Source organism: Micromonospora sp. ABR4_055 (genome assembly GCF_056160425.1).
Map to the genome: position 1 here is coordinate 1 of NZ_JBSWXD010000048.1, position 40542 is coordinate 40542.

42 protein-coding genes, 3 tRNA genes and 2 pseudogenes are annotated in these 40542 nt (G+C 70.9%); 12 read left to right on the top strand and 35 right to left on the bottom strand.

Features of this window, described 5'->3' with window-relative positions; translation table 11 throughout:
- The 5 genes from pheA to ACXAHD_RS13605 form a co-directional block, all read right to left on the bottom strand.
- Positions 1-966, bottom strand: a 966-nt coding sequence (gene pheA / locus ACXAHD_RS13585; RefSeq protein ID WP_475050884.1) for a prephenate dehydratase, incomplete at its 3' end; no start/stop codon positions are given.
- Positions 967-976: 10 nt separating this feature from the next.
- Positions 977-1582, bottom strand: coding sequence for a hypothetical protein (locus tag ACXAHD_RS13590; protein WP_348650031.1), 606 nt, complete (start codon positions 1580-1582; stop codon positions 977-979).
- A gap of 4 nt (positions 1583-1586) precedes the next feature.
- Positions 1587-1985, bottom strand: coding sequence for an ACT domain-containing protein (locus ACXAHD_RS13595; protein WP_281552253.1), 399 nt, complete (start codon positions 1983-1985; stop codon positions 1587-1589).
- 39 nt (positions 1986-2024) lie between these two features.
- Positions 2025-2507 (bottom strand): hypothetical protein, encoded by a 483-nt coding sequence (locus tag ACXAHD_RS13600; protein WP_281552254.1) that lies wholly within the window; start codon positions 2505-2507, stop codon positions 2025-2027.
- Positions 2508-2686: 179 nt separating this feature from the next.
- A complete protein-coding gene (locus ACXAHD_RS13605) occupies positions 2687-3439 on the bottom strand; it encodes a hypothetical protein (RefSeq protein ID WP_281552255.1) in 753 nt (250 codons plus the stop codon).
- Between the two features lie 166 nt (positions 3440-3605).
- Here ACXAHD_RS13605 and ACXAHD_RS13610 point away from each other — a divergent pair, with 166 nt between their 5' ends.
- Positions 3606-4817 (top strand): arginine deiminase, encoded by a 1212-nt coding sequence (locus ACXAHD_RS13610; protein ID WP_281552256.1) that lies wholly within the window; start codon positions 3606-3608, stop codon positions 4815-4817.
- A 12-nt stretch (positions 4818-4829) separates the two neighbouring features.
- Here the strand turns inward: ACXAHD_RS13610 and ACXAHD_RS13615 are convergent, their stop codons facing one another.
- The 20 genes and pseudogenes from ACXAHD_RS13615 to ACXAHD_RS13710 all read right to left on the bottom strand — a co-directional run bounded on the left by ACXAHD_RS13615 (position 4830) and on the right by ACXAHD_RS13710 (position 23083).
- Complete coding sequence (locus ACXAHD_RS13615) at positions 4830-5711, bottom strand: DUF5926 family protein (RefSeq protein WP_281552257.1); 882 nt, start codon at positions 5709-5711, stop codon at positions 4830-4832.
- Between the two features lie 82 nt (positions 5712-5793).
- The gene (locus ACXAHD_RS13620; protein ID WP_281552258.1) at positions 5794-6219 is read right to left on the bottom strand and encodes an ATP-binding protein; all 426 of its coding nucleotides are present in this window, start codon (positions 6217-6219) and stop codon (positions 5794-5796) included.
- An 11-nt stretch (positions 6220-6230) separates the two neighbouring features.
- The gene (locus ACXAHD_RS13625; RefSeq protein WP_281552259.1) at positions 6231-7691 is read right to left on the bottom strand and encodes a sensor histidine kinase; all 1461 of its coding nucleotides are present in this window, start codon (positions 7689-7691) and stop codon (positions 6231-6233) included.
- 104 nt (positions 7692-7795) lie between these two features.
- Positions 7796-8131, bottom strand: coding sequence for a rhodanese-like domain-containing protein (locus ACXAHD_RS13630; RefSeq protein WP_281552260.1), 336 nt, complete (start codon positions 8129-8131; stop codon positions 7796-7798).
- A gap of 32 nt (positions 8132-8163) precedes the next feature.
- Positions 8164-9384: an LCP family protein gene (locus tag ACXAHD_RS13635; protein ID WP_281552261.1), complete on the bottom strand. Its 1221-nt coding sequence runs from the start codon at positions 9382-9384 to the stop codon at positions 8164-8166.
- Between the two features lie 152 nt (positions 9385-9536).
- Positions 9537-10718 carry an LCP family glycopolymer transferase gene (locus tag ACXAHD_RS13640; RefSeq protein ID WP_281552262.1) on the bottom strand — a complete coding sequence of 394 codons (1182 nt, stop codon included), beginning with the start codon at positions 10716-10718 and terminating at the stop codon, positions 9537-9539.
- A gap of 64 nt (positions 10719-10782) precedes the next feature.
- Positions 10783-11760 (bottom strand): NAD-dependent epimerase/dehydratase family protein, encoded by a 978-nt coding sequence (locus ACXAHD_RS13645; RefSeq protein WP_281552263.1) that lies wholly within the window; start codon positions 11758-11760, stop codon positions 10783-10785.
- 93 nt (positions 11761-11853) lie between these two features.
- Positions 11854-12471, bottom strand: a pseudogene (locus ACXAHD_RS13650) (flavin reductase family protein); the annotation flags it as partial.
- Complete coding sequence (locus ACXAHD_RS13655; RefSeq protein ID WP_475050888.1) at positions 12438-14156, bottom strand: ABC transporter permease; 1719 nt, start codon at positions 14154-14156, stop codon at positions 12438-12440. The gene ACXAHD_RS13655 and the pseudogene ACXAHD_RS13650, both read right to left, overlap by 34 nt.
- The gene (locus ACXAHD_RS13660; RefSeq protein ID WP_475050890.1) at positions 14147-14917 is read right to left on the bottom strand and encodes an ABC transporter ATP-binding protein; all 771 of its coding nucleotides are present in this window, start codon (positions 14915-14917) and stop codon (positions 14147-14149) included. Before ACXAHD_RS13660 ends, ACXAHD_RS13655 begins: the two co-directional genes overlap by 10 nt.
- A gap of 132 nt (positions 14918-15049) precedes the next feature.
- Positions 15050-16693 (bottom strand): sodium/solute symporter, encoded by a 1644-nt coding sequence (locus ACXAHD_RS13665; RefSeq protein ID WP_281552267.1) that lies wholly within the window; start codon positions 16691-16693, stop codon positions 15050-15052.
- A gap of 9 nt (positions 16694-16702) precedes the next feature.
- Positions 16703-17116: a hypothetical protein gene (locus tag ACXAHD_RS13670; protein ID WP_289211688.1), complete on the bottom strand. Its 414-nt coding sequence runs from the start codon at positions 17114-17116 to the stop codon at positions 16703-16705.
- A gap of 137 nt (positions 17117-17253) precedes the next feature.
- A tRNA-Phe gene (locus ACXAHD_RS13675) sits at positions 17254-17327 on the bottom strand.
- Positions 17328-17438: 111 nt separating this feature from the next.
- Positions 17439-17512 (bottom strand) — tRNA-Asp (locus ACXAHD_RS13680).
- A gap of 31 nt (positions 17513-17543) precedes the next feature.
- Positions 17544-17619: transfer RNA gene (locus tag ACXAHD_RS13685), tRNA-Glu, on the bottom strand.
- Between the two features lie 124 nt (positions 17620-17743).
- Complete coding sequence (locus tag ACXAHD_RS13690) at positions 17744-18646, bottom strand: polysaccharide deacetylase family protein (RefSeq protein WP_289211689.1); 903 nt, start codon at positions 18644-18646, stop codon at positions 17744-17746.
- Positions 18647-18779: 133 nt separating this feature from the next.
- Entirely contained in the window at positions 18780-19778 is a 999-nt protein-coding gene (locus tag ACXAHD_RS13695) for a MerR family transcriptional regulator (RefSeq protein WP_289211690.1), read from the bottom strand.
- 57 nt (positions 19779-19835) lie between these two features.
- Positions 19836-20393, bottom strand: coding sequence for an isopentenyl-diphosphate Delta-isomerase (gene idi, locus ACXAHD_RS13700; RefSeq protein WP_281552271.1), 558 nt, complete (start codon positions 20391-20393; stop codon positions 19836-19838).
- A complete protein-coding gene (crtI, locus tag ACXAHD_RS13705; protein ID WP_475050899.1) occupies positions 20390-21877 on the bottom strand; it encodes a phytoene desaturase family protein in 1488 nt (495 codons plus the stop codon). The genes idi and crtI overlap by 4 nt, the downstream gene beginning before the upstream one ends.
- 33 nt (positions 21878-21910) lie before the next feature.
- On the bottom strand, positions 21911-23083 hold the full coding sequence (locus ACXAHD_RS13710) for a polyprenyl synthetase family protein (RefSeq protein ID WP_289211691.1): 1173 nt from the start codon (positions 23081-23083) through the stop codon (positions 21911-21913).
- Between the two features lie 65 nt (positions 23084-23148).
- On the opposite strand from ACXAHD_RS13710, the gene ACXAHD_RS13715 reads away from it, so the two are divergent.
- The 4 genes from ACXAHD_RS13715 to ACXAHD_RS13730 all read left to right on the top strand — a co-directional run bounded on the left by ACXAHD_RS13715 (position 23149) and on the right by ACXAHD_RS13730 (position 28285).
- On the top strand, positions 23149-24162 hold the full coding sequence (locus tag ACXAHD_RS13715; RefSeq protein ID WP_475050902.1) for a phytoene/squalene synthase family protein: 1014 nt from the start codon (positions 23149-23151) through the stop codon (positions 24160-24162).
- Positions 24163-24170: 8 nt separating this feature from the next.
- The gene (locus ACXAHD_RS13720) at positions 24171-25487 is read left to right on the top strand and encodes a cryptochrome/photolyase family protein (protein ID WP_475050904.1); all 1317 of its coding nucleotides are present in this window, start codon (positions 24171-24173) and stop codon (positions 25485-25487) included.
- Positions 25488-25551: 64 nt separating this feature from the next.
- Positions 25552-26937 (top strand): dihydrolipoyl dehydrogenase family protein, encoded by a 1386-nt coding sequence (locus tag ACXAHD_RS13725; protein WP_475050907.1) that lies wholly within the window; start codon positions 25552-25554, stop codon positions 26935-26937.
- A 112-nt stretch (positions 26938-27049) separates the two neighbouring features.
- Entirely contained in the window at positions 27050-28285 is a 1236-nt protein-coding gene (locus ACXAHD_RS13730; RefSeq protein ID WP_475050910.1) for a family 1 glycosylhydrolase, read from the top strand.
- A 43-nt stretch (positions 28286-28328) separates the two neighbouring features.
- On the opposite strand, the gene ACXAHD_RS13735 is transcribed toward ACXAHD_RS13730, so the two are convergent.
- Both ACXAHD_RS13735 and ACXAHD_RS13740 read right to left on the bottom strand, forming a co-directional pair.
- Complete coding sequence (locus ACXAHD_RS13735) at positions 28329-28598, bottom strand: hypothetical protein (protein WP_281552277.1); 270 nt, start codon at positions 28596-28598, stop codon at positions 28329-28331.
- A gap of 22 nt (positions 28599-28620) precedes the next feature.
- Positions 28621-28911, bottom strand: a complete 291-nt coding sequence (locus tag ACXAHD_RS13740) for a hypothetical protein (RefSeq protein WP_289211694.1) — start codon at positions 28909-28911, stop codon at positions 28621-28623.
- Positions 28912-29165: 254 nt separating this feature from the next.
- Here ACXAHD_RS13740 and ACXAHD_RS13745 point away from each other — a divergent pair, with 254 nt between their 5' ends.
- Together ACXAHD_RS13745 and ACXAHD_RS13750 are read left to right on the top strand one after the other, a co-directional pair.
- Positions 29166-29930, top strand: coding sequence for a helix-turn-helix domain-containing protein (locus ACXAHD_RS13745; protein WP_475050913.1), 765 nt, complete (start codon positions 29166-29168; stop codon positions 29928-29930).
- Complete coding sequence (locus ACXAHD_RS13750) at positions 29930-30115, top strand: DUF397 domain-containing protein (RefSeq protein WP_289213660.1); 186 nt, start codon at positions 29930-29932, stop codon at positions 30113-30115. The genes ACXAHD_RS13745 and ACXAHD_RS13750 overlap by 1 nt, the downstream gene beginning before the upstream one ends.
- A 544-nt stretch (positions 30116-30659) precedes the next feature.
- On the opposite strand, the gene ACXAHD_RS13755 is transcribed toward ACXAHD_RS13750, so the two are convergent.
- Together ACXAHD_RS13755 and ACXAHD_RS13760 are read right to left on the bottom strand one after the other, a co-directional pair.
- A complete protein-coding gene (locus ACXAHD_RS13755; protein WP_475050915.1) occupies positions 30660-31850 on the bottom strand; it encodes a WD40 repeat domain-containing protein in 1191 nt (396 codons plus the stop codon).
- Positions 31851-31992: 142 nt separating this feature from the next.
- A complete protein-coding gene (locus ACXAHD_RS13760) occupies positions 31993-32673 on the bottom strand; it encodes a DUF6985 domain-containing protein (protein WP_281552280.1) in 681 nt (226 codons plus the stop codon).
- A gap of 303 nt (positions 32674-32976) precedes the next feature.
- Between ACXAHD_RS13760 and ACXAHD_RS13765 the strand changes: the two genes are divergently transcribed.
- The 4 genes from ACXAHD_RS13765 (at position 32977) to ACXAHD_RS13780 (ending at position 36507) form a co-directional block, all read left to right on the top strand.
- Positions 32977-33417, top strand: coding sequence for a DoxX family protein (locus ACXAHD_RS13765; RefSeq protein WP_475050917.1), 441 nt, complete (start codon positions 32977-32979; stop codon positions 33415-33417).
- 82 nt (positions 33418-33499) lie between these two features.
- A complete protein-coding gene (locus ACXAHD_RS13770) occupies positions 33500-33880 on the top strand; it encodes a PPOX class F420-dependent oxidoreductase (protein ID WP_281552282.1) in 381 nt (126 codons plus the stop codon).
- Between the two features lie 313 nt (positions 33881-34193).
- Positions 34194-35495, top strand: coding sequence for a hypothetical protein (locus ACXAHD_RS13775; protein ID WP_281552283.1), 1302 nt, complete (start codon positions 34194-34196; stop codon positions 35493-35495).
- 160 nt (positions 35496-35655) lie between these two features.
- Complete coding sequence (locus ACXAHD_RS13780) at positions 35656-36507, top strand: Rieske (2Fe-2S) protein (RefSeq protein WP_281552284.1); 852 nt, start codon at positions 35656-35658, stop codon at positions 36505-36507.
- Here the strand turns inward: ACXAHD_RS13780 and ACXAHD_RS13785 are convergent.
- The 6 genes from ACXAHD_RS13785 to ACXAHD_RS13810 form a co-directional block, all read right to left on the bottom strand.
- On the bottom strand, positions 36450-36965 hold the full coding sequence (locus ACXAHD_RS13785) for a sensor histidine kinase (RefSeq protein WP_281552285.1): 516 nt from the start codon (positions 36963-36965) through the stop codon (positions 36450-36452). The two genes, ACXAHD_RS13780 and ACXAHD_RS13785, sit on opposite strands and share 58 nt — an antisense overlap.
- Positions 36966-37159: 194 nt before the next feature.
- Entirely contained in the window at positions 37160-38365 is a 1206-nt protein-coding gene (locus ACXAHD_RS13790) for a LysM peptidoglycan-binding domain-containing protein (RefSeq protein WP_475050924.1), read from the bottom strand.
- Between the two features lie 32 nt (positions 38366-38397).
- The gene (locus ACXAHD_RS13795; RefSeq protein WP_281552287.1) at positions 38398-38868 is read right to left on the bottom strand and encodes a pilus assembly protein TadG-related protein; all 471 of its coding nucleotides are present in this window, start codon (positions 38866-38868) and stop codon (positions 38398-38400) included.
- Positions 38865-39362, bottom strand: a complete 498-nt coding sequence (locus ACXAHD_RS13800; RefSeq protein WP_281552288.1) for a TadE/TadG family type IV pilus assembly protein — start codon at positions 39360-39362, stop codon at positions 38865-38867. The genes ACXAHD_RS13795 and ACXAHD_RS13800 overlap by 4 nt, the downstream gene beginning before the upstream one ends.
- Before the next feature lie 2 nt (positions 39363-39364).
- On the bottom strand, positions 39365-39850 hold the full coding sequence (locus tag ACXAHD_RS13805) for a TadE/TadG family type IV pilus assembly protein (RefSeq protein ID WP_289211698.1): 486 nt from the start codon (positions 39848-39850) through the stop codon (positions 39365-39367).
- A gap of 8 nt (positions 39851-39858) precedes the next feature.
- Positions 39859-40101 (bottom strand): hypothetical protein, encoded by a 243-nt coding sequence (locus ACXAHD_RS13810; protein ID WP_289211699.1) that lies wholly within the window; start codon positions 40099-40101, stop codon positions 39859-39861.
- 259 nt (positions 40102-40360) lie between these two features.
- Between ACXAHD_RS13810 and ACXAHD_RS13815 the strand changes: the two are divergent.
- Positions 40361-40542, top strand: a pseudogene (locus ACXAHD_RS13815) (IS110 family transposase); the annotation flags it as partial.

The following is a 40542-nucleotide window of genomic DNA, read 5'->3' on the forward strand; positions in this document are numbered from 1 at the left end:
TTTTTGTTGTGTTTTGGGTTGGGTTGTGTTTGTTTTTGTTTTCTGTTTCGGTGTCTCTTTTTTTTTTTTTTTTTTCTCTCTTTCTTCCCCCCCTGTTGTGTGCCCCCTTTCCGCCGGCGGCCAGTCGTGCCGTGGGTAGGAGCCGAGGAACCGCACGTCGGCACAGACCCGCCGGAGCCCGCGCAACGCGTCGCCGAGCCGGTCGTCGGCGACGTGCCCGGAGCAGTCGAGAAAGAAGGCGTACCGGCCGAGCGCCTCCCCGGTCGGTCGGGACTCGATCCGGGTGAGGTTGACCTCGCGGACGGCCAGCTCCATCAGCACCGCGAGCAGGGCACCGACCCGGTCGTGGGCGATGTAGACCGCCAGGGTGGTGATGTCGTCGCCGGTCGGGGTCGGCGGCGGGCCGGGGCGCTGGACCAGGACGAACCGGGTCACCGCGTCGGCGTGGTCGGCGATCTTGTCGGCCAGCACGGTCAGCCGGTGGGCGCTGGCGCCGATCGGCGCGCAGATCGCCGCGTCGTACTCACCGGCCGCCGCACCGACGGCCGCCGCACCGTTGGACAGTACGTCGGCCACGGCGGCGTTCGGGACCTGCCGGCGCAGCCAGGACCGGCACTGGGTGGACGCCTGTGGGTGGGCGGCGACGGTGCGGACCCGCTCGAGCGAGGTGCCGGCGGGTGCGGCCAGCACGAAGTCGACCGGCAGCACCACCTCCTGGGTGATCACCAGCGGCTGGCCGTTGGTCAACTCGTCGAAGGTGACGCCGACCGCTCCGCCGACCGAGTTCTCCAACGGCACCAGGGCCGCGTCGACGTTGCCGGCCCGGACCGCGTCGAGCGCCTCAGGCACGCTGCGGGCCGCAACCCGATCGCCCTGCCGGGCCGCCGGGATCGTCAGCAGGGCCTGCTCAGCGAAGGTGCCTTCGGGGCCGAGGAAGGCGAATCGGGTCGGCGCGGGGACGGACATGCCGGCCAGCTTACGGAGTGGTCGGCGGGATCGGCACCGACTCGCAGGCGAGCGTACGGATCCCGGCCGGCGCGCCGACCCGGACCGGGATGACGCAGACGTCCGTACCGGCGGTGACCAACGTGAACGAGGTCGGCGACCCTTCGGTGACCACCTGCAACGGCTCCCTGGACGGGATCTGCACCACGGTGTACTGCCAACTGCCGGCGCAGCGGGGTGCCACCGGCACACTGACCTGGACGCCGGCCGGTAGCAGCCCGTCGGTGCGGCGCAGCAGCGCCACCACCTGGGCGGCGGATGGCCGCCCGGCGCAGTCGACGGCGACGGCCACCGGGAAGCCGTCTGCCGGCGCGGAACGGCTCGGAGAGGCCGACGGCACACCGGACGCTGACGGTGTGGGCGTACCTGGCGGTGCGCTCGACGGTGGGCCGGTCAGTGCCGGCGCCGGCGCCGGGTCCGCCGTCGAAGCGTCGACCCCGGGCGGCCGACCGCAACCGGCGAGTATCGATATGCCGACCAGCGCCGCGCTGATCGGCAGCAGTCCACGACCGGGTGCCCGGCTGCGCCGGACGGGGTGCCGGCTGCCGGTCCGAAACCGTTGACGTGCGGACAGCACCAGCTCATGGTACGGCTGCGCCGGCGACCCGGTGACCGCTGCCGGTCAGCGTGGCCAGGGCTTCGGACAGCCGGACCGTCGGCACCAGCAGATAGTCCGTGTCGAAGGTCGAGAATGCCACGATGTTGACCCGGGCTTCGGCCAGCGGGCCGGCGAGCGACGCGAGGACCCCGGTCAGCGCGAGGTCCAGCGGGCCGACCACCCGCAGGCAGCGCCATGGCGTCTCGACTTTGGCGTCGGGCGGCACCCGGTCGGTGCGGCAGATCACCGACACCTCGTCCTCGGTCCAGGTCACCGAGACGACTCCGGCGGTGGGGCCGGCCAGGAACTCGGCCGGCAGCGAAGATCCGGCCGGTAGGCGGCAGACGGCGTACTCCGCTGGCAGCAGGTCCAGGTCGAGCATGAGGGCAGCGTACGGCAGAGGCGTCGACCGGCGGGCCGGTCATCCGGCCGAGTACGCGGTGGTGATCGGGGCGAAGAAGGTGAGCGACCCGGTCACCTTCTTGCCGATCCACACCGGGGTGGCGATCGCGTCCACGGTGCCGTCGCCCTGCGCGGTGGCCGCGTCACTGTCGACTCGCAGCAGGCCGCGGGCGAGCCGCCCGGAGCTGAGCGCGAGCAGCGGCGGGATCTTGTCCACCTCGGTCTCGTCGAGCTCGCCGCGTTGCGCGGTGAAATCGACCAGCCGCAGGCCGGCCAGCAGCGGCCGGCCTTCGATCTGGCCGGGTTCGCCGAGGCCGAGCAGGTCGCAGCAGGACCGGGAGATCGCGGCGACGGTCAGATCCTGGCGCAGGACGAGACACGGTTCCAGCGCGGTAGCGGCGGTGGCCACCCACAGCTGGAAGTTGTCCACGCGCATCGGCTCGATCGGCTCGCGGGCCTGGGGGACCAGCGGTTCCGAGATCGAGAGCTCGACGTGCGCCACCCGCGCCTCCCCTGACTCAACCGGACAACAGCAACGCTATCCGGTCTCTGGCGGGTCCGTCGACTGATGCCGAGCAGGCGCCGGATCGGACGGACCTGGATAGCGGGTGCAGTCGTCACAAGCTGGCCGGCAACGGGACGTACGCCACAGAGAGGTCGTCAGCGCCTTCGCCCCGAAGGCTACCGCCGGCTGGTTGGCTTGTCAGCGGCTGAACGGCCGGCCCCGTACCACCGGTAGTCGGTCGCCGAGCGGAACGGAGCGGTCAGCCAGGTCTCCGGATGCCGGGCCACCTGGAACAGCTTCTCGGCAGTGGCCGAACTGATCCGGGTGCCTCCGGCGATGAGCAGCCGGTCCAGCTCCCGGTGGGTGGTGACCATGCACTCCTTGGGCAGCCCGTACACGCTGATCACCCCGGAACCGACGAAGGTGAGCACCGGGGCGACCGGGATGGTGTGCCCGACCGCGGCCGACATCGCCTTGCTCGCCCGCTTGGCATCCCGGCGGGCCTCGGCGACGTACGTCGGTCGCTTGCCGTTGATCTGCACCACGTCACCGGCGACCAGGACCCGACTGCGGCCGTGGTCGACGACGGTGACCGCGAAGAGTCCGCTGGGCCCGATGGCCAGGAACCCGGCGCGCTCCTCGCGGCCGGCGGTCTCCAGCCCGAGCATCCGGTCCGGGCTGTCGGTACGCGGCCAGTGCACCACGTGCCAGGACGGGCCGAGCTGGTCCAAACGGTTCAGCGCGCGGGCGCCGGCCGCCTCGATCCGCTTGGCGCCGCGCTCGGCCCGACGGCGTCGGGCCCACTCCATCGGCGACGGCCGGATCGCCTCCAGCGTGCCAGGTGGGGACTCCTCCATGGCCCGTTCGTCCGCTCGGTGGGGCAGCGCCCGTTGGGCGGGCAGCACGCGGCGCTCATGGAAGACAGTCATCACGACCTCCGGCAAAGGTCCCCTGGACGATGGACTACCAACTACCGTACGTGGCGACACCGGTACTGAAGCAAGACGCCAGGCCGGAGTGAGTAGGGATGAATGCCCTATTCACCCCACGACTCTTTCAACAGATGGTGCCAAACGACTGCCATAGGCTGCGAGTGTGACGCACTACGTCGACAGTGAGGTTGGCCACCTCCGGGTGGTCATGCTGCACCGTCCGGGCAACGAACTGGCCCGGCTGACCCCCCGCAACAGCGGGGCCCTGCTCTTCGACGCGATCCCCTGGGTCGCCGGCGCCCAGGCCGAACACGACGCGTTCGCCGCCGTGCTGCGCGAGCGCGGCGTCGAGGTGCTCTACCTGGAACAACTGCTCGCCGAGACGCTCGCCGCCAGCCCGGCCCGCGCCGAGGCGGTGGCGACCGTACTGGCCGGCCGCCGGCTGGGTGAGACCCTGCGCGACCGGGTCGCCGAGCAGCTCGCCTACCTCGACCCGGCCGGGCTGGCCCGGGTGCTCGTCGCCGGCCTGGCCCGTGGCGAACTGCCCCGCCGCGACGACCGGCCGGCCGGGCTGGTGCATGCCCTGCTGCGCGAGCACGACTTCATCATCGACCCGCTGCCCAATCTGCTGTTCACCCGGGATTCATCGGTCTGGATCCGCGACCGGGTCGCGGTGACCAGCCTGGCGATGCGCGCCCGCCGCCGGGAGGGCCGGCTCACCGACCTGATCTACCGGCACCACCCCCGGTTCGCCGGGACCGAGCTGATCCACCGGCCCGACCAGGAACACGTCGAAGGCGGAGACGTGCTGCTGCTCGCCCCTGGCGTACTGGCCGTCGGCGTCGGCGAACGGACCACACCCGCCGGGGTGGAGCGGCTGGCCCGGCGGGTGCTCGGCGACGGGCTGGCCCACACCGTCCTGGTGGTGCCGATCACCCAACGGCGGGCGACCATGCACCTGGACACCATCTGCACGCTGGTCGACGTGGACGCGGTGCTGATGTACCCGCCGATGGCCGAGGAGCTCGCCGCGTACACGGTGATCCGTACCGCCTCGGGCGACCTGCAGGTCGCCGGACCCGCGCCGTTCCTGCGGGCCGCCGCCGACGCGATGGACGTCGACCGGCTCCGGCTGGTCGGCACCGGGCTGGACCCGGTCACCGCGGAACGGGAGCAGTGGGACGACGGAAACAACACCCTGGCGCTGGCCCCGGGGGTGTGTGTGGCGTACGAGCGGAACACGGCGACCAACTCGCAGCTGCGCCGGGCCGGGATCGAGGTGGTGACGATCCCCGGCGCCGAGCTCGGGTCCGGCCGGGGCGGTCCACGGTGCATGTCGGCACCGCTGGTCCGCGATCCGCTCCGGCCCGAGTGACCGGCCGCCGGGTCAGCGCAGCGTGAGCTGCCGGCCCAGCAGGCCCTGCCGGGACCGGCGGGCGGCCGCGTCGAGCGGATCGGTGACGCCGGCCGCCGCCGCGAGCCGCTCGGCGAACTCGGCCAACGGCTGCTCCCACTCGGCGGCCTCCGGCCCGGACGGCAGGTCCCACACCGGCACCAGCAGCCCGTGGGCCCGGAACATGCCGGCGAACCGGGTCTGCGGACCCATCGGCAGGTCACCGGCGGCGCTCAGCCGGGCCAGCGTGTCCAGCGTCCGGTCCTCGTCACCGGGCAGCACCCAGCGCACGTGCGCCCGCTCCCCCACCCGGCACCAGTACGCGGCGGGCGCCGCCGCCATCCGGGTCGTCGGATAGATGGACGCGTCGGCCCGCTCCAGGGAGGCCTGCACCGCCGGGTTGGCGGCCGCTTCGGGCTCCACCCAGAACGCGAAGCTGTCGTGCACCTGGACCGTCAGCGCCCCGTCGGCGAGCACGTCCTGCAGCCGGGGGCCGGGGCCGGGCAGCGGCGGCACCGGGACCGTGTCGCCCGGCTCGGTCTCCAGCGCGGCCAACAGCGCCGCCGCCAGGTCGCGGGAGACGTCCCCGGACTGGGCGTGCCGCTGAAGCCCGATCATGATCTGGCCGTCGGCCCGCACGACAGCCGGGGCCGCCATCGGCAGTACGGTGGCCAGCGTCACCGTCCGGTCGGCGTACTTGCCGGCCAGCTCGGGTTCGAGGGTCAGCGGCGCGGTGGCCGCCGGGACGAGCTCGCGCAGCGCGACCCAGTCCGGCTCGTCGGCCAGCCCGGCGAACGGCCGGGGCACGAATACGTCGCGGATCTTCTCCCGCTTGCCGCCGCTGGCGGCCCGGTCCTGCTTTCGGCGCTTGCCCACGGCCAGACAGCCTAGAGGAACCGGCCCGCCGCCGAGGGATCCGCCCGGGTCCAGGTGGGGCGCGACCCGGTGCCGGCTCGGCTCAGCCGGATTCCGGCTCGCCGATCTCGGCCCAGACGCAGCGGCCGGAGCCTGCGGGCTCGACCCCCCACCGGCGAGCCAGGGCGACGACGATGCCCAGGCCGCGGCCGTTGGGCGCGTCCGACGGGGCGGTCCGGACCTGCGGCACGTCCCCGGACCCGCCGTCGGTCACCCGCAGCAGGACCGTGCGGCTGTGCCGGCGCGGGGTCAGCTGCCAGGTCACCCGGATCATCCCGTCCGGCAGCGGCCGGGCGTGCCGTACGGCGTTGCCGACGAGTTCGGCCACGACCGTCATCACGTCGGACAGGAAGTCGGGGCAAATCCTGTCGGCCAACGTCCGGGCGAGCTGGTGACGGGCGAACCGGGCGCCGCTGGCATGGTGCGGTACCAGCACGCTCCATGCCCGTCCCGCCAGTGCCGAGGTCACGCCGCCTCCTCTCAGCTGCGGGGCAGCCGCACCTCGGCGACCGTACCCCCGCCGTCACGGGGCCGCAGGGACACCCAACCGTGCTGGCGCTCGACAATCTGTCGGACCAGGTAGAGGCCGAGTCCGGCACCGGGGTAACGGCGCTGGTCGCCCGATTCGCCCTGCCAGAACCGGTCGAACGCTCGTTCCACGTGTTCCGGACGTACCCCGATGCCGCGATCACTAATCCGCAAGGCCACCGAGCGTTCGTCGGCGATGGCGGTGACCTCGATCGGGCTGCCCGATGGCGAGTACTTGTCGGCGTTGGTGGCAAGTTCGGTGAGTACGGTGGTCAGGCTCGCCCGGTCTCCGGCCGCTTTCGGCAGGTCGTCTGGCAGCTCGACGGTGAGCCGCTGACGCAGTCCGGCGGGCAGATTCTCGACAGCGGCCCGTAGCGTCTCGACCAGATCGAACGGGGCGGACGGCGCGCCGACCGCCGGTCCCGAGTCATTGGCGGCGGAGAGCAGCCGGTCGACCAGTCGGGCCAGTTCGGTGGCCCGCTGCCCCAGCACCCGGGCGGCCTCCCGTCGGTCCCGGTCGGTCAACGACTCCCAGTGGTCGCTGAGGGTCTCCGCGTACCCTTTGATCACGGTGACCGGGGTGCGCAGCTCGTGGCTGGTGACCGCGATGAACAGGTCGACGTCGTGGTCGCGGTGGTGCTGGTCGGTGATGTCCCGGAAGGTGACCACCCGGGAGGCGACGAAGCCCGGTAGCTCCCCGGAGGTGATCCGCAGCCACCGGCCGTCCGGCAGCTGATGGTCCACGACCTGTCCGGGGGGTGGCACCGGGAACGGGATCGGTCGGTGCAGCCGGTCCTGTGCGGTGCTGCCGGTGAGCCGCTCCGCCGCCGGGTTCCACAGCCGTACGCAGGACTCGTCGTCGACGATGGCCAGTCCGTCGGCGAGCGCGGCGACCACCGGCCCGTCGCCGTGCACCGGCAGCCCGGTCTGGTCGCCGTACAGGTGGGCGATGCAGGACGCCAGGTAGGCGATCAGCGTGTGATGGTCAGGGCCGGCGCTGCGGTCCGGATCCGGGTAGTAGGCGTGCAGGCTGCCGATCAGCACCCCGCCGATCTCGGCGCGCGCGATCAGCATCCGGTGCAGTCCTCGGCCGGCGATCTGGTCGGCCAGGGCAGCGGTGAGCGCCGTCACCGGGAACTCGACGGTCCGCGGTCCGGTGAGCAGCCGGGCGGTGGTGGGTTCGTCGAGGTCGACGGGACGGCCGACCGACCACTCGGCGGCGCCGGTGGCGGCGATGATCCGTCCCCTGCGTGGCCCGTACTCGGCAAACGAGGTCCCGGCGGCGCCGAGTGCACGCTGCGCGAGCCGCAGCAGGTGGTGCAGGATCGGCAGCCCCGACTCACCGCTGTTGATCATGTCGAGGACGACGGTGTGTCCAGCGATCAGACTCGGATAGTCGGGGCGTTCCGGCATGCTTCGAGTCTGCCCGGTGCTGGCGGATTTGGGCAGTGCCGGGCCGCCGGTGCCGGGCAACTCGCGTCGGGCCGCCGGTCAGAGCACCCGGGGCGGTTCGCCGGTCAGAGCACCCGGGGCGGTTCGCCGGACTCGCTCACCATCGCCCGGGAGTGCGCCGCCCAGTCCTGCATTCCGCCGGCGAGGTTACGGACGTTGTCCCAGCCGTGCTGGTTGAGGTAGGCGACGACCTGCCCGGACCGGCCGCCGGACCGGCACACCACCACCACGTCGCCCTCCTTCGGGATGTCGGCCAACCGGTGCGGGATCTCCATCATCGGCAGGTGGTGGGCGCCCGGCGCGTGCCCGGCGGACCATTCCTCGGGCTCGCGCACGTCGAGCAGGTACGCGTCGGCGGAGACGTCGGGGACGTCGACGGTGGGGATCGGTGATCCATGCATGCCGAACAGCCTATGGGACAGCCGGCTTCCGGCTATTCCTGGCCGGCCAGCACTGTCGGGTTGGCGAGGATGAACTCGGCGAGATTGTCGTTCTTGACCGCCTGGAACATGTCCTGGCTGAGCGGATCGATGTTCTCCCGGCCGGCGCTGTTGCCGTTGAAGCTGCCGCCGTTGGTCCGCAGCATGACCAGGTCGTTGGCGGCCACCCCACGCAGGGTGAAGACGAAGTCCGGCAGCGCCACCTTGCCGGTGTCCAGCACGAACGCCTTGCCGGCCGCGTCAATCAGCTCGTTGAGCTTGAGCGGGTTGGTCATCACCCCGCTGGCCATCGCCTTCTTGGCCATGGCCTTGATCAGCTTCTGCTGGTTCTTCTGCCGGTCGTAGTCGCCGTTGTCCAGCCCGTACCGCTGCCGGGAGAAGTCCAGCGCCTCCCAGCCCTGCATCTCGCGGCAGCCCTTCTTGTGCACGACCTGCTGCTTCTCCCCGCTGACCTTGGCAGCGTCGGAGTTCCACATCGGCTGGCCGTCGACCAGGGTCATGTGGATCGACGGGGTGTCCTCGTCGACGCAGAGCCGGACGCTGCCGAGGCTGTCGATGACCGACTTGAAGCCGCTGAAGTTGATGATCGCGGCGCCGTCGAAACTGACCCCGGTGAGGTTCTTGATCGTCTCCGCCATCAGCTGGGCGCCACCGGCGTGCCCGGCGCCGTTCTGCGCGCCGTGGAAGAACGCCTCGGTCGCCTTGCCGACCCCACCCGGCCACCCGCTCTTGTCGAACGGCGGGATCTCGACCTCGGTGTCCCGGGGGACGGAGATCAGGTACGCCTGGTCGTGGGTGGCGGGAATGTGCAGGATGATGATCGTGTCGGCCCGGGTGTCCGACTCTGCCCAGCTGCCCCGGTGGTCGATGCCGAGCAGCAACATGTCGATCGGGCCCTCGAGGCTGTCACCGCCCTCGGCGTCGGTCTTGCCGGCGACGCCGAGCAGGTTCGACTGCTCGATCCCACTGGTCGCCTGGGCGATCAGCCACTTGCTGCCGACGATCGTGGTGCCGCTGAGCATCATCAGCAGTGCGCCCAGCACGACCATGGTGCGGGCCCAGATCGGGTCCTTGCGGCGGGGCCGCCGGCCAGAGCCGCTGCGGCCGGAGCCCGGACCCGACCGGCCGCTCGACCGACGCCCGGCCGAGCCACGGGCGGCGAGCGGGTTCCCCGACTCGGTCGACGTCGAACGTCGACGGGTCTGGACCGGCATGCCTGCTCCTGGGGGGCGTAGACAATAGGGCGAGCCCACTGTACGGAAACTTGGTCGATTTATCGACCCTGCTCGGGTTTCAAATTTGTGTCGTATTGGCCAGTCACCGGCTGACGACCAACGATGTCCACTCAGTCACCGACCCCGGGCCGTCAGTCGCTTGCACCCGGGCTTGGCGTGACATTGGCCTGCACCCAGGCGGTCATCCGATCGGCCGCCATCGCCTGGTACATCGACAATGCCTGCTCCCGGTCGGAGACGACCACCGATTCGCCGTTGATCGTCTCGCTGCCGTTGTGCGGGCTGGTCAGGAAGTGCAGGTTCTCCCCCCGTAGCTTGCGGAACTGCAGTGCCATGTCGACCAGGGAGAAGCCCTGGTCGACCGTTACCGCCTGGGTCGTCGCCTTGAGAAACGCATTCAGTTTGACCGGGTTCGACAGTGTGCCCGAACTCACAGCCTTGTCCATCAGTGCGCGCAGGAACTCCTGCTGGTGACGCATACGCGCAAAGTCACCGTCCGGAAACTGTTTGCGTTGGCGAATCCAGTCCAGCGCCTCGGCACCGTTCATGTGATTGACGCCCTCGCTGAACTGACGGTACGGCTTGTGGATCGACGTCGTGTCCTGCTCGACGGTCAGGTCGACCCCGCCGAGCGCGTCGGTGACCTCGACGAAACCGGCGAAGTCGATCGCCATCACATGATTGATCCGCACGTCGGTGAAGCACTCCACGGTCCGTACCGCCAGCGGCATGCCGCCCCAGGCGAACGCGGCGTTGATCTTGGCCCGCTCGCCGGTCTCGCAGGCCGCAGCGGCGTCCGACGGAATCGGCACGTACAGGTCACGCGGGATCGACACCAGATAGGCGCGGTCGTGTGACGACGGAATGTGCATCACGATGATCGTGTCCGCCCGCCACTTGCCGGCCTGGTCGACCGGGGCGTCCGGATCCCGTGAGTCGGTGCCGATCAGCAGGATGTTCAGCGCGCCGTCCACCGCAGCCGGCGGCCGCCCCTGCGTGATCTGCGAGAACGGATCGGTCCGCCCCAGGTCCTGGTCCAGCCCACGGGCGTACGCCCAGAGCCCGCCGCTGGCGAACAGGGCCAGCACCACCAACGCCACCCCGCCGACCAGGGCGATGCGCCCCCAACGGGGCCGCGACCGGCGCGGCGGGGCACCGTACTGGTTGCCGCCACGACCGCCGACCGGCACCTGCGCCCGGCCTGTCGAGGACCCGTAGGCGGTGCCGGCCGGACCGGTCGTCCGGCCGGGGACCGTCCGGCCACCGTGGCGGCTGCTGACTGACCGGTCACCGTGTTGGTTGCTGGCTGACATGCCTCCAGCGTACGTACCGGGCGCTCGCCCGCCGACGACTCGACTCCCGGACCGACGCCGCCGATCAGCCGAGTCGCTGGCGGAAGTAGGCGATGGTGCGGCGCAGCCCGTCCTGCGGGTCCACCGTCGGCTGGTAGCCGAGCCTGGTACGGGCCAGGGTCAGGTCAGGACGGCGCATCTCCGGGTCGTCCGAGGAGCGGGCGACCAGGTTGATCGTCGACGAGCTGCCCACCAGCTGGACGATCTGCTCGGCCAGCTCCCGCATGGTCAGCTCATGCTCGGTGCCGCAGTTGATCGGACCGGTCTCGGTGGAGTCGAGCAGCGCGACGATCCCGGTCACCAGGTCCGCCACGTAGCAGATCGACCTGGTCTGCGTGCCGGTACCGTGCACGGTGATCGGCTCGCCGCGCAACGCCTGGCTGATGAAGGTGGGGATGGCCCGGCCGTCGTCCGGCCGCATCCGGGGCCCGTACGTGTTGAAGATTCGCACGATGCCGGCGTCCAGGCCGCGGTACCGGTGGTACGCCATCGTCGACGATTCGGCGAACCGCTTGGCCTCGTCGTAGACGCTGCGCACCCCGATCGGGTTGACGTTGCCCCAGTAGGTCTCCGGTTGCGGGTGCACCAACGGGTCACCGTACGCCTCGGAGGTCGACGCCATGATGAACCGGGCCTGGTCGGCGACCGCCCGGTCCAGCAGATGCAACGTGGCGAGAGAGCCGACCCGGAGGATCTCGATCGGCAGGGTCGCGAAGTCCGTCGGGCTGGCCGGCGAGGCAAGGTGCATGATCGCGTCGAACCGCTGACGGACCGCTGGGTGATGATCCGGCAACCCATCCGAAATGTCCGCCTCGACGAGGGTGAACCGGGGTTCGTCGGTGAGGTGGGCGACGTTCTCCTTGGATCCGGTGACGAAGTTGTCCACCGCCACCACCGCACAACCACGCCCGACCAACCGGTCGACGAGGTGGCTTCCGACGAAACCGGCACCTCCGGTGACCAGCACTCGGTGGCCGTCGCCGAATCGGGGAACAGGCAGCATGCCCCCGAGCCTAGTGGTAGTGCCCCGGCCGGGCTGCGGTTGCCACCCGGGTCGGTCCGGACCGAGATACCCGGCTGCGCGACTCGGACCGGGCTACCGACCGCGCGGCTCGCCGAGCTCCCGGTACCGGCCGCGATAGTGGATCAGCGGCCCGGCGTTGCCTTCGTCGCTGACCGTGACCGTCTCGACGGTCGCCTCCACGAGCACCGCCCACCCGTACGGTCGGACGTCGTCGAGCCGACAGCCCGCCCACCCACTCGCCCCCGCGAGGACCGGGCCGTACCCGGTGGCCTGCCAGTCCGCTGCCTTGAACGGTCCGCCCGGTGCCGGCATCAGCCCGGCGAACCGGTCCGCGAGCTGTCGATGCGCCGGGCTCAGCGGAACCATCGCGAACCTGCCCGACTCGCGGAGCACCTCCCACAGCTGCGACTCCTCGTCGAGCAGCCCGAGCAGTCGAGGCGGGTCACCCTCGGCCAGCACCGTCGACGACACGGTCAGTCCGGCGAGCGGAGCCGACCCACCACCGGCCGTCCACAGCGTCACCGGTGCGGCCAGCCGGCCACGTAGCCGCCGCGCGGGCGAACGGTCCTCGTTCGCCGTGGCGAACGGGTCGCGATAGTGGATCTCGGCACCGGGCTCGGGATGATTCACGTGAAACATTGTGGCCCAATCGGGAGTCACCGGCGCGGCGTCACCGTGGCGAGCAGCTCCGGCATCCGTCGTTCCAGCAGGTCACCGGCGATGTACAGGCCAAGGGCCACCGCACCCAGGCCGTATCCGACGCCGACCGGCAGGGCAAACCAGTACCAGACCTCGCCGAGCAGCGCGGTGGCCAGCACGATCGGCACTGCGGCCGCCGCCGACGCGACCATCGCCACCAGCGCCAGCATGCTCTTCGCCACGCCGGCACCGCTGTTCAACGCGAACGGGTTCGACGTCTCCGGCAGCGAGTACGCACCGACCACCGAGACGATCAGATTGACCGCCAACCCGGCACCGTACGCGGCGAACAGCGTCCCGGCGGCGACCGGGATCCAGCCGGGTTCGCGCAGGAACAACCCGAGACCGGCCGAGATCACCACCAGCAGCGGCACGATGTACACGGAGAACCCGACCACCCGGGCACGCAGCTCCAGCCGCCCCGGCACGCCGGCGATCACGTTCGCCGCGTACGCGCTGCCGTCGAATCCGAACTGGTTGGCCAGGGTCACGGCGGCGAGCGCACCGACGAAGAGCATCGAGATGCTGACGCTGGTCGCCGACGCGGCCGGTCCGGCGCCCACTGAACCGTCCGGGTCGTAGGCGAAGGCGCTGAAACCGCCGACGTTGATCAACGCCGGGATGAACACCCCGACCACGGCGACGGTGATCAGGTTGGCCCGTCGCCGCATGTCCCGCCACCAGTAGCGCACCTCCCGGGCGACCAGTGCGCCGTACCGGTCGCGGGGGGTCCGGGCGAGCAGCCGGGGGAACAGCTGACTCACCGGGGTACCGGACGCAGCGGCCACCGCCCTGGCCGGGCCGCCGCTCGCGGTGCCGACCATCGCAGACTCCAGCGACCTCGACCACCACCGGTACAGGCCGGCCAGGGTGGCGGCGGTGACCGCCAGCTTGATCGGCACCGCCCAGAGCCGTCCGTCGACCACGTCGAACCCCATCGTGTACGGGGCGGCCAGCGGAGTCCAGCCGAGAATTCCCGCCACCTCAGCCAACTGGTCCCAGTCGGCGTTGCCCAGTCCACCGATGACCAGCAGTTGCAGCGGACCGAGCAACGCGGCCAGCACGGCGAGCAGCACCGCAGCCAGGTCACGCACCCGGCGCGACCGCAGCATGCCGGCGAACGCGCTGGTTATCGCCCGGCTGCCCAGGACGCAGAGCAGCAGACCGGCGGCGGCCCCGACCAATTGGACGGCGCCGGCCAACGGGCCGCCGAGCAGCGCCGCGCTGAGCACCAGCCCCAGGGTGGCCAGCCCGGTGGCGATCGACGGCACGCCGATCAGTCCGGTGACCAGCAGCCCGGTGACCATGGTCCGCCGACGCAGCGGAAGCAACGCGAACCGGGCCGGGTCGAGCGTCTCGTCCACCCCGAAGAAGACCAGCGGCAGCAGCAGCCAGCCGAGCACCAGCAGGGTGCCGCCGAACCCGGCGGCCAGCAACATGCCCTGTTCGCTGTCGATGAACCCCGGCGCGGCGAGGATCAGGAAGCCGTTGCCGGCGAACCACAGCCCGGCGATGATCCCGCCGATGAACAACGCGATCCGCCAGCCCTGACCTCGCAGGTTGTTGCCCATCACCCGCAGCTTGAGGCGGACGAAGTGCCGGGCCCGCACCGGCCGCCGACCGACGGCGGGTGAGCCGGGAGTCGGTGTGTCGGCGGGCGGCCCGGTCACAGCCATGCCAGTTCCTCCCCGGTGGCCGTGCGACCACCGACGACGTCGACGAAGACCTCTTCCAGCGACCGCCCGGCCCGTACCTCGTCCAACGTGCCGACCTTCTTGATGACTCCGTCGGCGAGGATCGCCACGTGGCTGCAGAGCCGCTCGACCACAGCCATCACGTGGCTGGAGAAGATCACCGTGCCGCCGCCGACGACGTACCGCTGCAGGATGTCGCGGATCAGCGCGGCGGAGACCGGGTCGACCGCCTCGAACGGCTCGTCGAGCACCAGCAGCCGGGGTCCGTGCAGCAGCGCACAGGCCAGCCCGATCTTCTTGTTCATGCCCGCCGAATAGTCGACCACCAGGGTGCGTCCGGCGTCGTCGAGCGCCAGCACGTCGAGCAGTTCGCCGGCTCGCTGGTCGACCACCGCCGGGTCCATCCCGCGCAGCAGACCGTGGTACGCGAGCAGCTCGGCACCGGTGAGCCGGTCGAACAGCCGCACCCCGTCCGGCAGTACGCCGAGCAGTTGCTTCGCCCGCACCGGGTCGGCCCAGACATCGTGGCCGAGGACGTGGGCGTGACCGGCGTCCGGCCGTAGCAGCCCGACCGCCATCGACAGCGTGGTGGTCTTGCCGGCACCGTTCGGGCCGAGCAGTCCGTAGAAGGAGCCGACCGGGACCTCCAGCTCGACCCCGGCTACCGCGACCTTGTCGTCGAATCGTTTGGCCAGGCCACGCAGGACGAGCGCCTGCCCGCCGGGCTGGGCAGCATCTGTCATGGTCCGACGGTAACCAGCGGGACCTCGGATACGCTCCCGCTGAGGGACGATCCGGCTCTCATACCCGGGCACGACGGCGACACCGATCCCGACCGACCTCGCCGCGGGCACGTCACGGCAGCCGAAGGCATGTCACGGGCGCAGACTCTCCGGCGCGTGCAGTCGCAGCATGAGGGCGTTCACCTGACCTGGCAACCGCCGCCGGGTGACCACCGACACCAGCATCATCACCGCGAACGCCAGCGGCACCGTCCAGGCCGCCGGCTGCGCGACCAGGACCGCCGGCCAGCCGGTCAGTGGCGGACCCAGCACGGTCCACAGCACCGCGCCGACGGCGGTACCGCCACCGGCGACGATGCCGGCGGCGGCACCGGCGGCGGTCAGGCCACGCCACCAGATGCCCAGCACCAGCAGCGGGCAGAAGCTCGACGCGGCCACCGCGAACGCCAGCCCGACGACCTGGGAGACGTCCAGGCCCGAGACGTTCAACGCGAGGACCATCGGCACCGCCCCGGCGACCAGGGTCGCCAGCCGGAACCCGCGTACCGAGTTGCGCCGCAGCACGTCGGTCGAGACCGCCCCGGCGACGCTGGTCAGCAACCCGGACGAGGTGGACAGGAAGGCGGCGAACGCCCCGGCGGCTACCAGCGCGGCGAGCAGTTGACCGAGCAGGCCGCCGCCGAGCGCCGCCTCCGGCAGCAGCACCACGACCGCATCCGAGCGTCCGGTCATCAGCAGCTGCGGTGTGTACACCCGGCCGAGCACCCCGTACAGGGTGGGGAAGAGGTAGAACAGGCCGACCAGGGCGAGCACCACCAGCGTGGTGCGGCGGGCGGCGGCACCGTCGGGGTTGGTGTAGAACCGCACGAGTACGTGCGGCAGCCCCATCGTGCCGAGGAAGGTAGCCAGGATCAGCGAGTAGGTGGCGAACAGTCCCTGGTCGCCCCGGTCCGGGTCATTGGGCAGCAGCCAGGCGGCTCCCCGGTCGGCTTCGGCCCCGGACACCTCGGGGACCCGGTCCCCGGCGGCGAAGGTCAACTCGGTGCCCGGGATCACCTGCTCGGTCCGGCCGTCGGCGTAGTTGAGCGTCGCGGACCGCTCGACCACCACGGTGGTCGCCTGGGTGAAGGTCAGCCCGTCCGGTGGGCTGACCGGCGGCCGCCCGTCGGACTGCCACTGCATGGCCAGGAAGACCGCCGGTACGGCGAGCGCGGTCAACTTGAGCCAGTACTGGAACGCCTGCACGAAGGTGACCGCCCGCATACCGCCGAGCGCCACGTTGGCGGTGACCACCCCGCCGACCAGCAGCGCTCCCAGCGGATACGGCGCGCCGGTGACCGTAGCCAGGGTCAGCCCGGCGCCCTGCAGCTGGGGCAGTAGGTAGAACCAGCCGATGAAGATCACGAAGACGGTGGCGAGCCGGCGCAGCCGCCGGGAGCTGAGCCGGATCTCGCAGAAGTCCGGCAGGGTGAACGCCCCGGACCGGCGCAGCGGGGCCGCGACGAACAGCAGCAGGGCCAGGTAGCCGGCGGCGAAGCCGACCGGGTACCAGAGCACGTCGACGCCGTACTTGAGGATCAGGCCGGCGATGCCGAGGAACGATGCTGCAGACAGGTACTCGCCGCTGATCGCCGCCGCGTTCCAGGACGGGCTGACGGTACGCGAGGCGACCAGGAAGTCGGACGTGGTCCGGGCCAGCTTCAGCCCGTAGAAGCCGATCGCGACGGTCACCAGGGTGACCACGACCAGCGCAGGGATCACGTACGGGTTGGTCATCGGCGCCGCTCAGCGCTCCGGCCGGCGGACCAGCGCGACGAAGTCCTGTTCGTTACGTTCGGCGAGGTGGACGTAGGTCAGGCCGACCGCGACCAGGAACGGAAACGCGGCCACCCCGAGTAGCAGCCACGGCAGGTTGGCGCCGACGATCTTGATCTCCGCGACGCCCGGGGCGATCGCGAACAGCATCGGCAGCGACCCGAGGCCGACCACGACCACCACCGCCAGCCGCATTGCCAACGCCAACTGTGCCCGGACCAGGCCGCGTACCAGTGCCTCGCCGATCTGGGTCTGCTCGGCCAGGTCGGTACGCAGCCGGTCGGCGTCCCCACGCCGGCCGACCTCGCCCAGCACGACCCGCACCCGTCGGGGTGGCGGGTCGGCGGGCGCCGCAGCGGGCCCGGTGCCGTCGTGTTCGGCCATGCCGGCAGTCTCACGGCCCGTCGCGGAAAGTCAAGGGCAGTCCCCGGCGCAGACGGATCCACGGCGCGTCGTCCCACAGCGAAGCGCCCAACCGCAGGAGGCGATTGGGCGCTGCTGAAGCCCGGCGAGAGGCTTTGTGGCCAGGGGCGGGGTCGAACCGCCGACCTTCCGATTTTCAGTCGGACGCTCGTACCAACTGAGCTACCTGGCCGGGCACTGGGGTCATGATACCCATCCGGCGACCTCAGCAGCCGGACCGGTTGCCATGGGCCCCGGAACGCACAACGCCGCGCGTGGGAAACGCACGGCGATCGGCGTTGCGCGGTCCTGACGGGACTTGAACCCGCGACCTCCGCCTTGACAGGGCGGCGAGCACTCCGACTGCTCCACAGGACCTCGGTGTTGCTCCGGCCGGTCGGTCGGCCGGTGGTGCCCCCAACGGGATTCGAACCCGTGCTACCGCCTTGAAAGGGCGGCGTCCTGGGCCGCTAGACGATGAGGGCGGCCCCGTCATCATCGCACATCACGACTCCGACGGTAGTGCTCCCATCCGGCCCCGCCGGAAGCTTGCGAAAGCATACGTGACGAGTATGCCCCGGACCAAACCAGATCGGCGAACCGGACGGATCAGGGGGAAAGGCTAGCACCGAGCAGGGTGATGCCGTACCGCTGCCTCAGCTCCTGGACCACGACCGGCAGCGCGGCGACGGTGGCCGACCGGTCGCCACCACCGTCATGCAGCAGGATGATCGACCCGAGCCGGACCTCGGTGGTGACCTGCGCCACCAGCTCATCCTTGGTGGGCTTGCGCCAGTCCTGCGGGTCGACGTCCCAGTCCAGCGGGACCATTCCCAGCTCCTCGACCACGGTGACCACCTTCGGCGTCCACAGGCCGCCGGGGTGCCGGAAGTGCTCGATCGGCGCGCCGGGCACCACCTTGTGGATCTCCGTGTTGGTCCGCAGCAGGTTGGCCCGGATCTCGTCGGCCGACTGCGACCCGAGGCCGAGCTCGTGGCTCCAGGTGTGGTTGCACAGGGCGTGCCCCTCCCGGACCATCCTGACGACCAGCGCCGGGTACCGCCGCACCTGGGCACCGACGACGCAGAAGGTTGCCCGCGCCCCGGCCTTGCGCAGTTCGTCGAGGATCAGCGGCGTCCACTTCGGATGTGGCCCGTCGTCGAAGGTCAACGCCACCTGCCGACCACCGGTACGCCGACGTAGCAGGCTCTCGTCGACGGCGGGCCGGGCGGACGCCCCGGGTGAGCCACCGGTCACGGTGGCCGAGGGCCGCTGGTCGGCGGGGTCGTCCGTCGACGCCGGCACCGGGTCGCGGGGGCCGGGTGAGGGCACCGGTTCGGGGGTGGGAGCAGGGCGCTCCGGCGCGGCACCGAGAGCGGCGGTGGCCGGCACCTGCGCCGGTGTCTGCCGGGCACCACGCAGCGCGGCGATGCTTTCGCTGCCGACCAGCAGCGCGAACACCGCCAGGCCTGCCGCGACCATGGCACGTTTCGACACGGTGCGTTTCGACATGTCGACTCCGGGCGAGGGGGTGGACGGAGATCGAGCGAAGCACACGTTAGTCGATCAATCCGCACAACTCGACCCCGCACATCGGACACCAGCACTGCCGACCATCGGCGGTGACGGGCCGTACCGCCAACAGCTACGGCAAGTGCTGCTGGCCGACCGACCGGTCGGCGGACCGGCAGAGCGTGAATGCGTCTGTCAGGTCGGCGCAGTGCCGTACCCCGTCCGGCAGTTCGGGGACCGGCCAGCCCGGCCCGACCGCGAGGACCAGCACCGGACGGTGCCGTCCGGAGCGGGCCGCAGCCAACTGCCCGAGGTCCGCGGTCGCCGGGGTGTGCGACCAGAGCACCACGGCGGCCGGACCCGTCCGGTCGACGGCGGCGACCAGCGCGGTCACCGGTACCCGGGCACCGAGCAACCGGGCGACCACGCCGGCCTCGACGAGTGCGGCGGCCAGCGCCTCCAACGGCAGGGTGTGCTGCTCGTCGTCGGTGCAGGCCAGCAGCACACCGGAACCAGCGCCGACAAGCGGGCCCGAAGAATCACCCGGCAGGGCCGCCGGGACCGGCCCGGTCACCGACGCCGGACCGGTCACCGACGCGAACGCGGCGGAGACGCACCGGGACAGCAGATGCTCCACCTCGATGAAGCCGGCGGTGGCCGCGTACCGGTCACCGACGCCGGCCAGCACCGGGCGGACCACCCGGTCCCAGGTGGCTATCACCCCGTCGGCACGCAGCCCACGCTCGATGATCTCCCGCATGGCCAGGTCGTCCAGGCGTACGGCGGCCCGGGCCAGACCACGGGCGGCCGGGCCGGCGGTGCCGACGGCGATGGTGTGCCCGCCGCCGGCCCGGCCCTGCCCGGGGCCGGGGCCGAGGCCGAGGCCGGCGGGGGCGGGTGGAGCCGCGTTGCCGCGTGCCCATCGCGCCGCCTCGGCCGGGGACACGCCTTCGGCGGTGAGCCGACGCATCACCTCCAGCCGGGCCAGATCCTCCCGGCTGTACCGGCGATGGTGCCCCTTGACGTGCCGGGTCGGGCCGAGCCCGTACCGCTGGTGCCAGGTGCGCAGCGTGGTGACCGCCACGCCGAGCCGGCGCGCCACGCTGCCCGCACTCAGCGCGTCATCGCTCACCTGGCCGCTCCGCAGCCGCGCCGTGCCGCTCCGCGTTCACACCGTTCCGCTCCGCGTTCACGTCATGGTCCCGCCGGCCCGACGCGACAGCTGGTCGACCACGCCGGCCAGCCACGGGGCGTAGGCGTGCGGGTCATCGGTCAGGCCGGCCCGCAGCTCATCCGGCGGCATCCAACGCAGCTGCGCGATCTCCGCCGGATCGGGCCGCAGCGGGGTGGCCGGGTCGAGATCACCCAGCAGTACGTGGTCGTACTCGTACTCGGTCCGGCCGGTGACCGGGTCGGTGGCCTGGTAGGTGTGCACGCCGAGCTCGGTCAACGGCACCGGCGCGACGCCCACCTCCTCGCCGAGCCGGCGGTTGGCCGCCTCGGTCACCGATTCGCCGGGCAGCGGATGGCCGCAGCAGGTGTTGGCCCAGCGCAGCGGGAACCGGGTCTTCACCGCGGCCCGCTGTTGCAGCAGCAGCCGGCCGGCCCGGTCGACCAGGATCACCGAGAAGGCCCGGTGCAGCTGGCCCGGCGACTGGTGGGCGGCGGCGACGGTGGCCGATCCGACCGGTCGCCCGGCCGGGTCGACCAACTCGACCAGATGGCTTTCCCGCGACGTCCCGGTCATCGGGCACCCCCCGCACCGGTGATCCGACCGGCGGCCAACTTGCCGGAGATCAGCACCATCGGCACGCCGACCCCCGGCTGGGTGCCGGAGCCGACGAAGACCACGTTCTCCAGGGTGGGATGCAGGTTGCCGGGTCGGAACGGGCCGGTCTGGAACAGGGTGTGCGCGGCGGCGAACGGTGTCCCGGCGGCCATTCCGGCGTCGGCCCAGTCGGCTGGGGTGATCATTTCGCGGACCTCGATCCCGTCGGCCAGGCCCCGGTAGCCGCGCTCGGCCAGGGTGGCGATCAGCTCGTCGGCGTACCGCTGCGGCAGGTCGCCGCGCCAGTCCAGCCGCCCACTGTCCAGGTTGGGCACCGGAGCGAGGACGTAGTAGGTGTGCCCGCCGGGCGGGGCCACCGACGGGTCGGTCCGGCTCGGGTTGGTGACCAGCAGCGAGGGGTCGCTCATCAGCTCTCCCCGGCGGATGACCTCGTCGAAGGTGCCCTTCCACAGCCGACCGAAGTGGACGTTATGGTGGGCGATCTGCTGGTAACCCTGCCGGGCGCCGAGGTGCAGCACCACGCAGGACGGCGAGTAGCGCAGCCGCCGGCGGCGGGCCGGTGGCAGCAGTTCGGCGTAGGCGACGGGTAGGTCGGGGTTGAGCACCACGACGTCGGCGGGAATCCGGTCACCGGCGGCGGTGAGCACCGCGCGCGCCCGACCACCGGCGGTCTCCACCCGGGTGACCGTGGTGTCGTAGCGGATCTGCACGCCGTGCTTCTCGGCGGCGCCGGCCAGCGCCCGGGGTACGGCGTGCATCCCGCCCCGGGGGAACGACACCCCGGCCACCGAGTCCAGGTAGGCGATGACGGTGTAGATGGCCAGCGCGTCGTGCGGGGCCAGGCCGGCGTACATCGCCTGGAACGAGAAGATCCGCTGGGTACGGGGGTCGGAGAAGAACTGTTCGATCTTGGTCTGCATCCGCCGGAACGCTCCGGCGGCCAGCAGCCGCAGCAGGTTGCCGGTGAGCAGGTCCGGCGGGCTGTCCAGGTTACGGTCAATGAAGTCAGCCCGCTCCAGCTGCCACAGCCGCCTCGCGTAGTCGACGAAGCGCAGGTAGCCGTCGGCTTCGCGAGGGCCGCAGACCCGGGCCACCTCGGCCGCCATTCGGGCGGTGTCGGTAACGACGTCTAGTGTGGACCCATCCGGATAGTACGCCCGGTAGGCCGGGTCGAGCGAGATCAGCTCCAACCAGTCGGAGAGCTCCTCGCCAACCGCGCCGAGCGCCTCGGCGATCAGTTCGGGCATGGTCAGCACGGTCGGCCCGGTGTCGAACTCGTAGCCGTCGAGTGCCAGCCGCCCGGCCCGTCCACCCGGCACCGACTCGCGTTCCAGCAGGGTGACCTGCCGGCCGGCACCGGCCAGGTGCAGGGCACAGGCCAGCCCGCCGAGCCCGGCACCGACCACGACGACGCGTTCGGTCGCCCCGGTCACGGTACGCATGCCGCGACCACCTCCTTCTGAACGATGCTCACATCATGCCTGCCGAGTGGTGGCGGTCACCGCCAGGCCGGTGAGCGCGCGACGGGCGGCAGGGTCGATCGGGGCGTCGGCCAGGGCGTCGACCGCCTCCCGTACCCGTTGCTCGATCAGCTGTTCCACCTGGCCGGCGGCGCCGGTCTCGACGACGATCTCGATCAGCCGCTGCACCCGTCGATCGGCATTCCGACCGGACTGCCGGTCGGTGGCGGGCGGCGGCCGGTTGAGTTCGGCGCGTTGCGCCTCGGTGGCCAGCTCGCGGGCGATCAGCAGCAGCACCGTCGGCTTGCCGGTCCGCAGGTCGTCGCCGGCCGGTTTGCCGGTGGTGGCCGGGTCACCCAAGACGCCGAGCAGGTCGTCGCGCAGTTGGAACGCCTCGCCGACGGCGGTGCCGTAGCGCCGGTAGGCCTCGTGGACCGCCGGGTCGGCGCCGGGTCCGGCCAGGGCCGCACCGAGGTGCAGCGGCCGCAGCACGGTGTAGCTGGCGGTCTTGTGCCGGGCCACCCGCAGCGCCCGGTCGACCGACCAGCTGTCGGCCTCGGTCTCGCCGAGGACGTCCAGGTACTGCCCGGCGATCGTCTCGACCCGCATCTGGTCGTAACGGCGCCGCACGTCGAGCAGGGTCCGGGGTGGCACGCCGGCCTGGCCGAGCAGCCGGTCGGCCCAGACCAGGCAGAGGTCACCGACCAGCACGGCGGCACCGTCGCCGAACCGGTCGGGGTCGCCGTCGCGGCCGGCCGACCGGTGCTGCCCGGCCAGCCGGCGGTGGGCGGTGGGGCGGCCGCGACGGGTCGCAGAGCCGTCCATCACATCGTCGTGCACCAGCGCGAACGCGTGCAGCAGCTCCAGCGCGGCCAGTGCCGGCAACACCGGGGCCAGCGGCGCGTCCGGGCCGACCACCCCGCGCCAGCCCCAGTGGGCGAAGACCGGCCGCAGCCGCTTGCCGCCAGCGAGCACGGTGTCCCGGGCGACCTGCGCGAACGGGCGCAGCGCCGGATCGATGCGGTCGAGCGCGTCGATCTCGACGGTGAGGAAGTCGATCAACGTGTCGTCGACAGCCGCGGTCAAGAGGTCACGGCGGCGGGGCGGGGGCGAGCCGGGGGTGGCCGACCCGGCCGGCTCGTCGACCGACGCGCTGCGGTCGGTGCCGGCAACTGTGTGATTGGCCACGCGAACGAGCGTACCCTAGGGTCTGAAGTTGCGTCGATTCTTGCGTCGATAGCCGAGGAGGCCCGGTGAACGTCGATCTGCCCGCTGCCTACGCGAACTGCCGTGACCTGCACCGACGACACGGGCGCACCTACTATCTCGCGACCCGGCTGCTGCCGCAGTGGAAACGCCGGCATGTTCACGCTTTATACGGATTCACCCGGTACGCTGATGAAATCGTCGACCGCACCGACCAGCTGCCGCCCGCCGACCGGGCAGCCGCACTCGACCAGTGGGGGCAACGGTTCCTCGCCGGGCTGCACGGTGCCCCGGTCGACGATCCGCTGCTGCCCGCCGTACTGCACACCATCGCGGTGTTCGACCTGGACAAGGCGGACTTCACCGCGTTCCTGCGCAGCATGGCGATGGACCTGACCCTCACCTCGTACCCGCGCTACACCGACCTGCTCGACTACATGGAGGGCTCGGCGGCGGTGATCGGCACCATGATGCTGCCGATCCTGGGCAGCACCGACCGGGCCGCCGCCCGGGAGCCGGCCCGACAGCTCGGCTTCGCCTTCCAGCTCACCAACTTCATCCGGGACGTCGCCGAGGACTTGGACCGTGGCCGCACCTACCTGCCGGACGAGGACCTGGCGCGGTTCGGGGTGGACCGGGCAGACCTGGTCGACGCCGCCCGACGCCGCCAGGCGACCCCGCCGATCATCGAGCTGATCCGGTACGAGGTCGGCCGCGCCCGGGGCCACTACGCGGCGGCCGCCCCCGGCGTCACCCTGCTCGAACCCGCCTCGCAGGCCTGCATCCGCACCGCGTACGCGCTGTACGGCGGCATCCTCGACGAGATCGCCGCGCAGGGCTACGACGTGTTCCGTCGCCGGGCCACCGTTCCCAACCGTCGCCGGGCCGCTGTGGCGCTGCGGTCCCTGCTCACCCCGGCCGGCACCCCGGTCACCCTGCCCGGTCCGGTCGACGTCACCGCCCCCGTCGACGTCACCGGCCCGCCGACGCAGCCGACACCGACGCAGCCGCCGGCCACCCCCACGCCAGCACCGACCGCCTCCTCACCGACCGCGCCGTAGCGCCCGCCATGCGTACCGCTGTCGTCCTGTTCACCCGCGACCTGCGGGTGCACGACCAGCCGGCGCTGGCCACCGCCTGCGCCACCGCCGAACAGGTGGTGCCGCTGTTCGTCCTCGACCCACGGTTGGCGGGCCGGTCGGCCAACCGCGACCGGTTCCTGCACCAGAGCCTCGCCGACCTGCGGGCGACCCTGCGTGGGCTCGGCGGCGACCTGCTGATCCGCCGCGGCGACCCGGTCACCGAGACGATTCGGCTCGCGCGCGAGGTCGACGCCGACGGCGTCACCGTCTCCGCCGACGTCAGCCACTACGCCCGGGACCGGCAGCGGCGACTCCGCGACGAATGCGACCGGCACCGCGTCGCGTACCGCGCCTTCCCTGGGCTGACCGTCGTCGACCCGGGCGCGCTGACCCCGACCAACGGTGACCACTACAAGGTCTTCACGCCGTACTTCCGGGCCTGGGCCGGCGCCGACTGGCGTACCGGGTGCGCCGCTCCGGACCGGATCCGGCTGCCCGGCGGTCCCGCCGTCGGACGGCTGCCGGCCCTGCCGGACGGCGAGTCGCCACAGGCCGCCGCCGGGGGCGAGACCGCCGGGCGGCGCCGGCTGCACGACTGGCTGGCCGACCTCGACCGGTACGGCGACAGCCGCCTCGATCGGTACGGCGACAGCCACGACGACCTGGCCGGTGACGCCACCTCGCTGCTCAGCCCTTACCTGCGGTTCGGCTGTCTGTCGCCGCTGGAGGTCGCCACCGCCGCCGGGGACCGCGCCGGCCCGTTCGTCCGGCAACTGTGCTGGCGGGACTTCCACTACCAGGTCGCGAACGCCTTCCCCGACCTGGCGACCACCGCGTACCGGCGCGGGGCCGCCGAGCAGTGGCGCTACGACGCCGACGCCCTCGACGCCTGGCAGACCGGGCGCACCGGGGTGCCGATCGTCGACGCCGGCATGCGGCAACTGCGGGCGCAAGGCTGGATGCACAACCGCGCCCGGCTGATCACCGCCGGGTACCTCACCAAGGAGCTCGGCCTGGACTGGCGGGACGGCCTCAGCTGGTTCGGCCGCTGGCTGCTCGACGGCGACCTGCCGAACAACTCCGGCAACTGGCAGTGGGTCGCCGGCACCGGCAACGACACCCGCCCGCACCGGGGTTTCAACCCGCTGCGCCAGGCGCACCGCTTCGACCCGGCCGGCGAGTACGTCCGGCGGTGGGTGCCGGAGCTGGCCGGCGTCACCGGGGCGGCGGTGCACGAACCGTGGCGACTGCCGCTCGCCGTCCGCGCCGGCCTGGACTACCCGCCGCCACTGTCGGACCGCTGAGTCGGCGTCCGGTCAGCGGGCCGCCCGGTCGGCGGGTTGCCGGCGGTGGTGACATGCTGGCCGGATGAGTGAGCCGCAACAGGTGGACGTCGTCGTCGTCGGGTTGGGCGTGGCCGGTGAGGAGGTCGCCGGCCGGCTCAGCCAGGCCGGGCTGGACGTGGTCGGTGTGGAGCGCCGGTTGGTCGGCGGCGAGTGCCCGTACTGGGGCTGCGTACCGAGCAAGATGATGATCCGGGCGGCGAACGCGCTCGCTGAGGGCCGCCGGATCGACGGCCTGGCCGGCACCGCCGACATCCGTCCGGACTGGACGCCGGTGGCCCGACGGATCCGCGACGAGGCCACCGCCGACTGGTCGGACACGGCCGCCGTCGACCGGCTCACCGGCAAAGGGGTACGGGTGCTGCACGGTGCCGCCCGGCTCACCGGACCCCGGCGGGTCGACGTCGACGGGCAGGTGTTCACCGCCCGCCGAGGGGTGGTGCTCGCCACCGGCACCGTGCCGGTGGTGCCGCCGATCGACGGACTGTCCGGCACGCCGTACTGGACCAACAAGGAAGCGATCGAGGTCACCGAGCTGCCTGAGTCGCTGGTCGTGCTCGGCGGTGGCGCGATCGGGCTGGAGCTGGCCCAGGTCTTCGCCCGGTTCGGCGTACGGGTGACCATCGTCGAGCCCGGCGAGCGGCTGCTGTCCCGGGAGGAGCCGGAGTCGTCGGCGCTGGCCGCCCGCGCCCTCGGTGACGACGGGATCCGGCTGCGGCTCGGCAGCCGCGCCGAGTGGGTCGAGCACCGCGACGACACCTTCGCCGTACACCTGTCGCAGGGCGGCCCGGAGAGCGGGCAGCGGCTGCTGGTCGCCACCGGTCGGCGCAGCGACCTCGGTGGACTCGGCCTCGACACCGTCGGACTGGACCCGGCGGCCCGGCACCTGCCGGTCGACGAGCGGATGCGGGTCGCCGACGAACGGATGCCGGGCGCCGACGGGCTGTGGGCGGTCGGTGACGTCGCCGGCCACGGTGCCTTCACCCACCTGGCCATGTACCAGGCGGACGTGGCGGTGCGCGACATCCTCGACCAGGGCGGGCCGGCGGCCGAGTACCGGGCGGTCCCCCGGGTCACCTTCACCGACCCGGAGATCGGCGCGGTCGGCCTGACCGAACGCCAGGCCCGCGAGCAGGGCGTGAACGTCGCGGTGGCGGTGACCGACGTCGCCGAGTCGTCGCGTGGCCGGATCCATGGGCCGGGTAACGACGGTTTCATCAAGCTGGTCGCCGACGCCGACCGGGGGGTGCTGGTCGGGGCGACCTCGGCGGGACCGACCGGCGGCGAGGTGCTCGGCGCGCTCGCCGTGGCGGTGCACGGTGAAGTGCCGCTGACCAGCCTGCGGCACATGATCTACGCGTACCCGACGGTGCACCGCGCCATCCAGTCCGCCGTACAGCAGCTCACCTGACTCCATGATCACTTGACTCCATGATCACTTGACGAAAGTTCGGGCGACACGCCGGTGGCATCCCAGTTCTTCGTCATGTGATCTTGAGCCGGCCACGGAATGATGTCCATCCATGAGATGCTTCCCGGACGGCTTCCTTTTCGGTGTCGCCACCTCCGGTCACCAGACCGAGGGTGACAACACCAGCAGCGACACCTGGTTCCTGGAGAACGTCGCGCCGACGGTCTTCGCCGAGCGGTCCGGCCGGGCCTGCAACAGCTGGCAGCTGTGGCGGACGGACCTCGACCTGGTGCAGGCGATGGGGCTGGGTGCCTTCCGGTTCTCCGTGGAGTGGGCCCGGGTCGAGCCAGAGGAGGGCAGCTTCTCCACCGAGACGTTGGACCACTACGCGGCGATCGTCGACAGCTGCTCGCGGCGGGGCCTGGCCGCGGTGGTGACGCTCAACCACATGACCTGCCCGCACTGGTTCGCCGCGCGCAGCGGCTGGCTGGACCCGGCCGCTCCCGAGCTGTTCGCCCGCTACTGCGACCAGGTGATGCGCCACTTCGGTGACCGGATCACCATGGCCGTCACCCTCAACGAGCCGAACCTGCCGCAGTTGCTGTCCTGGGCGGACGTGCCGGAGTCGGTGCGGGAGTTGGAGCGGGCCACCCTGGAGGCGGCCGGCGCCGCGGCCGGGGTGCCCCGCTACCGGGTCAGCAACATCATGCTGCCGGAGGAGTTCGACGCGATGCGCGACGGCATGACGGCCGGTCATCTCGCCGCCCGTACGGCGATCAAGGCCAGGCGGCCCGACCTGCCGGTGGGGCTGTCCATCGCCATCGTCGACGACCGGGTGACCGGCGACGACGCCACGCTGCGCGACCGCAAGCGCGCCGAGCTGTACGACCGCTGGCTGCGGCTGGCCAGCGCCGACGACTTCATCGGCATCCAGAACTACGAGAGTGCCGTCTACGACGCGGACCGGATGTTGCCGCCGCCGCCCGGGGCCACCCTGCACCAGCTGGGCTCGGCAATCGACCCGACGTCACTCGGCGGTGCCGTGCGGTACGCGTACCAGGTCAGCGGGGTGCCGGTCCTCGTGACCGAGCACGGTGTCGGTGTCGACGACGACGCCCTGCGGGCGGCCTTCATCGAGCCGTCGCTGGCCGGCCTGCTCGACGCGATCGACGACGGCGTCCCGGTGCTCGGCTACTGCCACTGGACGCTGCTGGACAACTGTGAGTGGGCCGCCGGCTACCGCTTCCACTTCGGCCTGCACATCGTCGACCGGGAGACGTTCGCTCGGACCCCGAAGCCGAGCACCGCCCGGTACGCCGCCGTCGCGACCAGCCGCGCCCTGCCCTGATCATCCAGCACCCTCCACTCATCATCCGGCGGGACCCCGCCGGTCAGCTCACCCGGTGCGGCGGCAGCCGGTAGCCGAGTTGCTGGCCGTAGGTCATCAGTGGACGCAGCGTCGGGACCAGGACGGTAGCCTCCGTCGACCAGTGGCGTCCCCGGTTTCCGTCGAGTCGACGGTGCCGGGCCGTCGTACGGCCGCGTTGGTGTTGTCCGTGCCGTTCGCGGCGCAGGTATTCGAGTCGCCTGGACGCCGTGGACCGGCCGGAGCGCCAGTCGAGCCAGCGCAGCCACCAGTCACGTACCATCTCGGTGATCATCTTTTCTCTCCTTGATCAATTGCTATGTCGACTGCTGTTTGGCCAGTCGGTAGAGTCCGTCGCGTTGCACGAATATCTCCCGCCGCTCGGCTGCGTACCCGCGTTCGTCTATGACGTAGCCGGTGAGCCAGACCCAGCCGTCGTAGGTCGGTTTCCGGTCCACCGAGATCACGCGAAATCGAATTCTCCGGTCGCCGGCGAACTGCATGCTCGCTTCCTGGCCGATCAACAGCACGTCCCCTGGTTTCGGCTCCGGCGTCCGCAGCAGCCGGCTACCCATCGGGCCTTCCATCGCCGCGTGGCCGTTGGACACCGTCGGCGCCCCGCTCCATCGGCCAGGTCGCACGCCCGCAGCTGGGGCACCATCCGGATTTCACTTTGAACGACCACAGCCCGGCGCAGAAGCCGAGCAGCGCCGCCCCGACGAGCGCCCCCACCTCCACCGTCGACCCCCTCACTCATCGAGTCGCTTTCCCGTCGTGATCCACCCTGGACTCCTGCCCGAACATAGGGCAATATGAAAATCGCAGAGGTAAAGATGAGCCCGAGTTATTGGAGGTTATAAACATGACTGAACTGCCTGTAGAGCTTCGGCGGCTCCGGCTTTCCCAGCGCATGAACCAGACCCAGCTGGCCAAAGCGGTAGGCGTGTCGAAGTCGCTCATCGCCAGCTTCGAGACCGGCCGGCTGGTGCCCAAGGAGGACACCGCGAAGGATCTCGACAAGTTACTGAACTCCGGTGACCAGCTTCAGCAGCTGTCGAGAGAGGGCAGAGAGGACCGCCAACCTTGGCTGCGCTCCTGGGTCGACCACGAGCGACGCGCGGTGCTGCTGCGGGCCTGGGAGCCGACCCTGGTTCCTGGGCTGCTGCAGACCGAGGCGTACATGCGGCAGGTCTTCGCTGCCGTGCCGTCCAACCGGGTCCGGTTCGAGGAGGTGATCGCGACCCGTCAAACGCGGCAGCGCGCGGTGCTGGACCGCGATCCCCCGGTGGAGTTGGTGGCCCTGGTCGAGGAGACCGCGTTGCGTCGTGGTCCGCGCGAGGTGATGAAGGACCAGCTTGCCCACCTGGTCGACCTCGGGCACCGGCCGAACATCCGAATCCGTGCGGTCCCCGAGTCGGCCGGCCTCCACGCTGGCCTCGGTGGCCCGCTGGCGTTGGCCACCATGAGCGACGGGAGGCGGGTCGGCTATCTGGACGATCTGCTGCGTGGACGCGTCGCCACCACCGCTGGTGACGTACTCGAACTGGAACTAGTCTGGGAGGCAGTCAACGAGTTGGCGCTGTCCGCCGACCAGACCCGAGACCTGATGTTAAGGATGATCCAGTGATCAATGAACCAGCATGGCGGAAGTCGTCGCGGTCGAACGGTTCATCCGGCAACTGCGTCGAGGTGGCCGACAACCTGCCCGGCCGGGTGCTGGTCCGGGACACCAAGGACCGCGACGGCGGCACCCTGGCCTTCGGCCCGTCCGCCTGGCGCTCCTTCGTCGAGCTGGCCAAGCACCACCACTGACCAGCCGCGCCTACCACTCCTCCGCCGACAATATCGAGAAGCGCCGGCCCTGGTCTCAGGGGATGGAGCCGTCCCGTACGCCCGCCGGACCGCCGGACCGCCGGCGTAGCGTGACCGCAAATCGCGCATCTCGGTCTATCGAGTCTCGGTCCCGAGTCTCGGTGCGCCGTCGAGTGGAGGGCTCAGGCACGTTATTCGCGCGAGTAACGTGCCTGAGCCCTCCACTCGAAGCAGCGTCGCCGATCGCGGGCGTCCGGATCTGAACCTGCCGCCACGCGCTGCTCCGGCGGTTGACGGTGCCGGGGCGGTACAGCGAGATCCGCTCACGCCGCGAACCGATCGTCCCAACGGGTGATGGCGGTGCCAGCTGCCGGCTCCGGACGCGCCGAGATCAGCACAGCTGATCATCCCAATGTTCGTACAGGTGCCCCGCTGGCAATCGTTTGCGCGACCCGACCACAGCCCACGCCGATGGTGCTGTCGTTTCTCGCTGCCGACCACCAAACCGCGATGCGCAACTCGGCGCGGCGTCTTCGCGTTGAGGTTAGGTAAGCCGGTTCATGGCAGCCCGGATCTTCAGCCATGACGGGTCGCTGTCTGATGCGTCGGTGACCGTTTGCAGATCGCTGGGCTGCCAGATCCGGCTTCCATCGGTGAGGTCAAGTTGGTTCATGTCGATGACCGAAGCCTCAGAGGTGCCGGCAAGGAACTCGGTTACTGCGGCGGTTGATGCCTCGGCTGGGCCGGCCCGTCCCCCCGACAGCACCAGAAGCGTGCCGTCGCGGCCGGCAACGATCAACTCGCCTGTAGCGGCAGCCGCCAGGGCCGTCACCATCGACCCGGGCAGCGCTTCATACTCGGCCGCCCGTTTCCCGTCGATCTCGAACTCGATGACGGCACCCTCCGGCGTACCGATCCAGAGAACACCCGGAGCTGGCCCGAACGCGACGTTGTGGCGCGACCAGGCGCGCATATTGTCCACCCGCTCCTGCGGGTACGGGTACCCCGGACTTGGGTCCCCGAGTGTCAGGCCGAGAACGCGACGCAGCGAAGGAAACTCGAACACCTCCAGCGATTCTTCGTAGGCGTTGCCCCGCACTACGAAATACCGCCCATCCGGGCTGAAGATAGGTGTCTCGTATCCGTCGCAGTCGAGGACCAACACCCGCCGCAATGGCCGCAGCACCGGCTCATCCCGAGAGAAGAGCACCAGCGTGGCACCCTGCTCGCTTTGTAGAGTGGCTAAGAGGCCACCGCCCGGATACGCCGCGACTCCGGTGTCCCAGCGCGGGCCGACTGCGGTTGCGCCGGAGGCGAGGTCGAGCGCGATGGAGGACTCCCAGCCGTTCTCTCCGCCGCTGGGCGACAACCAGAGCGTCTGACCGTCCGGACCGAATGCCACTTCCCGTTGGTACTCAGTCGGCGGAACGCCATCGATTGTGGTGATGCCCAAAGGAGTCCAGCAGGTCGTACTGTTACCGTCCGCTACGATCAGCTGCGGCTCGTCCGGATGCCAGGCGGCGGAGGGTGTCCGCTTGCGCCGGGCATAGTCGGGGGCGTCGTAGACGGCCGAATCTGCACCGACACCGCCAACCTCGCGCAACTGCCCGACCGTGTACTCCCAGATCCGGATCGCCGGGCGTTCGGTCTCCCAACCGGCTATCAACGGCAGCCTGGGATGGCAGAGCAACCGTTCGAGCGTGGTTACGGACCGCATCTGCGCCAAGATTTCCACCGGCGCATCGTACCGGTGAGAATCGCTCATGGACGGGCTACCGGGCCAGCGGATATGACCTTGAACTCGCCGACCTGCCGCTGCTGTCTGGATCTGCTGCGGATCGGGCGTTCAGGGGATCCGAGGGGGTCCAGCTACACCGTTACCGGGAACTGTGGTAGACGACGCCATCGAGTTCGTCGTCGGCGTAGGCGGCCGAGTTGGTGAGGTGTCCATCGTACGGTCCCACCTTGGTCACTGTGACACCGTCGCGGAACACGATCTGCAGGCCGTGCTCAGGTTCCCAGGCACACTCGCCCCCGATCGAGACATAGACGCGGCGATCGTCGTAGGGGTCGCGCACGACGATCGGCTCGTTGCCAAGCTGGACATGGGCCAGGACCTCGTCGGGGCCGCTGATCTCAACGTGCCACTCGTCGTCGCCGGCGGCCAGGAGGTCATCCGCGACATCGCGGTAGTAGGCGTAGATCGATGGCGCAGCCACCGCCAACGCCGATCGGTCAAGCGCGAGGAAGTTGCGAATCGCGGCGTGGAAGTCCTCCTGCGCCGGGTCGTCGTCGTAGCCGTCGACCCGGATGCGGCAAGACCCACCGCCCAACACCGGCACCGGTATCGGCGCACTGCGATACCAGCCCGGCTCGGCGGTCTTCGTCACCGTACCGAGATGGGGAATCTGCACACCACCACCGTAGTCCTCGCGGTGAGGCAGCCTCTGATGAAGCATCCGCATCTGCCGCCGTCGGGCGTCACACCGAGTCACAGGCGGCAATCGAGGCACGACCTTGCCGATGGTGTCGAGTCGTCGCAGGACGACGACGGCCACCTCCGCGAACGGTTTGCGGACGTGCCCCTCCCCGCGGCCCCCTCCGCGGCCGACAAGGCGACCCTGGTCGATGAACTGGCCACCACCTTGCGAGGCAGGACGGCACGACCCGTGCTCCGGGTCAAGCTCGGGCGGCGGCCGATAGGTCCAGGCCGAGCTCAGGCGGGAGATTGTCGGTACGCGATGCTCTGCTCTTCTCGGCCTTCCGTCAGGGTACGGACTCATGCGGCAAGCTAAACTTGTCATTGACAAGATGTCCGCCCTGGACGATATCTTGTCAGTGACAAGTCATGGAGGTACACGATGGCTCCCCTGATCGCCCTCATCGGCGGCTGGCTGGTCCTGCGCATGGCTGGACTGCTCGGCATCGACGCGCTCGACGGCTGGCAGCCGGCGCTGCGTGGCGGACTGGCCCTCATGTTTGTGCTGACCGGTGTGGCCCACTTCAGTGCGAAGCGGCGCGACTCGCTCATCGCGATGGTGCCACCTCGGCTGCCCCGGGCACCGCTGCTGGTCACCATCACCGGGGTTCTGGAGCTGGTCGGAGCCGTCGGCCTAGCGTTCCCGTCGACCGCACCGGTCGCGGCGATCTGTCTCGCGCTCCTCCTCCTGGCGTTGTTCCCAGCCAACGTGTCGGCGGCGCGGCGTCAGCTGAAGATTGCCGATCGGCCGGTCACGCCCCTGGTTCCGCGCACGCTACTGCAGGTGCTCTTCGTCGCCTCCTGCGTCGCCGCCGCACTCTGACCAGCGGATGGCCACTTTCGACGGGCTGCATGTCTGCTTGATCAGCGGGCGCGGCCCGGACACGACTCGCTACGCTGGCCTGGTGACCGCGGCCAATGAGATCGCCAGTAGCCGGTACGTCAGCCTGACCACCTACCGCAAGGACGGCGCCCCGGTGGCCACACCGGTCTGGCACGTACCGCACGGTGGCGAACTCTGGATCGTGACCGAAGCGGGCTCGGGCAAGGTCAAGCGGATCCGGAACAACCCGCACGTTCGGGTGCAGCCGTGTTCCTTACGCGGGGCGGTGGCACCGGACGCGCCGAGTGTGACGGGAACGGCCCGGCTACTGGACGGCGACGGGACGGCGCTGGCCCGCAAGCTACTGGCCCGCCGGTACTTCATGGCACGGGCAGGGAACTGGTTCGCTCGCCTGCTCCGGGTACGCCGCCCCCCGATGGTCGGCATCATCGTGTCGTTCTGATCGACCCGACTTTCCGACCCGTGACCGAGCTAGACAGCTCCGGAGCTGTCGCCGCCCATGCAGGCCAGCCAACCGGGGGCCGTCAGGCTCCCTGGTTGGACCTCCCATACCGGCCGACGCCACACAGGCCGAGATCAGCGCGTCGTCGCCGTCAGAAAGTCACCGCGAGTAGTACGAGCGCCGTAGCTCAAGGCAGGCGTACCTGCAAGACATCGTCCACTTCCGAGGGAATCGAGACGAGCGGACCATGGTAAGGCTGGTGAAGACGACATAGCGTGATGCCGATCCGTACCCTACTTCAAGGAGCAATGCGTTGGAGAACGAGATTCAGCTGATCAGTGACGGCGATGGCCTGGCGGTCATCGGGCACCCGACGGCTGTCGATCGTTTCCTCACTGCGGAGCGGCTGCCGTCGAAAGACCTCGGGCTGAAACGGCTCAGCGGCGCCCTCGGTGCCGGATCCAAGATCGCCAAAGCCGGGGCTGAGATCTCCGAGCAGTCCGGCCGATGGGTCCAACTGTCTGCGGAGTCCGCCCAGGCGATGAAGAAGTACAACCTGATGAGCGGCTCGGAGAACGGTCTCAGCCGTGCCGTGCTGACCGACCACGGCAGGATCACCGGCCTGCTCGAGATCGTGCAGACACCGAGCGCGATGCTGACGAACCCGGCGATCCTGACCGGTGCCGCCGGCCTCATGGCACAGCTCGCGATGAAACAGAGCATGGACGAGATCACCGACTATCTCGCCGTGATCGACGCGAAAGTCGACGCCGTGCTCCGCGCTCAGACCGACGCGGTGGTGGCCGACATGGTCGGGGTAGAGCTCGTCATCGACGAGGCCCTGACGATCCGGGAGCAAGTGGGCAGGGTTTCCGAGGTCACCTGGTCAAAGGTGCAGGCAACGCCGGTGCCACTGGCTCGGACCCAGGCGTACGCGTTGCGGCAGCTCGATGCCATCGCCGAAAGACTCGAGACCGCAAACGTCGGTGACCTGGCCACGACGTCGAAGGAAGCCGAGATCAAGGTCCAGGAGTGGCTCGCTGTCCTGGCCCGCTGCTTCCAACTCCAAGACGCGGTCGCCGTGCTCGAACTCGATCGCGTGCTGGGCGCGTCCGCGTATGAGTTGGAAGAACATCGCTTCGCCATCCGGATCGCCCGGCAGAAGCGCCTCGAGCTCATCTTCCGTACCACCGAGCGCCTGATGGCCCGGATGGACGCGGCCGCCGGCACCGCCAACGCGAAGGTGCTACTCAACCCGACATCATCGCGCGCCGTGGTGCGGTCGACCAATCACGTCGCAACGATTGTCGTCGAGTTCAACAGCAGGCTCGGCGTTGAACGCGACGGCCGGTCTTGGGATGCCCGGCGATGGCTCGACGCGGCTGTGGAAGCGCGCGACAAGGTCCTTGAGACCGGGTCCGAGGTGGGCGCCAGGGTTCTCGATACCGGCGCTGAGGTGAAGGGCAAGGTTTTTGAAACTGGGGCGGAGGGTGTGGGTGCCGCTGGTCGTTTCGGTATGCAGGCTCTCGGCCGGGCAAGATCGATGATGGGTAGGGTGTCCGGGGAGGTCGCCGAGCGGTCCCAGCGGCAACTTGGAAGCAAAGAGAAACCTTGATCAGGAACACCCGTAGTAAGTGCATCCGGATCTGCCGCCGACCGGGCGCTACTCCGCAGCTACCTCGACGCGACGGACCGCGTTCCGTAGAGCTCCAGCTGGCTCGTCATACGCAAGACCGTCGAAGTTTGGTGGTGCGTCTGGCGGGAACGTCGGGACGATGCGGGCACTGTTGATGAAGATCGAGCAGGCGACCGGGCTGGACCGGATCGGCGACCGGCTGCAACAAGGCGTCCAGCGGCGGATCAGCAACGAACGGGTCCGCGACCTGCTGCACGGGGTGTGGCTGGGGCATCCACTGCACCCGGTGCTGATCCAGGTGCCGATGGGTGCCTGGCTGAGCGCCGCCGTACTCGACATGCTGCCCGGCCAGCGACGGGCCGCGACCACCCTGGTCGGCGTCGGCACCGCCGCCGCGATCCCGGCGGCGGTCACCGGGGCGAACGACTGGGCGAGCCTGTCCCGCGAGCAGCGCCGGATCGGTCTGGTGCACGCGATCGCCAACACCGTCGGCGTGGCCTGCTACACCGGATCGCTGGTCGCCCGGCTACGCGGCCGGCACCAGACCGGCCGTACGCTCGGATTCCTCGGCCTCGCCGCGGTCGGTGCCGGCGGCTTCCTCGGCGGTCATCTCGCCTACAAGCAGGCCGCCGGGGTCAACCACGCGGTGCCCGAGCTGCATCGGATCTCCGCCGGTTGGCACCCGATCGCCGAGTTCGCCAACCTGCCCGAAGCGGGAATGATCAGCCGGCAGGTGGACGACGTGCCGGTGCTGGTCTACCGGCACGGCGAGGACGTCACGGTGCTGCTGGCCCACTGCGCCCACCAGAACGGCCCCCTCGACCAGGGTGAGGTGATCAGCGCGGACGGCCACGCCTGTGTGGTCTGCCCGTGGCACGGCAGCGCGTTCCGGCTCACCGACGGCACCGTCGCCCACGGCCCGGCCGCCACTGATCAGCAGGTGCTGCGCAGCCGGGTGGTGGCCGGGGTCGTGCAGGCCCAGCTGCCCTGACCCGGCAGTGCCGCGGCAGCCGGCAACCGTACGGTGAACTTCGCACCGGCACCGGGGTGGCCGGCGGCCTCGATGGTGCCACGGTGCGCGGTCACCACCTCGCGCAGCAGCGCCAGGCCCAGGCCGATGTGCAGCCGGTCCGACCCGGCTCCGCGATGGAACCGGTCGAAGATGCGCTCGTCGGGGTCGAAGCCGTCGCCGGTGTCTGCGACGGTCAGTTTGATCGTGTCGCCGGCAGCGGCACGGCAGACGGCGACGTCGATCCGCCCGCCCGGTCGGGAATGCCGCAACGCGTTGGTCAGCAGGTCGGACACCACCCTGCGCAGCGCCGAGGAGACCCCGGCCACCGGCAGCGGACCGTCCGACCGGTCCAGGGCGATGACCACGCCGTACTCCTGTGCCCGGTCGCTCTCGGCGAGGACCGCGTTCTCGACGACGGTTGCCAGGTCGACCGGCACGTCCGACACCCGGTCGGCTCGGCCAGGCCAGCCGGCCCCGTACCGTCACCTTCATCGACGTGGTGCCGGTCGGGCCGAGCGGCAAGCCGGACAAGCGGCAGCTCCGGCCGGGCGGCGGCTGAGCAGCCGGAGACCGGCGCGGTCGCGGCGGTGCCGGCTCAGGTCAGCCCCGGTCGCGGCGGTGCCGGCCCGGGTCAGTTCCGGTCGCGGCGGTGCCGGCCGGTCTCGCCGGACGTTCCGGCGGTACGCCGTTTCAACCCGAGCATGGTGCCGATCTGCGCGCCGACGATGCTCGCTGCGGTGATCACCGCGGTCACCGCGAGTGGACGGTTCAGGTTCTGCTCCGGGCCGGACCGGCCGGCGGAGACGCCGCCGCCGAGGTTGCCGGTGGCGTCGTTGTCCACCTGCCAGGCGGGGCGGTCGGCATCTGACGGTACATCGACCGGCGGCGGGGTCTGCGGAGCCGCCGGCTGCTCCGGCGTCGGCTGCGACGGCGTGGGCTGTTCCGTCGTGGACGTCACCGCCGGGGTGACGACCGTGCCGGTGGCGTGCGGCCGTACACCGGTGTCCGTCACCTCGGCCGGCAACCGCAGCAGCTGGCCGGCCCGGATCCGGTCCGGGTCGTCGATTTCGTTGAGGTCGGCCAGCTCCCGGTAGTCACTGAACCCGCCGAGGTAGCGGTCGGCGATGTGGCCGAGGTAGTCGCCCTTGGCGACCCGGTACACGGCCGACTCCGCCGGCTGGTCCGGCTGATCCGTCGGCGCTGTGCCGTCGGCGCCCGGTCCGGTGGGGGCTGCGGCGAGCGTGTGCAACGCCGCTGGCGAGACCAGCGGGGCCGGCGAGCCGACTGCGGCCGGTGCCGGCGCGGCGGACCGCCCGCTGGCACCGACGAGCTGGTTCGGTGTCGCCTGCTGGCCGGCGGGCGCGGCAAGCTCAGGGGCGCTGCCGAACCCGGTGCCCACCACCACCGCCGCCGCCGAGGTCGCCTCGACCGGCCCCGGTGCGGCGAACGCCGCCGCCGGACCGGCGACCAGGATCAACGAGATCGCTCCGACCAGTGCGGCGGCGACGCGCTGCTGCCGGCCCATGCCGGGCAGCTTCGGCGCCGGCCGGCGCAGCAGTCGGGCCGGCACCTCCACCAGCACCGACAGCAGGAACGTCGCCCAGCCCACCCAGCCGGCAACCGCCAACACCCGGATGAACAACTGTCCATCGTCGCGGCTGGTCAGCGCGGTGCCGATCTCGTCGATGCCGGGCAGGTGGTCGGGCAGCGGGTTGCCGGCGAACGCGATCAGCGCGACCGGTGCGCCGGCGAGCAGGATCAACAGGACGGTCAGCGCACCCAGGCCGGTGAGGACCTGCCCGAGCCGCCGGACGGGGGAAACGCGGGTCGCGCGCATTGTGCCGCTCCTCTCGAGGGGTCAGCTTCCCGTCACGGGTCGGTCCGGAGCACGGCGGTGGCCTGCCCGGTCACCGGGATCCCCGGCGGGAAACCGAAGAGGCTGAGCATGGTGGTCTCGTAGGTCATGTCGACGGTCACCGTCATCTGCTGCTGATCGGGGGCGACCTCGACCGTGTACCCGGTCACCCCGGGCAGGTCGTCGAAGTAGTGGTCGACTGCGGCGGTGGCCGCCGGGACGTCGATGAACTGGCCCTCCCCGCTGACCGCCAGACCGATGTCGATCTGCTGCCCGCCGGTGCGAGCCGCCTCAGCGGCCAGGTTGTCCGCCCGTTGCTTGGTGCGGTACTTGCCGGCGGCGTCCACGGTGATCCCGAGGACGGTGGCCACGGCGAGGAAGGCCACGGCGAGGAAGACACTCACCCGCCCCGCGTCGCGGTGATCGTACGCACCGCCGTCGACGCCCGGCTGCTGGCGGCTTCCGCCCGGCCGCTGGCGGCTCATCCCCGCCCCCGGTAGCGGTCCAGCGGGGAACGGAAGTCGGCGCTGAGCAGCCGGTCCTGCGCCACCCAGGGCAGCCCCAGGTCGCCGAACTGGACCGTGCAGCTCACCCGGACGTGGATCAGCGCGGTGGTGCTGCCGGGCGCGGTGGCGAACGCATTGGTCAGGGTGTCCACCCCGTTCGGGGCGAAGTCGGCGGCCGGTTCCCCGGTGCAGGCGATGCCCTCCCAGTCGAGGCGCTGCTGCGCGGCGTACTCGGCGTTGGTCTGCGCCTCGGCCACGGACCGGGAGATGGAGGCGGCGCGGGCGGCGTCGTGCGCCGCCGCGTCCAGGGCGTTGCGGGCCAGCACGGTCCGCCCGGTCACCCAGGCGACGACGACCAGCAGCAGGAACGCCGGGGTCAGGATGGCCACCTCCACCGAGACGGACCCCCGGTCGCGGCCCCGGCCGGAGCCCTGGCCGGAGCCCTGGCCGGAACCCGCATGGCGTCGCCGCACGATCAGCCTCCCGCGACCTGCTCGAACCGCTCGATCTCGCCGTTGGCGGTCTCGCTGACGGTGAACGTCACGCCCGGCACCAGCGACAGTGCCTTACCGCTGACGGTGTACGACACGTACCGCCCGTCCGGGCCGACCGACGGCGCCGGCAGCGGGTCCGGGGCGAGCCAGTCGCCGGCGTCGGCGAGGAACGCGGCAGCGCGTTGCGCACCCACCCCGGTGTCGGCGTTGCCGCTGCCCAACGCGTCGTAGCCGCGTTCGGCGGTGACCGCCTGCTGGGCGGCGCTCAACGCCACGGTACGGGCCAGGAACAGCGCGGCGACCTGGATCGAGGCGAACAGCAGCAGCAGGATCGCCGGCAACAGGATGGCCAACTCGACCGGCGCCGCGCCCCGGTCCCGGGCAGGCTGGACCACCGGGGTGGGGGCGGGCCGGACCACCGGGGTGGGGATGGTCCGGCCCGCCCGGCCGGCGAAGTGACGGCACATGTCGCCGATCAATCGCCGCCGCCCGGGAAGTTGCCCGAGTCCGGCAGGTCGCTCGACGGGTCCGGGTTGGCGTTCATGAAGTCGAACGCGAGGTTCGACGCCCAGGCGAGGACGGCGATCGCGACGAGCGCCAGGCCGACGATGATCACTGCGGTGGGGACCGGGCTGTCGCCCCTGTCCCGTTCGTCGGCGCCGCGCAGCTCGCCGATCCGGTCGGCCACCGCGAGGTAGAGGCGGGCGAATATCTGCATGGTGGGTGTCCTAATGAGTTCTGGGAGTGAGCCATCCGGCAAACTCCTGGTGGGTAGGTAGCCGCCAGCCGGTGAGCACTCCGGGTTCCTGGACGTCGAGTCCTGACGAAAGATCGTGCCCCGGCTGGTCGGTGTGGAGAGTTGATCGCTGATGGGATGTCGTGCCCGCCCGGTCGCGGCGTGAGCACTGCTTCATTAGGTCGCTGATGGTTCTCCTCCTGGCTACCAGCGGTGATCGACTCAATAGGCGGGAGAGACGTTGCTGTTCATAGGAGATGACTGGGCGGAGGACCACCACGACGTCGAGCTCATGGACGCCTCCGGCCGCAGGCTGGCCAAGGCGAGGCTGCCCGAGGGCATCGCCGGCATCACCAGGCTCCACGCGATGATCGGCACGGCGCTCGGCGACGACATCGACGCCGACGCTGCTGCTGCTCAGGT

Bases quoted from the DNA above. Each gene is read 5' to 3' on its own strand.
- ACXAHD_RS13595 (WP_281552253.1), bottom strand. From the start codon at position 1,985: ATGCTCGACCTGGACCTGCTGCCAGCGGAGTACGCCGTCTGCCGCCTA.
- ACXAHD_RS13605 (WP_281552255.1), bottom strand. From the start codon at position 3,439: ATGACTGTCTTCCATGAGCGCCGCGTGCTGCCCGCCCAACGGGCGCTG.
- ACXAHD_RS13625 (WP_281552259.1), bottom strand. From the start codon at position 7,691: ATGCCGGAACGCCCCGACTATCCGAGTCTGATCGCTGGACACACCGTC.
- ACXAHD_RS13630 (WP_281552260.1), bottom strand. From the start codon at position 8,131: ATGCATGGATCACCGATCCCCACCGTCGACGTCCCCGACGTCTCCGCC.
- ACXAHD_RS13635 (WP_281552261.1), bottom strand. From the start codon at position 9,384: ATGCCGGTCCAGACCCGTCGACGTTCGACGTCGACCGAGTCGGGGAAC.
- ACXAHD_RS13640 (WP_281552262.1), bottom strand. From the start codon at position 10,718: ATGTCAGCCAGCAACCAACACGGTGACCGGTCAGTCAGCAGCCGCCAC.
- ACXAHD_RS13645 (WP_281552263.1), bottom strand. From the start codon at position 11,760: ATGCTGCCTGTTCCCCGATTCGGCGACGGCCACCGAGTGCTGGTCACC.
- ACXAHD_RS13655 (WP_475050888.1), bottom strand. From the start codon at position 14,156: ATGGCTGTGACCGGGCCGCCCGCCGACACACCGACTCCCGGCTCACCC.
- ACXAHD_RS13660 (WP_475050890.1), bottom strand. From the start codon at position 14,917: ATGACAGATGCTGCCCAGCCCGGCGGGCAGGCGCTCGTCCTGCGTGGC.
- ACXAHD_RS13665 (WP_281552267.1), bottom strand. From the start codon at position 16,693: ATGACCAACCCGTACGTGATCCCTGCGCTGGTCGTGGTCACCCTGGTG.
- ACXAHD_RS13670 (WP_289211688.1), bottom strand. From the start codon at position 17,116: ATGGCCGAACACGACGGCACCGGGCCCGCTGCGGCGCCCGCCGACCCG.
- ACXAHD_RS13690 (WP_289211689.1), bottom strand. From the start codon at position 18,646: ATGTCGAAACGCACCGTGTCGAAACGTGCCATGGTCGCGGCAGGCCTG.
- idi (WP_281552271.1), bottom strand. From the start codon at position 20,393: ATGACCGGGACGTCGCGGGAAAGCCATCTGGTCGAGTTGGTCGACCCG.
- crtI (WP_475050899.1), bottom strand. From the start codon at position 21,877: ATGCGTACCGTGACCGGGGCGACCGAACGCGTCGTCGTGGTCGGTGCC.
- ACXAHD_RS13720 (WP_475050904.1), top strand. From the start codon at position 24,171: ATGCGTACCGCTGTCGTCCTGTTCACCCGCGACCTGCGGGTGCACGAC.
- ACXAHD_RS13725 (WP_475050907.1), top strand. From the start codon at position 25,552: ATGAGTGAGCCGCAACAGGTGGACGTCGTCGTCGTCGGGTTGGGCGTG.
- ACXAHD_RS13730 (WP_475050910.1), top strand. From the start codon at position 27,050: ATGAGATGCTTCCCGGACGGCTTCCTTTTCGGTGTCGCCACCTCCGGT.
- ACXAHD_RS13735 (WP_281552277.1), bottom strand. From the start codon at position 28,598: ATGATCACCGAGATGGTACGTGACTGGTGGCTGCGCTGGCTCGACTGG.
- ACXAHD_RS13745 (WP_475050913.1), top strand. From the start codon at position 29,166: ATGACTGAACTGCCTGTAGAGCTTCGGCGGCTCCGGCTTTCCCAGCGC.
- ACXAHD_RS13765 (WP_475050917.1), top strand. From the start codon at position 32,977: ATGGCTCCCCTGATCGCCCTCATCGGCGGCTGGCTGGTCCTGCGCATG.
- ACXAHD_RS13780 (WP_281552284.1), top strand. From the start codon at position 35,656: ATGCGGGCACTGTTGATGAAGATCGAGCAGGCGACCGGGCTGGACCGG.
- ACXAHD_RS13790 (WP_475050924.1), bottom strand. From the start codon at position 38,365: ATGCGCGCGACCCGCGTTTCCCCCGTCCGGCGGCTCGGGCAGGTCCTC.
- ACXAHD_RS13795 (WP_281552287.1), bottom strand. From the start codon at position 38,868: ATGAGCCGCCAGCGGCCGGGCGGAAGCCGCCAGCAGCCGGGCGTCGAC.
- ACXAHD_RS13805 (WP_289211698.1), bottom strand. From the start codon at position 39,850: ATGTGCCGTCACTTCGCCGGCCGGGCGGGCCGGACCATCCCCACCCCG.
- ACXAHD_RS13810 (WP_289211699.1), bottom strand. From the start codon at position 40,101: ATGCAGATATTCGCCCGCCTCTACCTCGCGGTGGCCGACCGGATCGGC.